The following is a 57671-nucleotide window of genomic DNA, read 5'->3' as shown; positions in this document are numbered from 1 at the left end:
TGCAGCGGCCGGCCCTTGTCCTCATTGTAATCCGGCAGGGCCTCGCGGGGGATCGTTGGATCCATCGGGTTGATGTAGGGATATTGCGATGCCGGTATCCAGCCAAGCGAATTCAGCGGCAGGCGATAGCCGACCGGGCTATCGCCGGGCGTCAGGAAGATGCGGCCGCGGCGCGTACGCCATTTCTCGCTCGTCCAGCGGCGGCCGCTGGCGCGCGCATTCCAGGCCTGGATGGGAAGGACATAGCCCGTCGGCCGAGTCAGTCCACGTTCGAAGACGCGGGCCATGCGCGAACGCTCTTCCGGATCCTTCAGTTTCGAATTGGATGGATCGACATTTTCGGGCAGGTTTGCTTCCTTGACCAGCCATTCGGCCGGGTCCTCGAAGGCGGGCGCCACATAATCCGGTTCGATATCGAGTTCGCCGGCAATGGCCGTCAGCAGTCGGCCGGCATCGTCTTCGGTGACGCTGTAGTTGCGGCCCTCATTGGCAATTAGATCCGGGTTCGACCAGATCGGCAGGCCGTCGCGTCGCCAGTAGAGCGAGAAAGTCCAGCGCGGCAGGCTTTCGCCGGGATACCACTTGCCTTGGCCGTAATGCAGGAAGCCGTTCGGCGCGAAGCGTTCGCGCAGGCGACGGATCAGCGTATCGGCTTTCTCACGCTTGGTCGGGCCGACGGCGGCTGTGTTCCATTCGTCGGACTGGAAATCGTCGATCGACACGAAGGTCGGCTCGCCGCCCATGGTCAGGCGTACGTCGCCTTCCTTCAGGATCGCGTCGACCTTTTCGCCAAGCGCATTCAATGCATCCCAGCTTTCGTCCGAGAAGGGCTTGGTGATGCGCGGATGCTCGGCGACGCGGGCGACCTTCATGTCGAAATCGAATTCGGTCTTGGCCTCGCCGAAATAGCCGCCCGAGATCGGCGCGGCATTGCGGTAATGCGGCGTGGCAGCCAGCGGAATATGGCTCTCGCCCGTCAGAAGGCCCGAGGTCGGATCGAGGCCCACCCAGCCGGCGCCGGGAAGATAGACTTCCGCCCAGGCATGCAGGTCGGTGAAATCGACTTCGGTACCGGAAGGGCCGTCGAGCGCCTTCAGGTCCGGCGTGAGCTGGATGAGGTAGCCGGAGACGAAGCGGGCGGCGAGCCCGAGATGGCGCAGCACCTGAACGAGCAGCCAGCTCGTATCGCGACAGGAGCCTTTCGCCTTTTCCAATGTCTCCTCAGGCGTCTGGACGCCGGCTTCCATGCGGATGACATAGCCGATTTCCTGCTGCAGGCGCGTATTAAGGCCGACGACCATGTCGACGGTCTTTTGCTCTGAGCGGTCGAGCGTGGCGAGGAAGGCTTTCAGCCGGGGACCGGGTTCTTCCGGCTTCATGTAGATCGACAGATCCTCGCGTATTGGCTCGGGATAATCGAAGGGCCATTTGGTGGCTTCCTCTTCGACGAAAAAATCGAAGGGATTGTAGACCGTCATGTCAGCAACGAGATCGACCTCGATCTTCAGCTCGGTCACCGGATCGGGAAAGACGAAGCGGGCGAGATAGTTGCCGTAGGGGTCTTGCTGCAGATTGACGAAATGGTTTGACGGCGTGACCTTCAGCGAATGGCTGAGTACGCGCGTCTTGGAATGCGAGGCGGGTTTCAGGCGGATGATCTGGGGGCCGAGGCGGACCGGGTTGTCGTATTTGTAATGGGTGAGATGATAGATGCTCGCCTTGATCGCCATATGTCTCTTCGCCTAGCCCGCATCATTGTGCGGTGATTGCTGTTCCCTTGGAGCAGTGTGTGCAATGCAGCGAAAGAAAGCAAGGTGTCTCCCGGCGCTTCGGAAAGTCCTGCCATGTAACCCCAAAACAAAAACGGCGAGCTTTTGCCCGCCGTTCTGAAATCTTGATCTGTTTGCCTGCGCTCAGCTTCTGCCGAACTCGTCGACAAGGCGGATGATATCGTCTTCGCCGAGATAAGAGCCGGTCTGCACTTCGATGAGCTCCAGCAGGATCTTGCCCGGGTTGGCCAGGCGATGCACTTCGCCGAGCGGGATATAGATCGATTCGTTTTCGCGGAGCATCTGCACGTTCTCGCCGACCGTCACTTCGGCCGTGCCCTTGACGACGATCCAATGCTCGGAGCGATGGTGATGCTTCTGCAGCGACAGCTTCTTGCCCGGCAGCACGAAGATGCGCTTCACCTGGAAGCGCTCACCGTTCAGCACGGAGGTATAGCCGCCCCAGGGGCGGTAAGAGGTGGGGTGCGTTTCGGTGAGCTTCGCGGTCTTTTTCTCGCTCGCCAGCAGCTTGACGAGCTTGCCGACTTCCTGGCTATCCTTGAGGTGGCCGACATAGACGGCGTCTTCGCTGGCGATGACGGCGACGTCCTCAAGGCCCTGCACGGCAACGTGCAGGCTGTGCGACATGACGAGCGAATTCTTGGTGTTGACCAGCGTCGTGGCGCCCGCCGACACGTTGCCGCTTTCGTCGCGGCTGCCGACTTTCCAGACCGCATCCCAGCTGCCGAGATCGGACCAAGTGAAGGGCGAGGGAACGACGGCGGCGTTAGCCGTCTTTTCCATCAGCGCGTAGTCGATGGAGATGTCCGGGCTCTTGGAGAAATTGTCGGCGTCGAGGCGGGTAAAATCGAGATCGCGCGTCGATTTCGAGACGGCCTTGCTGGCAGCCTTTTCGACGTCGGGCGCAAATTCCCTGATCTCGGCGAGAAGCTGGGAGGCCGAGAACATGAACATGCCGGAGTTCCAGTAGAATTGACCACTGGCAACCATCTCCTGAGCCTTGTCCAAGGCAGGCTTCTCGACAAAACGCTTGACGGCATGGGCGCCGGTCGAGAGCGCCTTGCCGGTTTCGATATAACCATAGCCGGTCGCCGGTTCCGTCGGCTTGATGCCGAAGGTGACGAGCTTGCCCTGCAGTGCCGTGTCGCGGGCCAGGCGCACGCAATCATAATAGATAGTGTTGGCATCGATCTCGTAATCGGAGCCGAGGACATGCATGATCGCGTCCTTGCCGAAGAGCTCGGTAACGAGCGCAGCGGCGGCGGCAACGGCAGCGGCAGTATTGCGGGCGATGGGCTCCAGCAGCACGGCGGCCAGTTTCAGGTCGAGTTCGCGGGCCTGCTCTGCGACGAGGAAACGGAATTCCTCATTGGTCAGGACGATCGGCGCTTCATAGAGCTCGGGATCGGCCACCCGCTCCAAAGTGTTCTGGAACAGCGTCTTGTCGCCGATGAATTGGATGAATTGCTTCGGAGCGGAAGCGCGCGACAGCGGCCATAGCCGCGTACCCTTGCCACCTGCCATGATCACCGGAACGATCTTTGCTGCCATACTCTGCCTCTCCTGGACACTTCAAGCGAGAGCCGGCATCGAGAGCGCAACCGTTGCGCTTTCCGCCGTGCTCCTTCGACAACGTCAATCGCCATTGCGATATTTTTTGGCAAAACGCTAGCGCTAATATGCCAGTAGCGTAAACATTCGGCGATCTTAGCGCGGAAATCCCGATGAAAGTCCGCCGCACGCGCCTTTCCGAAAGGGGGGAGAGGCAGAATCGATAAGTACGATCCTGCCCTCAGGATCCGCCATAGGCCAGCGAGGCTATGGTGATGATCGTCATTATGTCGGAGATCAAGCTTCCGCCCTGTCGTGCTCTTCATCGTGCACCGGCGCATGGTCGAGACCATTGCGCCTGTTGTACCGGATCGAGGACCAGAGCGAGATGCCGATCAGGGCCGCGCCGCCAAGGCCGGTGATGACTTCCGGGATATGCGTCAGCGTCTGCACGTACATGATCACCGAAAGGATCAGTATGGCGTAGAAGGCGCCATGTTCGAGGTAGCGATAGTGGGCGAGCGTGCCTTTTTCCACCAGCATGATCGTCATGGAGCGGACGTACATGGCGCCGATGCCGAGGCCGATCGCGATGATGAAGAGGTTCTGGGTAAGAGCGAAGGCGCCGATGACGCCGTCGAAGGAGAAGCTGGCGTCGAGGATTTCGAGATAGAGGAAAGCGCCGAATCCACCCTTTGCCGCCGCGCTCATCGTTCTTTGCGAGGCATCCAGAAAGCCGGCCAGAACCTCCACGAGCAGGAAGGTGAGGAGGCCGTAGATCGAGGCGTGCAGGAAGGTCGTGGCGTCGTCACCGTCAAGCACGGAGGTGAAGATGAGGACCATGATCAGCACGAAGGCGATCTCCACGCCCTTGACGGTGGCGAAATGCGCCATCCGCTTCTCGATGAAGCTGATCCAGTGCACGTCCTTTTCGTGATTGAAGAAATAGGTCAGGCCCACCATCATCAGGAAGGTGCCGCCGAAGGCGGCGATCGGCAGATGTGCCGCCTGCATGATCTCTGCATATTGCTCAGGCCTGGTGGCGGCGAGTTGCAACGCTTCCCATGGATTGATCCAGGCGGCGATGGCGACGATCGCCAGCGGAAAGATGATCCGCATGCCGAAGACAGCGATGATGATGCCCCAGGTCAGGAAGCGATGCTGCCAGACCGGCGTCATCTCCTTCAGCTTGTTGGCGTTGACGATGGCATTGTCAAAGGAAAGCGAGATTTCGAGCACGGCGAGGACGGCACAGATGAAGAAGGCCGTGGCAAGACCGCTGAAGGTGCCGGTGGTGTTCCAGCCCAGCAGGGCACCGAGGGCAAGGCCGCCGACTGTAGCGGCAAAAGCCCAGCCGAAATAGCCGAGTACGGATTTTGAAGCGGCGCGCGAGCTCATATGCGCGCCTCGCCGCAAAGGGAGTGAATCTGTCCGGATTGCGCGCGTAGCCGCATACCGAAGACGGCATGCGGGTGAGGCATGGTCAAACTGATCATGGAAACGAAGTCCGCCGGCTCATCTGCAGGCGGTACCGACATCGCGAGAGCGCCGTGAAAACTCTCGCCAGAGGGGCCCGGCACCAAAGTTCAATCCGTCGCCGATGTCAGGGAGGCGCGGAGATGCTTCATAGTTAGTGAAGTTGCGATGCAGGTCAAGAGTTGAAATCGTGGCGACAGCAACTGCCCTTGATAATTGAGAATTCGAGGAACCAAACAGGGAGGGCCGCGTTTGCCCTTCAAGCGGCCTTGTGCCGCCCCGCCGCTTCAAAACCTCAGGCGGATCGTTATCCCGACAACAGCGACAGACAGGAGAAGCTCCGATGAGCCCGACACCCATCCACCCCAAGTCGCAAACGCAAAAACCGGAACTGACGGAACGACAGAAAAAGGCACGGCCGAATACGCTACGCCAAGCTCAGGTCCTGCCGCCGCATCAGGTGGATCTTACCCTGCATCCCGTCACCCACGAGGATGTACACGTTCCTGCGCACGTCAACGGCGCAGACCTGTCGCGCGAGGCGCCGGCCGATGCCAATCATGGTCGGAAGCAAAAGACCACGCCGCGGCATTAATTCGAGTGTTGGAGCTCGGACGGTGGCAGCGCGGCGAATGATCGCTACTTGTGTCGAGGCGTCTTGCCGTCGGAAGTAAAGCTGCCGTTGAAGCTCATCTCGGTCGATTTTGCCGAGCATTCGATGGCGATCGGCTTGCCGGCATAGGGATTGGCGAAGGTGCAAGTGCCCCTGGCTTCGACCTGGCCCGATATCTTGCCGCCGGCACCGGTCGAGATGACGTCGATCGGCAATTGCGCCGTCCCCTTCTGGCTGCCTGCCTTGATGCCCTTGCCGTTGCCTTGGAAGCCAAGCATCTTGCCGCCGGACGTGAAGATGAAGGTCACGGATCCATCGGGGCCGGTGACGCTGGCGATTTCGGCCTTGCATCCCTTGGAGGCATCGAGCTTGCCGACCACGAGCTTGGAGCATTTTCCACTAACGACGGTGACGCCTTTCGATGGGAAATCATCCACTGCGCCGGCCGAGGTTGCGGCCAAGATGGTCAATCCAAAAGCAATGCCTGCGAATCGCATAAGTGGGGCTCCTTTCAAGCCCGAGCAAATTCGCCGATCCAAATGTGGCAGTCAACCCGAAGCGGGGCGCAAACCCGAAACCTGCCGAAATCGCCCGGATTCACCCTGGGCGCTTCAGCGTTTGACGTCACACATCTCGCTATCGCAAGGCCATCCGCGGTCCCTGCGCGAAGTGCGTTAATGTTGCTGCGCCGATTCCGGAACGAGCGAGCCGATCAACTGCAGCAGGGCATTCTGGCGATTGCCGCCACCGGCCAAGAATTCATAAAGGGTCATGCTCTTCTCGCTGCCGCCGTCGACGACATAATCCGCTTGGCGAATGACGTAGACCTCGCCGCTTTCGGTATCGCGGGCAAGATGAAACATATATTCATCGCCGTTGGGCTTGTGGTTCTTGTAGAACTGCCGCTTCACCACCGTCATCTCGTCCTCCCGTATGATCGATGCGCTGATATGACAGTAGGATGACGGCGCGGCCGGAAGTCAAGCGGCTTGTGGCGGGAACTTGTGTCGCAGGCTCCGTTCAACTCGCAATCGCAGCGAACAGCAGCATGTGATTGGCTATCTTTCAAAAGACTACTATTCTCGACCTGCGCTCGAATTTTTCGGGACGCAGCTAGTTGGAGATCGAAGCACATGAGAATGATGTTAGCGCTGGGAGCGATTTTGAGCCTGGCATGCGTCTCTGCCGGTGAGGCGCCTTCGAATTACCAGACCTACCATGGCGGCATTCGCGCCGACAGCGATCCATTGGTGCTGGCAAGATATGACAGGGCTCTCAATCATTGCGAGCCCGAAGCCTATTCCTGGCGGCGTGGATCGCCGGATGCGAACAGCACGCTCTACTGGCTGGCTCTCAGGGATTGCCTCTACCGCCAGGGCTTTGTCGATCGTGGCGTCTATGCCTACCCGACGACGGCGGTGCTGCGGCATATTCTGGATCGCTGACGGTCGACAAACGGCCGCGGCCTGGCGAAACACTTTGCCCATGCAAAACTTCCGCGACATGCGCAGATGTAGCCAAACGACAGGAAATGAAAAAGGCCTTTCGATTTCTCGAAAGGCCTTGCTTTTCAGCGAATTAGGATGGTGGGCGTGACAAGGATCGAACTTGTGACCCCTACGATGTCAACGTAGTGCTCTCCCGCTGAGCTACACGCCCATCCGATGGCGGCGCATAGATCACAAAACCTTGGTCGCCGTCAATAGGCTTTTTTTCGGTTTTGTGACTGGGCCGCCGAAAGCCTTACGCAGCAAGGAGTTTGTTGACCTCGTCGACCAGCTCGCGGAGGTGGAAAGGCTTGGAAAGGACCTTGGCATCCTTCGGCGCCTTCGAATCGGGGTTCAAAGCGACGGCGGCAAAGCCGGTGATGAACATCACCTTCAGGTCGGGATCGAGCTCGGTGGCGCGCCGCGCCAGCTCGATGCCGTCCATCTCGGGCATAACGATGTCAGTCAAAAGCAGCGAGAACGGCTCTTCGCGCAGCCGATCGTAAGCGCTGGCTCCATTGTCAAAGGACAAGACCTTGTAGCCGGCTTTTTCGAGTGCCTTCACGAGAAAGCGACGCATGTCGTTGTCGTCTTCGGCAAGAAGTATCTTCTGGGTCATCATCTCTATCGCTAATCAACTTTGTCTTGTTGGACTCGTCCAGCGTTTAGGGTACCGCGACGCCGTAAACAAGCCGTGAATGGTCAGCCAAAACGCGCCATTCCAGCATTTGTTCGAAGCATAGGTAGATTCCACGAAAACGTCCTGCGTTTTCGCTAATCGGGCTTCCGAGATTCCGAATACGGTGTTTTGGATTAAGGCCATTTCGCTCAAGTTACTATGGACTTGCGGTCATGCAACTGGCAACATGATTACTGCGACAAGTTGTTGACATGGTAAAGACGTTGATGTCCGCAGAAATGCGCAGTTTCGAGATTTTCGAGGTATTGGAGCCAGCCTCCCAGACGATACCGTTTGTCTACAGCTCGCCTCATAGTGGTCGCATCTATCCCCCCGATTTCGTCGCCCAGTCCCGCCTGCAGGGCATCGCCATCCGCCGCTCCGAGGATCATTATGTCGACGAGCTTTTTTCGGCGGCAAGCTCTCTCGGTGCGCCGCTACTGTTTGCCAATTTTCCGCGCGCCTATATCGACGTGAATCGCGAGCCCTATGAGCTTGATCCGCGCATGTTCGACGGTGCACTGCCATCCTATGCGAACATCAATTCGCTGCGGGTCGCCGGCGGTCTTGGCACGATCCCGCGAATCGTCGCCGAGAATATGGAGATCTATGCGCGCCGGGTCCCGGTCGAGGATGCGCTGAAGCGCATCGACACGATCTACAAGCCTTACCACGCCACGCTGCGGCGACTGATCGCGCGCACCCATGTCAAATTCGGCTTCGGCGTGCTGGTCGATTGTCATTCCATGCCGGGCAATATCCGTATCGCCGGCAGCAACATGCGGCCGGATTTCATCCTTGGCGATCGCTACGGCACCAGCGCCTCCGCCGAGCTTTCACGCGCGGCCATGCAGATTCTCGAGGAGCTCGGCTTCAACGCCGTGCGCAACAAGCCTTATGCCGGCGGCTTCATCACCGAACATTACGGCCGCCCATCCCGCGGGCTGCATGCCCTGCAGATAGAGGTCAATCGCTCTCTCTATGTCGACGAGACAACGCTCGAGAAGCGTCCGGATTTCGACAAGGTCGCCGCCGCCATCACGCTCTTCATGAAGCGCATGGCGGAGCATGTGGAATCCTATACGGGCGATCCGGCGCTGGCGGCAGAGTGACCGTTTGTCGTCATTGAGTTTGCCGAATTGACGCGCGGCCAGGCAAAATCTCTTTATGGGCGACGTCGGAATTCGAAGCTGCCGATAGGCTGTGCGTAGTGGGTGGGCGATGCATCGGACTATCACTGTCACCTACACGGAAGAAATGGTACGCGATGCCGTGACGGCCTTTGTCTGGCGGCGGCTGATTGTCAATCAGCGCCTCTGGGTCGCTGAAATTGCAATAATCCTGCTTTTTCTTTGGCAGCTTTGGAGTGATGGCACCGGATGGCTGACCGGCGTCTTCGGCAGTCTCGTTCTTCTCTGCCCGGCTATGATTATCGTCTTATGGATCGCGCATTACCGCAATACGGTTGGAAAGTTCCGCAAAATGTCGACGCGACAGGCGGTGTTTGCTTTTCATGATGATGGATTTGACGTAGCGTCCGAGTTGGGGGCGGCCAACGTTCCCTGGTCCACCGTTACCGAAATCTGGCAGCGGCCGACCTATTGGATGATATTTACAGCCATCAACCAGTTCATGACGCTGCCCACTCAGGCGGCAGACAGCAATGATCTCGATTTTGTGAAATCGAAGGTGCCTTCCACAGTACCGCAGTGAATGCGGATTCCTTTGCAAAATAGGGTAGGTCAGGCAAAAAAAGAACCGCGCTCGTGGCGCGGCTAAGTCTAGGGAGGAAACACCCAAGGAGGGTATTTACAGTCAGAAGACTGCATGGGGATATTGCTGCTGCGCTGCACAAATGTCAAGCACTTTATTGCAGTGCAAAATATTTAGGCAAACTTAAAAATCCTGCCTGATCCGCAGGCATTGCGCCCAGTGCGTCATCATCCGGTTTGCTTCACGACTTATATGCGTTATGACATCGCCATCCCGTCACTTATCCGGATTCACCATGCTTCCCGATCGCTCGTTCTTCTATCGTCTGGCCGAAGCGGCCAAGGCCGAAACCCTGCCGCGCTTTCGTGCCGGCATCGATGTGGTCAACAAGGAAGCCAAGGGCTTTGATCCCGTGACGGAAGGGGACCGTGCGGCCGAACAGGCGATTCGCGCATTGATCGAGGCCGAGTTCCCGGAACATGGCATTCTCGGCGAGGAGCATGGCAATGTCGGGCTCGACCGCGAGCATATCTGGGTCATCGATCCGATCGACGGCACGCGCGCGTTCATCTCGGGTGTCCCGGTCTGGGGAACGCTGATCGGTCTGCAGAAGAACGGCCGCGCCGTCATGGGCCTGATCGACCAGCCCTTTACCGGCGAGCGCTATTTTGCCGATAGCAATGGCGCTACCTATTCCGGCCCTGATGGCGAGAGACGGTTGCAGGTCCGCGATTGCGGCAGCCTCTCGAATGCCATCCTCTTCACCACTTCGCCGCATCTCTTTGTCGGCGACGAGCTTGCCAAATATCGCGAAATCGAAAGTCAGGTGCGCCTCTTCCGCTATGGCTGCGATTGTTATGCCTATGCGCTGCTAGCGGCCGGCCATATCGATCTCGTCATCGAGAATTCGCTGAAACCCTACGATGTCGGCGGCATCATTCCAGTCATCGAGCAGGCCGGCGGCATTATGACTACCTGGGACGGCGGCCGGCCGGAAATGGGCGGAACAATCATCGCGGCCGGCAGCCGAGCCGTTTACGAGCAGGCTTTGGCCGTCCTGTCCCGCTGAGAATCAAGCTTGCGCTTCGATCTCATAGGCATTGCTCTCGGCGTCGCTGCCAGGGATGAAGGCGTGGATCGCGGCAAGTGCCTGGTTGCGATAGATATCCCGTTCCTGCAGGACTTCATGCTTGGCGCCGTGAATTGGAACGAGCTGTGCGGCGCGGAAATAGCGCGACAGCCGCTCCTGATCGGCATAGGGCACCACGCCGTCGCGCGTCGGCGCGATCAAGACAGTGGGGACCTGAATTGAAAACAGGTGTTCGGGCCTGTTGACCAGTTCGATCGCCCGCAGGGCCTGCGACAGCCATCGTGCCGTCGGCGGTCCCAGGCAAAGCTGCGGGTAGGTGGTGCCGATGCCGATGTTGCGGCGGTAGCGCTGCTCGTCCGTCGTTAACGGGTTTTCAGCAAATGGCCTTTCCTTGAACTTCTTGCTGAACTGCATCCGGCCTAGGCCGACACCGCTGACCGCGCCAGACAGAAAGCGGATAAAACCAGGGGAGGCGCCATGGCCGGTCAAGCCGATGAAGGGAGCCGACAACACCATGCGCTCGATGCGGCTTGCAAGCCTCGGCGCCGCTGAGAGCGCAATCAGCGCGCCCGTCGAATGAGCGAGGAGAAAGAAGGGCAGGCGCGTATCCGGCAGGACGATCTTGTCGAGGAAGGCGGTCAAATCCCGCTCGTAATCGGAAAAATGGCGGATATGGCCGCGCAAAGGGTCCTTCAGCAGCCGCTCGGATCCACCCTGGCCGCGCAGGTCGAAGGTTGCGACCCACAGACCCTTGGCTGTGAGGTCGCGGATCGTCTCGAAATATTTTTCGATGAATTCGTTACGGCCCTGCAGCAGCACAACGGTTCCCTTGGCGACCGACTGCTCGCTGCGGAAGACGGCGTAGCGCAGTTTGCGCCCGTCGAAACTTTCGAAGAATCCTTCGGTACGGTTTTCCGGTGCCGGATTGTCTGCTGTGGAATAGAGGATCGAATCCATGACGATGTCGCGCCTCGCTGACAATGTCTCTCCTCAAGGGGATAGCGCAGGTGGGGGGAATTGCAACAGGTTTATCTCGATTGGCGTCGCCGGTTACGACCTTTGAGGATCATATGGTCGAAATCCGGCATCATCTTATTCAAACATTCGCAGAGAGTTTTTTCTCGAAGCGACAGGCGGAAAAGCCGCCCACAGAATATTGATCTATTAGGGTGAAGCCTAATGAAGAATATAGCCTGAGCAGCACTGGCCGTGGAGCGCAATCTAGCCGCAGATAGCCATATCCTTGCATCTCGGCGCTTTGGCTAACCCATTCGATAAGTTTGCAGCTGATTCCCGTGCCAGCAAAGGCGCGGCTGACGCATAATTTGTGCAGGTAAAAGGCGTCTCCTGGTTTCCGATCAGGCCATGCATCTACGTCCTGTGTCTGCCGAAGCACGATGCCAGCGAGCTCGGAATTCCATTTCGCCAGAATCCATTCGCTATTGTTGATCCCCTTTGCCACCAGCGACGTGGTAAAAACTTCCGGATTCCACAGCGGCTCACCCTTCCTGGCAAGCCAAGCGGCTGTTTCGCGTAGCAGCAGAGCAATTTCTGGTGCTTCGGAAGCAATTGCAGGTCGGATCTGAAGCATGGTTTGTTCACATCAGCTCTTCGGTGCCGCCGCTCTCCGTTCGAGCGCGGTCTGGCGGATGATCTCGGCGATCTCGGGGCTGCTGCTCGATAGCATCTGGAAATCCGACGCATAGAGCGACAGCAGCGAGACTTCGGTCGCGGCGCTGACAGTTGCCGAGCGGGGTTCGCCGGTGATCAGCGCCATCTCGCCGAAGAAGCTGCCGGAACCAAGTTCCACTGGATTCGGCGTGGCGACGCTGACGCGGCCCTCGACGATGAAATACATCTGGTCGCCGGCTTCGCCTTTGCGGCAGATGATGCCACCGGCCGGCACCACACGGGGTCTGAGCGCCCGTACAATCTCGATGAGTGCGCCCGAACCGAGCTTCTGAAACAGCGGAACTCCGGCAACCAGCTGCCAGTTGCGCACGAAGTCCTGGCGGCGAACCTCTTCGTAGAAGCCGGTGGCGAGAATGCCGGCCCATAAGGCAAAGATGCCGATTCCGCACATCATGACCAATCCGGCAAGGGTGCGACCGGCGAAACTTTGCGGGATTTCGTCACCATAGCCAGTGGTCGATAACGTCGTTACGGCCCACCACATTGCTAGGGGGATACTGCCGAACTTGTCAGGCTGGACGTCACGTTCGATGATGTAAGCCGCAAGTGCTGCGGCAAACAGAACGATGACAAAAATAGAGGTGACGCCGATCAGGTTGCGCGCTTCCTTGGTCAAAACCCTGCCCAGCAGCCGGAAGAAGATCGAACCCCGCAGCGGCTTCAAAAGCCAGATGGCGCAATAGAGGCTTTGATCGCGCCCTCGGATGAGAAAGAAGGCGGCCAGAGGGACCAGAACGGCCAGCATGTCGACGGCGATTTCCGGGATCCTGCCGCGCACGTCCCTTGTGCGATGTATGACCAGCGTCTCGATCAATTGCAGAACATAGATGGCCCAGACGCCAGCAAGCACGACTTCCAGGATGAGCCTCGTCTGTCCGACGATATCGGGCGTCGTAAGCACCGCCACCGTCAGCAGACCGATTGCAGCCAGAAGCGTATTCAGCGATGAGGAAATCTTCGAGAAAGAAAGCGCCGACATTATATCCCCCGGGCAATACCCTGGGGGCAGCCACTCGCCCGAGAATAGGATGGCTTCGATCCAAACGTAAAGAGCGCAGGGACGTGCTGCTTCCTCCATGCCTAACCTGGCACTCTGTGCCTTGCGCTGCTATCGCTGGCCGACCTCAAGCGGAAAGCCCTTGAATGGCTTGATTTCCTTCAGCACGAATGTGGTCTGCATCTCCTTGATGCGCGGCAGGCGGCGCACCACCGCCATGGCGAAATCGGCGTAGCTGTCGAGATCAGCGGCTACGACTTGCAGCAGGAAATCCGCATCCCCGGCGATGCTGTAGCAGGCCACGACCTCGTTGAGTTTCAGCACGTCGCGCGAGAATTCCTCGGCTTCCGCCTCGCTATGGCTGTCGATCTTCACCCGAATGAAGGCAAGGACGCCGAGGCCGATCTGGCGCCTGTCGAGGGTGGCCGTATAACCCTGGATCACGCCCGTTTCTTCCAGCTGGCGCACGCGCCGCCAGCATGGCGACGTCGAGAGCCCGACTTCGGAGGAAAGCGCCTGATTCGTCAGGCGTCCGTCCTTCTGAAGGGCGCCGAGAATCTTCAAATCAGTGGGCTCAAGAGAATTGGGCATATCCAACCGTATATCCGCAGAAATGAGGTAGATGCTACCATATTATCCAATTATGCGGCAATAAAAGGCAAGATTGTCCCCGATGCGCGAGATATCCTGCGATCACTTTTGTCAATGGCAGTAGGTCTCCATGCTTCCCGATATTCGTCTAGCCATCGTCATCAATCCGGCATTGCCGCTCGGTCTGATCGCCAACACCGCCGGCGCCATCTCGATCGGGTTGGGCGCAAAGTTTCCTGCGCTCGCGGCCAGGCAATTGACCGACAGGGAGGAGCGCACCATCGATATCAGCTCGAACATGCCCGTTCCGATACTGCAGGCGGATGCGGAAACCATACGATCTCTGTTGCTGAAGACCCTGCCGGTGGAAAACGATCGCGCAATCGTTCCCTTTCCTGCCTTTGCCCGCTCGCTGCACGATTACAGGGAGTATGAGGCGATATTTCCGGATCGCGATCTTGCGGGCGAGGCGATCGACGGTCTTGGGCTGGCCGGCCCTTCGAAGTGGGTGAAATCGCTGACCGGTTCTCTGAAACTTTTGCGGTAGGGTTGTCGCCATGTCCCTCCGTAGCGAGGGATGGTTTTCGGCATCGGCGAGCTTGTCGTTCTCGTCCCATGCTGGTAACGGCTATGGGATGAAGCTCCCTCAACCACCCCGTGCAGTCGTGTTCGACATGGATGGACTGCTCTTTGACACCGAGTCGCTCTACATACGTTCGCTGATCACGGCGACTGCGGAGTATGGCTATGAAATGACATGGGACTTGTACCGTCCCATGATCGGTTCGCCTTGGCATGTGAATCGTCATTCGCTACTTCTCCTGTATGGCTCCTCTTTTCCGGTCGACGATGTGCGCGCGCTCTGGCTCAAGCATTTCAGCGCCTTGGGCGAGACAGAACTTGCTTTGAAAGCAGGGGTTTCAGAGTTGTTGGATCTCCTGGATGAACTCGATATTCCAAGAGCGATAGCGACGTCTTCATTCCGTCAGAGCGTCGATCACCATCTTAAGGCGCACAGCCTGACGCATCGTTTCCATCACATTGTCGCGTATGGCGACTATGTAGAAAGCAAGCCTGCTCCAGATCCATTTCTGGCGGCTGCGGCCCGGTTAGGTATCGAGCCATCTTCCTGTCTTGCCCTGGAAGATTCACATAACGGAATAAGATCTGCCTCCGGAGCCGGCATGATGACGATCATGGTGCCAGATCAGATGGAGCCTAACGAAGAAATCCTGAAACTTTGCCTGGGTTCGGTTTCCAGCCTGCATGAGGTGTCTCGGCTCATAGTGGCGGCGAATGGACGGCTTTCGAGCTAGGCAATCAATCTCTGTGGACTTCCATCCAAGTTGATCTCCGCCTGTTGTTCCGCTGGCGCTAAGAAAAAAGGCCGGCTTGCGGAGATAGAGAGATCCGCTTCGCCGGCCGAGCAAGGACTGAAGAAGAAGGGACGATACACTTCAGTCATCGGACGATGGTGTTCCGATGGTTTGGACGATAGGCCAGCCAGCCTGAACCGGTTCCGAACCATCCGTTCATCTGCGGTTCACGCAGCGATTTTCCGCAAAATGGGAGGCGGGCACAGGGGCTTGAACTCCGCAAAAGCGATCCCCATCTCTTTTTCGCGGGTGCCAAACGGGCCTGCGAAACCGTCCCCAGGGCCGCCGAGAGTGGGGTCATGGGACAGAATTGAAATCGCAATTGTCGCTCACAGGAGGACTTCCATGCGTCACGTAGACTTCTCTCCCCTTTACCGTTCCACCGTCGGTTTCGACCGTCTCTTCACCATGCTCGACAGCCTTGGCCAGCCGGATCAGGCCCAGACCTATCCGCCCTACAATATCGAGCGCACGGGTGAAAACACCTATCGCATCACCATGGCCGTTGCCGGTTTCGATGAAAAGGAACTGAGCATCGAGGCCCACGCCCATGTCCTTCAGGTCAAGGGCGAAAAGAGCGAAGAGCCGGCTGAAACCAGCGAATATCTCTATCGCGGTATCGCCAAGCGTGCCTTCGAGCGTCGTTTCCAGCTTGCCGACCATGTCGAGGTTCAGGCTGCTTCACTGAAGAATGGTTTGCTGCACATCGACCTGCTGCGCAACATCCCCGAAGCCATGAAGCCCCGCCGTATCTCCATCGCAGCCGAGCCCGTGGAAAGCCCGAAGGCCATCGAGGCTCATATCAACTAAGTATGGCTGACGGTCTTGGACCGTCATGCCGGGCTGGCGGTCTCTGGCCGCTAAGCTCCTGATCCTCCCAAGATCAAAAGAAGCGGCGCTCCATCAGGGTGCCGCTTTTGTTTTGTCTGATATCGGACGGCTCAGGCCGCGTTCGTCGCTTCGCCGGACTTTGCGCCCGACTTTGCTTTCGCAGCCTCGCGCCGCTTGGCGGCATCGGCATATTTCTGGGCAAGCACGGCGCAGGTCATCAGCTGGATCTGATGGAACAGCATGAGCGGCAGCACGATGGCGCCGATACTCTGGCCGGCGAAGATGACGTTGGCCATCGGCACGCCGCTTGCCAGCGACTTCTTCGAGCCGCAGAAGGTGATGGTGATCTCGTCGGCCTTTTCAAAACCGAGGGCACGGCTGCCGAACATGGTGATGCAGATCACCATTGCCAGAAGCACCATGTTCGCGATGATGACCGTGACGATGTCGAGGACGGAGAAGGTATGCCACAGCCCTTCCACCACGGCCTCGCTGAAGGCGGAATAGACGACCATGAGGATCGAGCCGCGATCGACCGGCATTAGGATCTTTTTCTTCGAACGGATCCAGTCGCCGATCCATGGCTGCAGCAGCTGGCCGGCGATGAATGGGGCGAGCAGCTGGAGCATGATCTGCCACAGAACATCCCAGGAAAAGCCACCGCCCTGGCCGCCGACCGAAAACAGGATGCCGACGAGCAGTGGCGTCAGGAACATGCCGAAGATATTGGAGGCGGACGCGGAGCAGATCGCAGCCGGCACATTGCCGCCGGCGATGGAGGTGAAGGCGATCGAAGACTGCACGGTCGAAGGCAGCACGCTCAAAAACAGCATGCCGGTATAGAGCGATACGGGGAGGATGCTGTTCGGAACGATATGGCGCATGGCCAGCACCAGCAGCGGGAAGATTCCGAAGGTCGTCAGCAGGATGACGAGGTGCAGCCGCCAGTGCAGCAGACCGGCGATGACGACATCGCGCGAGAGGCGCGCGCCATGGAGGAAGAACAGCAGGCCGATGGCGAAGTTGGTGGCAATACCGAAATAGTGAGCGCTGGCCCCCTGCACCGGAAAGAAGGATGCCGTCAGGACGGTGAGCACCAGCAGCATGGTGAAGGTGTCTGGAAGAAAGCGGCGCATCGTGCCTACCCCAATCGCATTGCAAGTCTTGATGATTATTCCTTGCAGATAGACCTATTGTGATCCACGATGCAAGGAATAACAGTTATCGCGATATAGGATAAGCCCATGCTTGACCTCACACAGCTGCGCAGCTTCGTCGCCGTCGAGCAGATGGGCAGTTTCACGCTCGCGGCCGAGCGGCTGGGACTCGGGCAGTCAACGGTCAGCCAACATATACAGCGGCTGGAAGCCGAATTGGGGCGAAAACTTTTGGCGCGTGACACGCACCGTGTCGTCCTGACTGGCGATGGCGAGGCGCTGCTCGGCCATGCGCGCCAGATGCTGTCGATCGAAGGGGAGGTGCGTCAGCTTTTTGCCGGCAACAGCCTGCGCGGCAATCTTCGGCTCGGCGTTTCCGAGGATTTCGTCACCAGCCAACTCCCGGACGTATTGGAGGAATTCGTGCGTTCGCATCCTTCCGTCGATCTCGAGCTGACGGTCGCGCTTAGCGGCGTGCTTTATGAAATGCAGGACAATGGCGACCTCGATCTGGTGCTTGCCAAGCGGCGGCTCGGCGACGCGAGAGGCAAGCTCGTCTACCGCGAGCCGCTGGTCTGGCTGGCCCGCGACCCGGATCGTATCCGCAAGCTTGCAGGGCCATTGCCGCTGATCGCCTTTCCGACACCGAGCGTGACGCGTGCGGTCGCGCTCGAGGCGCTGCGCCGGCAGCAGATGCCGTGGCGCATCGTCTGCACCTGCGGCAGCCTGAGTGGCCTGACCGCAGCGGCGCGTGCTGGCATGGGTGTTCTCGTGCAGCCGAAAAGCATGGCTCCCGCCGGATTGATCGAGATAGCCCCGGGCTGGCTACCCGTCCTTGAGGACGTGGAGTTCGTGCTCGTGCCGCGCAAGGGCGCGGACCAACTTCTGGTTGGTGCGCTCTCTGACGACATACTCTCCAAGGTGCGGGGGCCCCGATCAAGCTGACAACGAAATCGTCTATCAGCTATCGTTAAAAGCCGTTTCCCATCATGCAGATGAGATCCGGATTTATTTTGCCGGCTGATTTATTGTTGCGCCCGTTTTCAGGCGGAAGTCAGCTTATTCTGCTATCTCCGGTGGCGATGGGGGAGTTGCGGGGGGATAGCCGTTCCGATGACATATGGTGCCATCTTCATTTCCGGACTTGTCGCCTGCGTCGTGGCAATGACGATGATCGTACATCATGCACCGGCGTCCGACCGCGACGATCTATCGAACTTCGCAATGATCGCCCATCGGAATCAAAACTGACTTTTTGCCGCTATTGCGAGCGCCGTCCGGTCCGGAAGCCGGCTCCGGCGCTCTTTTTCTTGCGGGTCAGGCCAGGCAGGCGAGGAAATTCGCCACATCGGCTTCGGTGGTGGCGAAGCTTGTCACGAGCCGGATCAGCGTTTTATCCCTGCCGACCAGATCCGGCTGCGACTCTGGAATCGGCCATTCGTAGAACTTCGCTCCCTTGTCTTCTGCAGTCTTGGCGGAGGATTTTGGGATGATCGCAAAAACCTCGTTCGAGGCAGTCGGCCAGGCGAGATGAGCGCCGCGGGTCTTTTCGAGGCCGGCGCGCAGCCGATCGGCCATCCCGTTGGAATGGCGGGCAAGGTCGAGCCAGAGGCCGTCCTGGAAATAGCCGTCGAACTGGGCGGCGATGAAGCGCGACTTCGAGAAGAGCTGGGCGGCGCGCTTGCGGATGAAATGCATTTCCCTTGCCTTTTCCGGATGGAAGAAGACGATTGCCTCGGCGCACCAGCAGCCGTTCTTGGTGGCGCCGAAGGAAAGAATGTCGACGCCGCGCTTCCATGTCATTTCGGCAGGAGTAGTGCCGAGCGCGACCAGTGCGTTGGCGAAGCGCGCGCCATCCATGTGCAGCGGTAGCCCGTTTGCCTTGGCGATGGCGGCGATGGCGTCGATCTCATCCAGCGAATAGACCGTGCCGATTTCCGTTGCCTGGGTGATCGTCACAGCGGCGGCGCGGCCATGATGGACGGCATCCTGCGGGAAGCGGGCGATCTTGGTGGAAAGCGCCTTAGGATCGATCTTACCGAGAGCGCCTTCGACGGTGGCAAGACGTGCGCCGCTGAAGAAGTCAGGAGCACCGCATTCGTCTTCGGCGACATGCGCCTCGGTATGGCAGAAGCTGATGCCGCCCGGTTTCTGGACGCTGGCAAGCGACAGCGAATTAGCGGCTGTACCGGTTGCGACAAAGAAGACCGCGACCTCGCGCTCGAAGATCTCGGAGAATCTGGCTTCGACACGCTGGTCGAGCTCGCTTGTGCCGTAGGCGGAGGCAAAACCACTCGATGCGGCGAGCAGACGTTCGGCGACTTTGGGATGGGCGCCGGCCCAGTTATCGGAAGCAAAGAACATGAAAATACACCAGATGAAGATTGAATTGCGGCTGGATTAGATAGGGTCGGCGGGACATTACGCCAATGCAAAAACCTATCAAGAGCATGAGTTTGAAGAATGCATCACAGAAATTGATTGACGCAATCAACAAATAAAATGATGCGCCGCAGCGAAACTTTATTGCTCTATTCCTGCAACAAAGGCAATCTTCCGTCTTTCGTTGACGAAATTTTGCCGTTTTGCTCTTGCGAAGGCGTAAGCTTTCTGGCATAGAGCTGATGAATTAGGACAGGGTTGCTGTCCTATTTTGGCCGCCGAGGCCGAAGATGTGCCCCCAGGGTCCTGACGATGTCGGGATTTCGAGCTATAGTTACTAGGAGCATGCCCTTTCGAGCCTTTTGAGGCGCGGGCAATGCGGCGGTGGAATAGCAGGGCGCGGAACGCTGACGACGGGCTCCACTTAAAGGAGCTGCGGTTCGCGGCCGGATCTTCACAATGCAACAGCGCTGTCGCGCGTCGGCCCCGGAAACGGACCGCGCGGGACGAAGGAGCGCCCGCGACGCGGGCCTTACCGGAGGGAAGACCATGACGAACAGGACGACGTTGACGAGTTTTGACCAGACTGCTGCAGTGAATACTGCCGCTACGGCCAAGACGTCGAAACGCGCTGTTGGCATCCCGCCGAAACAGGGCCTTTACGATCCGCGCAACGAGCATGACGCTTGCGGCGTCGGCTTCGTCGCGCACATGAAGGGCCAGAAGTCGCACCAGATCGTGCGCGACGGCCTGTTCATTCTCGAAAACCTGACGCATCGTGGTGCTGTCGGCGCAGATCCGCTGATGGGCGATGGCGCGGGCATTCTCGTTCAGATTCCCGATCGCTTCTTCCGTGAGGAGATGGCGAAGCAGGGTGTCATCCTGCCGAAGGCGGGCGAATATGGCGTCGGCCATTTCTTCCTGCCGCGTGACGAAGCGCTGATCGAGCATTTCAAGACTGCGATCACGCAGGTCGTTGCCGAAGAGGGCCAGGTGCTGCTCGGCTTCCGCGACGTGCCGGTCGACAACTCCTCCCTGTCGAAGGCGCCCGATATTGCCGCCACCGAGCCGCATCATGTGCAGGTCTTTATCGGCGCCGGCCGCGATGCCGGCACGAACGAGGAATTCGAGCGCCGCCTCTTCACCCTGCGCAAGGTAATCTCCAATCGCATCTATGCGGAATATGAGGGCGAGGAGAGCAGCTTCTACCCCGTGTCGCTGTCGAGCTCGACCATCGTCTACAAGGGCATGTTCCTCGCCTATCAGGTGGGCGCCTATTATAAGGACCTCTCCGATCCGCGCTTCGAGACGGCGGTTGCGCTCGTGCACCAGCGTTTCTCGACCAACACTTTCCCGTCATGGAAGCTTGCCCATCCCTACCGCATGGTCGCGCATAACGGCGAAATCAACACGCTGCGCGGCAACGTCAACTGGATGGCCGCCCGCCAGGCTTCGGTCTCTTCGCCGCTCTTCGGCGAGGATATCTCCAAGCTCTGGCCGATCTCTTATGAAGGTCAGTCGGACACCGCCTGTTTCGACAACGCGCTCGAGTTCCTCGTGCGCGGCGGATACTCACTGGCGCATGCCATGATGATGCTCATCCCCGAAGCTTGGGCCGGCAACCAGCTGATGGCGCCGGAACGCAAGGCGTTCTACGAGTATCATGCCGCCCTGATGGAGCCATGGGATGGCCCGGCCGCCGTCGCCTTCACCGATGGCAAGCAGATCGGCGCGACGCTCGACCGTAACGGCCTGCGTCCAGCCCGCTATCTCGTCACCAGCGACGACCGCATCATCATGGCGTCCGAGGCCGGCGTTCTGCCTGTCGAGGAAGAGAAGATCATCCAGAAGTGGCGCCTGCAGCCGGGCAAGATGCTGCTGATCGACATGGAAAAGGGCCGTATCATCTCCGACGACGAGGTGAAGTCGGAACTATCAGGCAAGCATCCCTATCGCAGCTGGCTGAACCGCACGCAGCTGATCCTGGAAGACCTGAAGCCTGTGGAGCCGCGGGCGCTGCGTCGCGACGTGTCGCTGCTCGACCGCCAGCAGGCCTTCGGCTACACGGCTGAAGACACCAAGCTCCTGATGTCGCCGATGGCGACGACGGGGCAGGAAGCCGTCGGTTCCATGGGCACGGATACGCCGATCTCGGCGATGTCGGACAAGCCGAAGCTGCTCTATACCTACTTCAAGCAGAACTTCGCGCAGGTGACGAACCCGCCAATCGATCCGATCCGCGAAGAGCTGGTCATGAGCCTGGTGTCGTTCATCGGCCCGCGCCCCAACCTGCTCGACCATACCGGCATGGCCAACGCCAAGCGTCTGGAAGTGCGCCAGCCGATCCTGACCAACGGCGATCTCGAAAAGATCCGCTCGATCGGTCACACCGAGGATCGCTTCGACACCAAGACGCTCGACTTCACCTATGATGTCGAACGCGGTGCCGAAGGCATGCCCGAGATGCTCGACCGTCTCTGCGAGCGGGCGGAAGCGGCCGTTCGTGGCGGCTACAACATCATCGTGCTGTCAGACCGCCAGATCGGACCGGACCGCATCGCGATCCCGGCGCTGCTGGCGACGGCTGCCGTGCACCATCACCTGATCCGCAAGGGGCTGCGCACCTCGGTCGGTATCGTCGTCGAAACCGGCGAGCCGCGTGAAGTGCATCATTTCTGCCTGCTGGCCGGCTACGGCGCGGAAGCGATCAACCCCTATCTGGCCTTCGACACGCTGCTCGACATGCATCAGCGCGGCGAATTCCCGAAGGAAGTGGACGCGACCGAGGTCGTCTACCGCTACATCAAGGCTGTCGGTAAGGGCATCCTCAAGGTCATGTCGAAGATGGGCATCTCGACCTATCAGTCCTATTGCGGTGCGCAGATCTTCGATGCTGTGGGCCTGCAGCAGGAGCTGGTCGACAAGTATTTCTTCGGCACAGCGACGATGATCGAAGGCATTGGTCTCGAGACGATCGCCGAGGAAACCGTCTCCCGTCACAAGGCTGCTTTCGGCCGCGATCCGCTGCTGGCAAGCACGCTCGACATCGGCGGCGAATATGCCTACCGCATGCGCGGCGAAAGCCATGCCTGGACGCCGGATGCGGTCGCTGCCCTTCAGCATGCAGTGCGCGGGAATGCCGAGGACCGCTACCGCGAATTCTCGGAAATGGTCAATGAGTCGGCGCTTCGGATGAACACCATCCGCGGCCTCTTCAAGATTAGGGGTGCGGAATCCCTCGGCCGCAAGCCGATCTCGATCGACGAGGTCGAGCCGGCGGCCGATATCGTCAAGCGCTTCTCGACGGGCGCCATGTCCTTCGGCTCCATCAGTCGCGAGGCGCATACGACGCTGGCCATCGCCATGAACCGCATCGGCGGCAAGTCGAACACCGGTGAAGGCGGCGAGGAAGCCGACCGCTACATGCCGCTCTTCGACGGCTCGCCGAACCCGGAACGTTCCGCCATCAAGCAGATCGCCTCCGGCCGTTTCGGCGTGACGACCGAGTATCTGGTCAATGCCGACGTGCTGCAGATCAAGGTCGCGCAGGGTGCCAAGCCCGGCGAAGGCGGCCAGTTGCCCGGCCACAAGGTCGATGCGACGGTTGCCAAGACCAGGCATTCCACACCGGGCGTCGGCCTCATCTCGCCGCCGCCGCATCATGATATCTATTCGATCGAAGATCTGGCACAGCTGATCTACGATCTGAAGAACGTCAACCCGACCTCGGATGTCTCGGTCAAGCTCGTCTCGGAAGTCGGCGTCGGCACGGTTGCCGCCGGCGTCGCCAAGGCGCGCGCCGACCACATCACCGTCTCGGGCTATGATGGCGGCACCGGCGCTTCGCCGCTGACGTCGCTGAAGCATGCCGGTTCGCCTTGGGAGATCGGCCTTGCCGAGACCCAGCAGACGCTGGTGCTGAACGGGCTGCGCTCGCGTATCGCCCTGCAGGTGGACGGCGGTCTGAAGACCGGCCGTGATGTCATCATTGGCGCGCTGCTCGGCGCCGACGAATTCGGCTTTGCGACCGCGCCGCTGATCGCTGCCGGCTGCATCATGATGCGCAAGTGCCATCTCAACACCTGTCCGGTTGGTGTCGCCACCCAGGACCCGGTTCTGCGCAAGCGCTTCAAGGGCACGCCGGAGCATGTCATCAACTACTTCTTCTTCGTGGCCGAAGAAGTGCGCGAGATCCTGGCCTCGCTCGGCGTTGCCAAGCTGGATGATATCATCGGCGCTTCCGAGCTTCTGGAGAAGGACGACATGCTCGCCCACTGGAAGGCGAGGGGCCTCGATTTCAGCCGTATCTTCCACAAGGTCGATGCGCCGAAGGAAGAGACCTATTGGACGACCGTGCAGAAGCACCCGATCGACGACATTCTCGATCGCAAGCTGATCGAGAAGGCTGAACCTGCCCTGTCTTCCAAGACGCCGGTCGCCTTTGAAGTCGACATCAAGAACGTCGACCGTTCGGCCGGCGCCATGCTGTCGGGTGCGGTTGCCAAGCGCTATGGCCATCGCGGCCTGAAGGACGACACGATCAACGTCACCCTGAGGGGCACCGCCGGTCAGTCCTTCGGTGCGTTCCTCGCACGCGGCGTCACCTTCAACCTCGTCGGCGACGGCAATGACTATGTCGGCAAGGGCCTTTCGGGCGGCCGCATCATCATCCGTCCGCCCGAAAATTCGAAGATCGTCGCCGAAAACTCGATCATCGTCGGCAATACCGTGCTCTACGGTGCGACCGAGGGCGAGTGCTATTTCCGCGGTGTCGCGGGCGAGCGCTTCGCGGTCAGAAACTCGGGCGCGATCGCGGTCGTCGAAGGCGTGGGCGACCACGGCTGCGAATATATGACCGGCGGCGTCGTCGTCGTGCTCGGCGAAACCGGCCGCAACTTCGCGGCCGGCATGTCGGGCGGCGTGGCCTATGTTCTCGACGAAAAGGGCGATTTCGCCCGTCGCTGCAACATGGCGATGGTCGAGCTGGAGCCGGTTCCGGAGGAAGACGAGCTGCTGGAGAAGCTGCATCATCACGGTGGCGACATCATGCACAAGGGACGCGTCGACGTCTCCGATGACATGACACGCCATGATGAAGAGCGCCTCTTCCAGCTGATTTCGAACCACGTCCACTATACCGGCTCGACGCGAGCAAAGGAGATCCTCGATCACTGGGCCGACTACCGCCCGAAATTCCGCAAGGTCATGCCGGTCGAGTACCGCCGTGCCCTTGAGGAAATGGAACGTAGCCGGATGAGCGTGGCGGCGGAATAATCCGTCCCGGTTCTGAAACCAGCCGAGGGTTTCGCCTCGCATTGCGATCGCCATCATGGCGATCGCGACTGTCGAATAGCGGAATCGGATTTGAATTAAAGTGCCGGACAGGGAAACCGAGATGACCCTCAGGCACGGGAGCCATGAGCTCCTCTTTTTGAGTGAGGAAACGAAAGCATGGGCAAGGTAACAGGCTTCTTGGAAATCGACCGGCAGGTGGCGAAGTATCAGCCGGCGTCGGATCGCATCCGGCATTTCCGTGAATTCACGATCCCCATGTCGGACCAGGAAGTGCAGAAACAGGCAGCTCGCTGCATGGACTGTGGCATTCCCTATTGCCACGGTCCGACCGGCTGCCCGGTGCACAACCAGATCCCCGATTGGAACGACCTCGTTTACAACAACAATTGGGAGCAGGCGATCCACAACCTGCATTCGACCAACAACTTCCCGGAATTCACCGGCCGTGTCTGCCCTGCGCCCTGCGAGGAAGCCTGCACGCTGAACCTGGAAGATGCGCCGGTCGCCATCAAGACTGTTGAGCAGGCGATTGCCGACAAGGCCTATGAGCTGGGCTTCATCCGCCCGCAGCCGGCAACCGTGCATACGGGCAAGAAGGTCGCGATCATCGGCTCTGGCCCTGCCGGCATGGCAGCCGCCCAGCAGCTCGGCCGCGCCGGTCACGACGTCCATGTCTATGAGCGCGAAAGCAAGCCCGGCGGCCTGCTGCGCTATGGTATCCCGGACTTCAAGATGGAGAAGAACTTCATCGATCGCCGCGTCGAGCAGATGAAGGGCGAGGGCGTCACCTTCCATTGCGGCGTCAATGTCGGCGTCGATGTCAAGGTCGAGCAGCTTCTGGCGGAGCACGATGCCGTGCTCTATTGCGGCGGCTCGGAAACCCCGCGCGAAGCCGGCATTCCCGGCACGACGCTGGCAGGCGTCCATGACGCCATGCCCTATCTCGTGCAGCAGAACCGCCGCGTCGGCCGCGAAAATATCGACAGCGTCGGCTGGCCCGCCGATCCGATCCTGGCTGGCGGCAAGCACATCGTCGTCGTCGGCGGTGGCGATACGGCATCCGACTGCGTCGGCACGGCATTCCGCCAGGGCGCGGTGAAGGTGACCCAGCTCGACATTCGGCCGCAACCGCCGGAGAAGGAAGACAAGCTCGCCGTTTGGCCGTTCTGGGCAACGAAGATGCGCACCTCGTCCTCGCAGGCCGAAGGCGCGGTTCGCGAATTCCAGGTCGCAACGTTGGAATTCATCGGCGAAGATGGCGTGCTGACGGGCGTGAAGTGCTGCGAAGTGGATGAGCGCCGCAAGCCGATCGCCGGCACGGAATTCGTCATCCGCGCCGACCTCGCCTTCATCGCCATCGGCTTCCGCGGTCCGTTCACCGACAGCGTGCTCAAGGAACTCGACGGCAAGCTGACGCTGAACACGGATCGCCGCGGCTCGACCAACGTCGTTGCCAACGACAGGGACTACAAGACTTCGATCGACAAGTTCTGGACAGCCGGTGACGTCCGCCGCGGCCAGTCGCTGGTGGTCTGGGCGATCCGCGAGGGCCGTCAGGCCGCCCGCGCGATCGACGAGGCTCTGATGGGTTCGACGGTTCTGCCGAACTAAGTTTCGCTGTCCGTTCGCGCAAAGTTATTGAAGGCCGGGTTCTCGATGAATCCGGCCTTTGTCGTTAACGGCTTGCGGCGATATTCCAGTTGTAGATGCAGCGATCGAGGCCGATGGCGATTTCGAGCACCGTGACGTCATGGTCTATCGCGGCCCCCTTCTTCGGCTGGCTGCGGTAGCGCTGAGGGAAATCCGTGCGTTTCGAGATCGAGCAGACCTCCATCCATTTATCGCCGTTATCGACCTCGATATCCATCGTCACCTCGGAATAGGCCGGAAGCCGATCGGATGGGGCGATCCGTGTCGGCAGATGGACGACCGAGGCGATCATCCGGCGGACCGGTTCAAGGGAGGCAGAGTGATAATCGTTGCCGCTATCGGTGGTGAAGGCGCATTGGAATTCGAGCTGCCAGAACTCCTTGAGCCGCACATGCTTGCTCGGTTGGTCCTGTTCCCGGCGATAGGATTTTCCCGCCTGCCAGACGCATAGTGGCAGCCTTGTTCTGGAATGGTTTCCGAGAAGATGCTGCATGTAGGCATAGGTTGAAGATGTCGTTTCCGGCCGCAGCACAAGTTCGGTCTCGGTGTTCGACATTTGCTCCTGCACCCATATGTCTGAGTTGGAATAGGCGTCCGAAACGAGGTTTCGAGGCATCAGAGTCGGTGCTTCGACCCTTCGCATACTCCAGGCGGGATTTGCCGATCGCAGGAAGTTCGCGACTTCATCGGAAAAGAAGCGGATGAAATCGTCGCGCAGTTTAATGTCCCGCTCTTCCCAGTGAACGAGCGAATTGACGTTATAGATATTGAGCACGTGCCATTCTCCATGGGCAACGTTGAAGTCTTGAGGTTGAGGGCTTTACGTCCAGCAGCCGCCGGACGCATCAACGCCTCCGGCTGTCACGACTGGACGCGGAGACCTCGGCCGGAGAAAGCGCGCAAAACCGCAACCTGCGGGCAGGTGCGGTAACGATCGATCTGATCTGCGCTTTTGGTGCTCATGCAGTTCTTCTATTGGCGGGGCGCCGCGTTGTCAAACCGCCTCCAGGTCGCCTATCGTGCAACCGATCCCGGCAATCGGTAGTCGTCTACGCGGCCGACAGGCGCCGGGTCCATCAGCCCCTTCTCGACCAGAAGATCGCGTGGCGATGAAGTCGTTGCGGCAGGAGCAGGGCTGCTGCCGAGAAGCTGCGAGCCGCCGTCGAGATCGGGATCGGAGAGGCTCATCGGCTGCGTGCGGGTAATCTTTTCCGGTTCTGCGCCGGGAAGATTGGCCTGTTGCGCCGGCAACGGATTGCCCGTGTCCAGGCGCGTGATGTCCGGGCTTGCCTGATCGCCCAGGATCCGGCGTGCGGATTTCTCCAGATAGAAGGCGACCTTGCGCTTGCCGGCTGCCGTCAGATTGACGCCGTCGGCCGTTCTCAACCGGACCTGCTGGCCGTTGATATCGGAGCCGGTCACGATGAATTCGCCGTTCTGGTCGGTAAATCCGTCCCATATGTCGATGAACTCACCGCCGACGCTGGTGGTCTGGCTTTGATAGATCTGGTTGAGCTTAACAGCGCTGGCGGTCAGCTGATCGGAGCCGAAGGAGGGCAGGCCAACCCAGAGCAGCGGAATATGACGGCTCGTCACCAGTTTGGCGAATTGCTGCACGCGCTCTTCATAGGCAAGGAACCACGGGTCGGTGCCGTATTTCTCGTTGAGCCCGTCGCCGATCATCTGCTGGCGGTCGTTGGCGCCGATCATGACGACGACCATGGCCGGTTTCAGCTGATCGATCATGCCAGGCAATTGCTGCGGCCAATTGTAATAATCCTGCCGCACGAGACCGGAGGCGACGTTGCCGCGGGACTGGATGACGACGCCGGGGGAGGTGGAGAAGGCATCCTCCAGCCCGGTTGCCAAGCCGCTTGCCAGAAAATCGCCGACGACAAGGATGGTCTTGGCATCGGGGAGCTTTTCTGCGGGCGGTGGCGTTTCCGGCTGCGCGACTGGCTGGCGCGGCGGCGGGGTCGGCCGCTTTTTCGGCTGCACCTTGCGCCGTGGCGGCGGCTGCTCGATGGGCTGATCCGGGTAATCGGGCTCGCGGGTGCCGAACAGCATATCGAACAGGTTCCGCCGCGGCCGCTCCTGCGCCTGCGCCATATTCTGCAGGCAGCCAAACGCGATGACGACGCTGAGAAATGCCGTCAGAACAATCCTTAGAGTTGCGGTGGTCGCGCGGGCAGAGTGTTTCATCATCGCTTCTTTTCCGCTCACGAGTCCGGGCCGCGAAATGACGAGTTCATCGTCCTGGCGATCCCGGATTCGCTGGAGGCGGCCTACTTGCGCAATGCTTTCAGCAGGCTCATCGAAGGCTCGCCGTCCGCATCCATACCCATGCGCTGCTGGACAGCCGATATTGCGGCCTTCGAGCCCGAGCCGAAATTCCCGTCGACCACACCGTCATAATAGCCGAGCTCCTTCAGACGCGTCTGCAGTTCGAATTTCTGCTTGACGTCGAGCGCGCCGCTCGGACGCGGCCAGGATTGCTGCATGCCGCCATATCCGGCGATCTGGTCCGCGAGCAGACCGACGGCCAATGCATAGCTGTCGGAGGCGTTGTAGCGCTTGATGGTGAAGAAGTTGCCGGTCATCAGGAAGCCGGGACCGTTCGGCCCGCCGGGCATCTTCAACTGCGCACGGTCGGAGGTCGTGCGGAAAGCCTTGCCGTTGGGACGCACGAAGCCGAGGGCGGCCCATTGCGCGATGGTGTGCGTCTTGCCGGCCTGGGCGCTGCCACCCGCGGGCACGACCACTTCATAGCCCCAGGTGCGCCCGGTATCCCAGCCATTCTTGGCGAGAAGATTGGCTGTTGTCGCCAGGGCGTCCGGAACGGAATTCCAGATATCGGCATGGCCGCTGCCATCGGCATCGACGGCATAGAGCAGATAACTCGTTGGAATGAACTGCGTATGGCCCATGGCGCCGGCCCAGGAGCCGTTCAGGTCCTTGCGCGAGATATCGCCCTTCTGCAGGATTTTCAGGGCGGCGATGAGCTGCTTCTTGGCGTAGTTCGCCCGCTTCGGATCGGCATAGGCAAGGGTCGCCAGCGCGCGGGGGACATAATGCAGCCGATCGTTCTTGGCGAGAACCTCGCCGTAATTCGACTCCATCGACCAGATGGCCAGCATGATATTGCGATCGACGCCGAAATGTTGTTCGAGCGTGCGCAGTGTGGACCCGTACTTGACCGCCATCTTGCGGCCAATATCGACCGTATAGGGATTGACACGGGAGTCGAGGTAATCCCAGATCTGGGACTTGAATTCCGGCTGGTATTGCGCCTTTTCAAGCACCGTGGGGTCTGGGTCGGTTACGCCGGCAAATGCATTGCGATAGGTGGATTGCGTAATGCCGCTCTTTGCGGCGGTGGCGTAGAAGCCCGCGATCCATTTCTGGAACCCAGGGTCAGCATTGGCGTTAACGGGAAGGAATCCTGCCAAGGCGCCGAGCGCGAGCGCCAGAGCGAGACCACGAAGGGAGTGTTTGCGGTTTACGGTCATCTACAGCCTTGTCCATCAATCGTTGGATTTCGGTGCGGCGATGCGCGTTGCATCGGCCCATGCGTGACGCTAAACGAACGAAGTCAACAAATTCTTTACCATGGAAGTTTGCGTCAGTCATTATTTGCAAAACAGTAGCAAATCTAATCTACTGACCTTTAGAATGGCTTTGTGCCAACTGATTTAATGCCCAGGAGGTATGCGTGGGACAGCATAAGAAGGTTCGTAAGGCAGTATTTCCGGTCGCCGGACTAGGGACGCGGTTCTTGCCGGCGACCAAGGCGGTGCCGAAGGAAATGCTGACCGTCGTGGATAAGCCGGTGATACAGTATGTCGTCGACGAGGCGATGGAAGCGGGCATCGAGCATTTCGTGTTCGTCACCGGCCGCAGCAAGCATGTTATCGAAGATTATTTCGATATTCAGTTCGAGCTTGAGCAGACGCTGCGCCAGCGTAACAAGAATGCCGAATTGTCGCTGCTGAGCGGCCTGCTGCCGAAGGCCGGCACGGCAAGCTTCACACGCCAGCAGGAGCCGCTCGGTCTCGGTCACGCCGTCTGGTGCGCCCGCGAGATCGTCGGCGACGAGCCTTTTGCGCTGCTGCTGCCCGACATGGTCATGCGCGCCGAAAAGGGCTGCATGAAGGGCATGATCGAGCTTTATGAGCATAGCGGCGGCAATGTCATCGCCGTCGAGGAATGTGCGCCTGATCAGACCCATAAGTATGGTATCGTTGGCGTCGGCGAGACGATCGGCAGCGGCTTCCGCATCACGGAAATGGTCGAAAAGCCGGCCAAGGGCACGGCTCCGTCCAACTTCTTTATCAACGGTCGCTACATCCTGCAGCCGGAAATCTTCCGTATCCTCGAAAGTCAGGAGCGCGGCGCCGGCAACGAGATCCAGCTGACGGATGGCATGCTGAAGCTTGCCAAGACGCAGGATTTCGCCGGCTATCACTTCCAGGGCCAGACGTTCGACTGTGGCGCAAAGGACGGCTTCATCCTTGCCAACGTCGCCTTCGCCTTGGCGCGTGACGACATCCGCCCGACCATTGAGGACGAGTTCAAGGCGCTGATCGCAGCCCTGAAATAGGGCTCCGACCTTTTGAGAAAATCTTGAGGCCTGGCATATGCTGGGCCTCGATTCATTTGAGCGGGTAGTTTGGATCTGAGCGAAGGCGGTGTCTAGCGTTTTACCGTCAAACCAAGGCCGGCTTGGAACTGCCGAGTGTTGTCGCCCACATCCCTCGTTGTCAGCTGATAACCGACATTGCTGGTAAGATCGAGGTAACGGTTGATCCCCCAGGTTAGCCCGAAAGCGGCGTCGTATTCGATTTCGTCGGCGGCGCTGCCATTGGAGGGGTAATTGCGCCACGTCGGGCCTCCCGTCAGCTTGGCGGTGAGATCGTCGCGCAGCTGATGGCTTATGGTGCTCGTGAGCTGATAAGCGGTGTAGCCGCTGAGGCCGGCCGTGGTCGACGGTTGTACGGTCGTCGAAAGGCCGACGCTGATATCGGTGCCGCGCTGCGGCGACCAGGCGAGGCTGCCGTCGATCGTCGGTGAGTCGACCGAGCCCAGGCGCGAATCGTCGAATTGTGTGTGCTGGTAGCCGAAGCCCAGCTCGCCCTTGAATTTTTCACCGAGGTCGAATTCGACACCGCCCTTGCCGCCATAGCTCTGGTTCGAGCGGGCATAACCGTTGCTGTCGCGCGTCTGATCGTAGACGGCGCGACCGAGAGTGACTTCGACGAAGGGAATGATGGCGGGCGACAGCTCGTAGCCGATGCGGCCGCGCCAGGTTCCGGCCGTCTGATTGCGATCGCTGAGGGTGACCGTCGTCCCATCCGAAAGCACGGCGTCAGAATAGACGCTGCGTGTCAGCGCCACGGCCGTCGTGCCGCGCAGCAGGCCGAAATCGCGTTCCAACGAGAGCCCGGCCGTGTACTGGTTGACGGCGGATTGCTTCGAGGCGCCGGCAATCGCATTCGGATCGCTCGTGTCCTCACGGTAGAATTGATAGCCGGCGGTGACATGCGCAGTCGTGTCGGCGGGAAGATCCAGACGCAGGTCGGCATTGAGGTTGACGGTTGGCTTTTCCTCGCCGGTGCCGCTGATGTTCTTCTGCCAGACGCCCTCACCGGTGACGGTCAGGGCATGTCTGTCCCAGTCCGAAGTCAGGGTGCTGCGCAAGTCGGTCTGCAAAAAGCCGCGGTTATCCTTGGTGTCGCCGGTGCGATCCCGCTCGATGTTGATCGACTGGTTGATCGAAGGCTTCAGAGTGAAGGTGCCGAGCGGGATGCCCTGTGCATCTGCCCGATCCGGATACCGGCGGGCTCTCAGGTCATCAACGCTTGGTTCGCGCAGGTTCACGCGGCGCAGATCGTTATCCAGCGTCGAGCCGGTGGTTGTAGGGTCGATGCCGGTGAGGCGCAGCGGCGCGTTCAAGGGTGCGTCGCTGGAGGTCGACGCCTGGTTTGTTGGCGTGGCCGCCTGGTTGTCGGTGTTGGGTGCGGCATTCGGATCGGTCGGAGATGCCGTCGTCGACGCTGGCAAGGTATCGTCGGCGTTCTGGTCGGATGGCAAGGATTGCGCGTTGACCGGCAGCGGTGCGGCAAATGCGATACCCCAGCCGAGCACGGCGGAGGTCGCCCATGCCGCCAGCCGGAAGGCACCATGACCCGCCTTGTCCTTGCCGATGCCCATGTTGTTTATATCTGACCCTGCTGGAAATGACCTAAATTCTTACCCAAGTGTAAAGCCGCGTGGTTAACGCTTGGTTGCCAAGTGATGGCGACAAGAAAGGGTTCGATAATATTTGTCGGGAAGGCGCTGCAGGCTGTCGTATCGCCATAAGTCGATCTTTGGTGGACAGATTTGCAGAAAAGCGTTAGGCCTCGCTCATGAATAAGAGAGCTGTAAGACTCATCGAGAACGGTGCGATCGAATCCGCAATGCGAACGATCGAGACCGAGAGACGGGGCATGGAAGCGCTGGAACGCGCCCTGACCAATGGTCTGGCGGAGCCCTTCAGCCGTGCGGTGGAGATCATCGGCGATATCTCCGGCCGTGTCGTGATCACCGGCGTCGGCAAGAGTGGCCATATCGGCAACAAGCTTGCCGCAAGTCTGGCATCCACCGGAACGCCGGCCTTCTTTGTGCATCCTGTCGAAGCCAATCACGGCGATCTCGGCATGATTACCCAGGATGATGTCATCATTGCCATCTCCTGGGGCGGCGAGAGCGCCGAGCTGCGCGGCATCATCAGTTATTCCCGCCGCTTCTCGATCCCGATGATCGCCATCACTGCCGGCGAGACTTCTACGCTTGCGCGTGAATCGGATGTTGTGCTGCTGCTGCCTAGGGAGCAGGAGGCCTGCCCGCACGGTCTGGCGCCGACGACATCGACGCTGCTGCAGCTTGCGATCGGCGATGCGCTGACCGTCGCTCTTCTGGAAGCACGCGGCTTTACCGCCGAGGATTTCCGCACCTTCCATCCGGGCGGCAAACTCGGCGCCAGCCTCTCGCACGTGGCCGATATCATGCACAAGGGCGACCGTGTGCCGCTCGTCAAGCTCGGAACCGGTATGCCGGAAGCGGCGATGACGCTATCGAAGATGCGGTTCGGCTGCGTCGGCGTGGTCGATGATGACGGTTGCCTGTGCGGCATCGTCACCGATGGCGATATCGCCCGCAATCTCGGCACCAGCCTCGCGGAGAAGCTGGTGGATGAGGTGATGACCCCCAATCCGAAGACGGTGAAGGAAACGACGCTGGCGACGAGCGCCATGGCCGTGCTCAATCGTCACAATATTTCGGCTCTCCTGGTCATCGATGAAGCACGCCGGCCGATCGGTGTCGTGCATTTCCACGATCTGCTGCGGATCGGCGTTGCCTGATCAGACAGGCTCGACGGTGAGCTCGCGGCCGTTGCTGGCGACCACTTTGACGCGGGTGCCGACCGGCAAGTCCGGTCCGTTGACCGTCCAATAAGTGTCATTGAGGCGAATGCGCCCACGGCCTTCGGCTATCGGCTGGTCGAGCGTTGCCGTGCGCCCGACAAGGCTGGCACCGCGCTGGTTCAGGAACGGCTCGTCGGTCACCTGGTTGTTGTTATAGAGATAGCGGCGGCCGAGCAGGGTGACGATAACAGCCATGGCGGCGAAGACCAGCCCTTGAACCTGCCAGACCCAGAAGCTGCTTTCCCAAAACAGAAGCGACAAGGCGCCGACGATGATCGCGGCGAGCCCGATCCATACCAAGAAGAAGCCGGGCAAGACGAGTTCGGCGGCAAGCAGCGCCAGACCGGCGAGCCACCAGCTCCAGGGGCCGAGTTCGACGATGAGATTGTCGAACATCTCAGCTCTCCTTCGGTGGCAGCGGATTGATCGTTGGCGTTGTACGGACGGGGCCGGAGCGTGGCCGGGCCGGTTGCGTCGCGCCATTGCCATCGCCATTGTCGCCGAAGACTTCGCGCGCGATAGCGCCGATACCGCCAAGAGAGCCGATGATGGAGCTCGCCTCCATCGGCATGAGGACAATCTTCGAATTGCTGGCGGAGCCGATCGCGCTCAGGGCTTCGGTGTATTTCTGGGCAACGAAATAGTTGATCGCCTGCACGTTACCCTCGGCAATCGCTTCGGATACGACGCGGGTCGCCTTGGCTTCGGCCTCGGCCAGGCGCTCGCGCGCCTCGGCGTTGCGGAAGGCAGCCTCGCGCTGGCCTTCGGCTTGCAACACGGCTGCCTGCTTTGCACCCTCAGCGCGGAGGATCTGCGCGTTGCGCAGGCCTTCCGCCTCCAGGACCTGGGCGCGCTTTTCGCGTTCGGCCTTCATCTGTCGGCCCATGGCGTCAACCAGGTCTTTCGGCGGCTGGATGTCCTTGATTTCGACGCGTGTTACCTTGATGCCCCAGGGCTCTACCGCCTCATCGACCACGCGCAGCAGTCGTTCGTTGATGGCATCGCGATTGGACAGAAGCTCGTCCAGATCCATAGAGCCCATGACGGAACGGATATTGGTCTTTGTGAGATTGAGGATCGCGGTTTCCAGATTGGTGATCTGATAGGCGGCCTGCGCCGCATTCAGCACCTGGAAGAAAGCGACTGCATCAGCGGATACGCTCGCATTGTCCTTGGTGATGACCTCCTGCGTCGGCACGGCCAGCACCTGCTCCATCACGTTCATCCGCACCCCGATTGTTTCGATGAAGGGCACGATCAGGTTGAGCCCCGGTTCCAGCGTGCGGATATAGCGGCCGAAGCGCTGAACTGTGTACCGATAGCCCTGAGGTACGGTCTTGATGCCCGCAAACAGCACCAGAATGACGAAGACCACCAAGGCAATCACAACGATGCTGAAACCACCCACTACCATCGAACTCCTCCATGGACGCGGCTGTATGAGCAGGCTCGCGTCGCCTAAACCGCCACCGTTCGGCCTCGCTATGCTCGGTCGAGCTCACGAGGCGGCAGCTCAATCTTATGTGGTGGGTTAGCATGTTCTCAGCAAGTGAGGAATGGGGCTACAGCAGGCGTTTTGCTATGAGGCAGGTCAACCAATCACCGTCTGGGTCTTGCGTCCGGCGATTGATATTCATACTTTATATGGAGATTTCCGGCTCCGCTGCCACGCAGCTTTTCGGGCCAGCCTTAGCGCATTATCAGGGTGAAGCTATGAACTTAGATAGGACCTTGCGGTCGGTTGTGGCCGTGCACGCCTCAATTCCGGAAGACGCCTTCACTGCGGCAACCCTCGGCACACGCAGGGAAGGTAGCGGCGTCGTCATTCGCGGAAACGGCCTGGTATTGACGATCGGCTATCTCATCACCGAAGCCGACGAGGTCTGGCTCACGACCAATAGCGGTCGCGTCGTGCCCGGTCATGCGCTTGCCTACGATCAGGAAACGGGTTTCGGCCTCGTGCAGGCGCTCGGGCCTCTCGATGTGCCCGCCCTCGAATTCGGTGATACCGACAAGGCTGAGATCGGTGATGAAGTCGTCATCGCTGACGGGATCGGCCAGTTTGTCGAGGCGAAGATCGTCGCAAAGCAGGAATTCGCCGGCTATTGGGAATATCTGCTCGACGAGGCGATCTTCACGGCACCCGCCCATCCATCCTGGGGAGGTGCGGCTCTTATCGATGAGGACGGCAAGCTTCTCGGCATCGGATCGCTGCATCTGCAGATGGCGACCCAGAACGGCGACAGCGCCGATATCAACATGATCGTGCCGATCAACCTTTTGATGCCGATCCTGGACGATCTGATCAAGCGCGGCCGCGTCAACAAGCCGCCGCGGCCTTGGCTCGGTGCCTTCTCGGCCGAAAGCAATGGCGAAGTCGTCGTCATGAGCGTCACCGAGGGTGGTCCGGCCGCCAAGGCTGGCTTGCGTCGCGGCGACGTCATTTCGGAAATCCGGGATGGCGAAGTCGATGGGCTCGCGGATTTCTACCGCAAGATCTGGGAGAGCGGTCCGGCTGGCTCCGAGATCCCCATGCGCGTATTGCGCGACGGCCGCGAGGCCTGGCTGCGCGTCAAATCCGCCGATCGCGGCAGCTTCCTCAAAAAGCCGCAGCTTCAGTAGGCACGTGTCGCCGGGATCAATCCCGGCGATCCGGTCAAACCCAGCCGAGCAACTCCCGCCGCACGACTTTTTCCAGCACGTTCATGCCGTCTTCGCTGTCGTTGAGACAGGGAATGTGGGTGAATTTGTCGCCGCCGTTGTGATGGAAGGATTCGGCGGCCTGTTCGGCGATCTCTTCCAGCGTCTCAAGGCAGTCGGAGACGAAGCCGGGATTGAGCACCGCGATACGCTTGGTGCCGTTCCTGGCAAGCTCTTCCACCGTCTTGTCCGTATAGGGCTGCAGCCATTCCTCCGGGCCGAAACGCGATTGGAAGGTGACCATGAACTGATCTTCGGAAAGACCCAGTTTCTCGCGCAGCAGGCGGCCGGTCTTCTGACAGAAGCAGTAATAGGGATCGCCCAGCTTGAAATAGGACATCGGGATGCCGTGGAAGGAGGCGATGATCTTTTCAGGCTGCCAGTCCAGCGTCGAGAGGTGACGGGTGACGGAATTGGCGAGCGCCTCGATATAGGTCTCGTCGTCGTGATATTGCGGAACAGTGCGGATCGCCGGCTGCCAGCGCATCTTCTGCAGTTTCTCGAAGGCTTTGTCGTTGACCGTCGCCGTCGTTGCCGCCGCATATTGCGGATAGAGCGGAAAGAGCACGATGCGCTCGCAGCCATCGTCCTTTAGCGCCTGGATGCGATCGGCGATCGAGGGCTGGCCGTAACGCATGGCCCAGTCGACCTTGACGTTGGGCAGGTCGCGCAGCCGCTCGGCCATTAGGTCGGATTGGTTGCGCGTATAGGTGCGCAGATAGCTCTCGTTCTTATCCTTGTTCCAGATCGTCTCATAGGCCTTGCCGACCTTTTGCGGTCGGGTGTTAAGCACGATGCCGAACAGGATCGGATACCATTTCCAACGCGACCACTCGATGACGCGGCGGTCTGTCAGGAATTCGCGGAGGTAGCGGCGCATCGAGGAGTAGTCGGTGTCGTCGGGCGTTCCGAGATTGATGAGCAGCACGCCGACCTTGCCGTATTTCACGCTAGGGTGATCGGGCGGAAGCGTGGTCAGGGCTGCTGTCATCGATTGAATTCCTCTCAAGATATGAAGCACTTCACATAAGAACAAAAGCCGGTCCGGGAAAGCCCGGACCGGCTGGAGCAAGCGAGACAAATCGTCTTACTTGGCCGGAATCTTCAACTTTTCGCCAACCACCAGATGATGCGGCTTGATATTGCGATTGGCGGCTACGAGTTTGTGCCATTGTTTGGCATTGCCGTAATAAGTCTTGGCAAGATCCCAGAACGTGTCGCCGGCGACGACGATGTGGGTTGTCGGCGTCTTTGGCGGCTCGTTGACCTTGGCCTCCGGCGTTGCTGTTGCCGGAGCCGTGGTCGCGGGTGAAGACGCAGCCGGCGTTTCAGCCACTGGAGCTGAGGTGGCGGGTGTCGAGGCTGCCGGATCCGATTTTGCCGGGGCAGACGGCGTAGCCGTCGGGTTTGCCGGCATGGTGGTGCTTGGCGTTGTCACCGTGGGAGGCGAGGAGGCCGGAGGGGTTGTCGTGGACGACGCGCCACCGCTATCTCCAGCGGCCGCCGCCGGCTTCTGCTCCGGCGCTGTCTGCGTGGTATCGGCGGGCTTTGCGGGTTCCGGCTGTGCAGCCGGCGCTGCCGCGGCTATCTGGGTTATGCGGCCGTCCGTGTAAGGCTTGTACGGATTGTGTGCGCCAAGATAATCGGCGACCACCGATTCCAGATTGGGGCCGAAATCGTAGGCGTTCTTGCCGTCCTTTGCGAAGACGGCGTAGCCGTCGCCGCCGGCGCGCATGTAGTTGTTGCTGACGACGCCGTAGGTCTTTTCGGGATCGATCGGCTTGAACTCGGTGCCTTCCTGCACGTCGACGGAGACAAGACGGCTGCCCGGCGGCTTCGATTTATCGAAGCTGTATTTGAGGCCGGCGACCTGCGGGAAGCGGCCCGCCCCGTCATCGATCTGGCTAAGGCCGTTTTCGAGTGCCGCCTTCACGTCGGCTCCGGTCAGCTGGAAGGTTGCAACCGTGTTCTGGAAGGGCAGCACGGTCAGCACGTCGCCCATGCTGACATCGCCTGCGGCGATCGAGGCACGCAGGCCGCCGCCGTTCTGGATGGCGATGGAAATGCCCTGCGTCCTGGTGCGGTCAAGCATCGCATCGGCGACAAGATTGCCCATCGAGCATTCCCGAACGCGGCAGACTTCACGCGCGCCTTCGATCGGCCCCTGCGAATTACCGATGACCTTCTTGCGCAGTTCCTCGATCGGCTTTGCCATCTCCTGCACGCGTGACAGGATCGTCGGATCCGGCTTAATGGAGGAATCGAGCAGGATCGGATCGCCTTTGGCGTCCTTGACGGCGCCATTGTCATCGAAGGTGACGACAATGTCGCCGAGATATTTGCTGTAGGATGCGGCCTGTACAACAGGTACCTTATAGCCGGCCGGATTGTCGACCATGGTCGGATAGGGGCCGGCTGCCTTCGGATCGGTATTCGACAGGAGCGTATGCGAGTGGCCGCCGACAACGACGCTGACGCCGGCGATCTTGGCGATCTTCTCGACATCGCGGGGATAGCCGACATGGGTGAGCGCAATGATCTTGTTGACCCCCTGCGATTTTAGCGCGTCGACTTCGGCGCTGATTGCGGCGGCATCGTCGGTGATCTTCACATGCGGGCCGGGGGAGGCGAGTTCAGGCGTCTCGGTGGTCACCGCACCGACGATCCCGATCTTCTGGCCGCCGATATCGAGCACGATCGACTTCTTGATGCGGTTGCCGAGCTTCGATTGGTCGTCGACCACCAGATTGGCGGTTACAACGGGGAACTGCGCCTTGTCGAGGAAGGCGGCAAGCGGGCCTTCGCCATCGTCGAATTCGTGATTGCCGACCGTCATGGCGTCGATCTTCATGTCGTTGAGAAACTCGACTTCGGCCGCACCCTTGTAGGTCGTGTAGAACAGGGAGCCTTGGAAATTGTCGCCGGCATCAAGGACGACTACGTTCTGGCCGGCAAGGGCGGCACGCCGCTGGTCGATGGCGGCTTTCAGCCGTGCCGCACCGCCGAAGCACTCGTTCTTGGCTTCTTCGGCTGCAGAGCAGGTGGCGTCGAATTTGTTGATCGATTCGACGCGCGAATGGAAATCGTTGAAGTGCAGGATGTTGAGCTGATAGTCCGCGAAGGCGGCGCTGGTACTCAGCGCCAGCAGCGTGGCGGCCAAAAGACCCACTCCGAAGGGCTGCTTCATCTGTCTCTCCTGTTGGTCATTGCAATCCGGCCCGCCAATGCCCCAAGGCGGTCCCCCACAGCGATGTTTTCATCCCGGCGGAGCGAGCGCAAGCAAAAGCTGTTGGCGTTATTAGGATTTTTACAAAGCGGCGAAATGCGCTGCCGGATCAGGCGCATGCCTCGACGGAGGCGAGTCCATAGGACTCCCGCAATGCCGCAGCGGCATTCCAGCCGACAGAGCAGAAGACAAGCACACAGCAGAGGGCGGTGACAAGATGAAGGTGTCGATTCCGCTTTCGATAGAGCAGAATAGCGCTGGCGCCGTAAAGGAGCAAAGCCGGTACGGCGAAAAGGAGGACGCTCGCGGGGCCATCGCAATCAAGGGCGTCGATGCCCTGGGCTTGATAGCTATTTGCAGGGAGGACCGCCGCCAGAATGGCGACGGGCAATGCTGCGATCAGTACCAGATGGAGGATCAGCATTCCGCGCATGATGCCTTATCCGTCCATCGGGCCTTTATCAGCCCTGGCGATTGAGCGAGAAGTGCCCGCCGGTTTCGGAGGTGCAGTTGAGCTGGCTGGGATTGGCCAGGAAGCAATTGACCTTCGACGAGGTGCGCTTGATGTTCGAATAGAGGTTGATCTGGATCATGCCCGACGGATCGGTCGTGTAGGTTCCAGAGGCCATCTGCTGGTTCGTGCCATCCGTCGTGTGCGTTTCGAACCGGCCGCCGTTAAAGGTCGAATTCAGGCCATTGGAATCGGCCCAGCTGCCTTCCACGGAATTCGTGCGCGGCTGGCCGCCGCCCGGATTCATCGCCATCGGCGGCGGTCTGGAGCCACCAAAATCCACGCAGGCAGATAAAGCTGCCGCAGCAGCGAGGAGGGCAAGAACGGTTCTCATCTTCATAAATATCTCCCGCAAATAGAGGCGGTCTAAAGGCGTATCGGTTGCAAGGAAGATGGCGCGGCCATCGAGCTAAAGCAAGACGTCCCAGGCGATCTGCTTGATTTATCTGGCTTGCGTAACAAAAATGCCCGCACGACCTGTGCGGGCATTCGCTCTTGCATCAAGCTGACACTATACTCTTAGCGAACCAGAATGTTCCGGAACTGCCAGGGGTCCTTGGTGTCGATGTCTTCCGGGAAGAGGCCCGGGCGACCATCGAGCGGGGTCCAGTCGGTGTAGTGACCTTCGACCGGGCCGAGATAGGGCAGCTGCACTTCGAGGCAGCGCTTGTAGTCGATCTCGTCGGCTTCGACGATGCCGGCCTTCGGATTCTCCAGTGCCCAGACCATGCCGGCGAGAACGGCTGAGGTCACCTGCAGACCGGTAGCGTTCTGATAGGGGGCAATGCGGCGGGTTTCTTCGAGAGACAGGCGCGAGCCGTACCAGTAGGCGTTCTTGGCATGGCCGTAGAGCAGCACGCCGAGTTCATCGATGCCGTCTTCCAGCTCGTCCTCGTCGAGAACGTGATGAACCGGCTGCGGCGTGCCGCCATTGCCGAACATTTCGTGCAGCGAAAGCACGGCGTCGTTGGCCGGATGATAGGCGTAGTGGCAGGTCGGACGGAAGGTGACCTCGCCGTCCTTGTCGCGCACGGTGAAATAGTCGGCGATCGAGATCGACTCGTTATGGGTCACCAGGAAGCCGTATTGCGGGCCGGGGGTCGGGCACCAGGTGCGCACACGGGTGTTGGCGCCCGGCTGCTCCAGATAGATGGCGGCCTTGCAGCCCTTCTTGTGCTTCTTGGCGTTCTTCGGCATCCAGTTTTCATGGGTGCCCCAGCCGAGTTCTGCCGGCTGCATACCTTCGGAGATGAAGCCTTCGACCGACCAGGTGTTCCAGAAGACGTTGAGCGGCTTCGGATGCTTGGTGCGCTGGGTGTCGCGCTCGGCGATGTGAACGCCCTTGACACCGATCTTCTTCATCAGCTTGGCCCAGCCTTCGCGATCGTGCTGATCCGGCTCTTCGAACTTCAGGCCGATATCCTTGGCGAGGTTGACGAGCGCCTGCTTGACGAACCAGGAAACCATGCCCGGATTGGCGCCGCAGGTGGAAACAGCCGTGGTGCCGCCCGGGTTCTTTTCCTTCTCCTTGCGCATGGTTTCGCGCAGTGCATAGTTGGTGCGGTCTGCGTTCTTCAGGCCCTTGTCGAAGTAGAAGCCGAGCCAGGGCTCGACGACGGTGTCGATATAGAGCACGTCGAGCTTGCGGCACAGCTTGACCAGATCGAGCGAGCCGGTGTCGACCGAGAGGTTGACGCAGAAGCCCTGGCCGCCGCCTTCCGTGAGAAGCGGCTTCAGGAGATCCTTGTAATTGTCCTTGGTGACATGGGCCTGGATATGGCGGACGCCATGCTTTTCCAGGATCGCCAGGTGCTCGGCATCCATCTGCGGGTCGATGACGACCATCCGGCTCTTGTCGAATTTGAAATGGCGCTCGATCAGGGGCAGGGTGCCACGGCCAATAGAGCCAAAGCCGATCATTACGATCGGACCGGTAATTTCGGCATATACCGGATAGTTTTGTTTCGTCATTCTTTTCTCCTTCGAAAGGCAGGGCGCCGTTCGGTTCACGAAATCTAGTTAGAGTTGGCGCGAAAGCGCTGGCAGAGTTTGCGCGAAAACGCGGGGTGAGCGGCTCTAATCATAATTTGATGTCACAATAAAGAGCTGTTGAGGGTTAGCCGGCCAAAGTCAAGTCGAGGCAAACATACACGCCATATGCGACGAGTTTGTTGCTCTCAGGGTTGGTTTTCGCTGACATAAACGGAATGCGACGGAAGGCAAGCGCCTTCCGTCGCTTAGGCCTTCAGGCTTTCCAATCCGTCGACGACGGTGGTGAGGGCGATTTCCTGGACTTCATAAGCGGCGACACCGTGGATCGTGAAGGGGTCTGCGGCGACATAGGCCTCCAGTTCCGCTCGCTCGCCGCGGGCGAAGATGACGCCGCCTGTGCGCGGCACCTTGCGGCCGGAAGCGAGGAACCAGCCCCTAGCATAGCCTTCCTTCACCCAGGCCATGTGCGGCTCCATGTGCTTATCGGCTTCGTCATTGCCCTTGAGATAGGTAAGCGACAGAATGAACATTCAATCAATTCCATAGGAGTTGTGCGCGGATCAGGCCGCGCAGTGAGTTTCCGACATAAAGGGGGCGATCTCTCAGGTCGTCGAGCCGGATGCGGTCGACACGGGCCTTGCGCTGGCAGATGAGTTCGGTGCGCAGGACGCCTGCAAGTAGACCGGATGATATGGGAGGAGTGCGGAGCAGGTCCGCGCTATCCTCGAGGAAGACAGAGGTGATCGTCCCCTCGCAAACCTCATCCTTCTCATTGAGCAGCAGCACTTCGTCTGCCTCGTCTGGCCGATATTCCGCGCGGGCTGCTTCATAGATGCCTCGTCGCGTGGTTTTGAAACGCAGCAGCTTATCGGAGGAATCGAGCCGGGTCGCAGCGACGCGCAAGCGCCAGACGGTATCAGGCAAAAGCGGGACGAAGGGAGCCGTCGTCAGTTCCGTTTGCCCTTTGCGATCCAGAGTGAGGCGAACTCTCAAGGGTGCGGCGGCACCGGCGACCGCGTGCTCCAGCTTGCCAAGCACGTTCTGCGGCGCGGAAAAGCCGAGGCGGCGGACGGATCGTTGCAGGCGGGCGAGATGCAGGCGCAGGCGAACGAAGCCGGTTTCCGGCTCGTAGCGCAGCGTCTCGATCAGGGAAAAGTCCTCTACCGGTCGATCCATCGGTCCCCCACGGCGAAGCGCGCCTTAAGGAGGCATTCTTCATATTCCGCTTCCGCCGTCGAATCGAAGACGATGCCTCCGCCGACATTGAACACCGCGCGACCGTCTTCGAAAAGCGTGATCGTGCGGATCGCCACGGAAAAACGCATGGCGCCGCCAGGCGAGATCATGCCGATCGCGCCGCAATAGGCGTCGCGCGGGCCGCCTTCGAGGTCGTGCAGGATTTCCATCGCCCGCATTTTCGGCGCACCGGTGATCGAGCCGCAGGGAAAGAGTGCGGCAAGGATATCGCGGATCGATATGCCCGGCAGCAGCTTGGCCTGCACATGGCTGACCATCTGGTGCAGGGTCGGATAAGTCTCGATCTCGAAGAGTTTCGGCACATCCAGCGTGCCGACCTCAGTGATGCGGGAGATATCGTTGCGAAGCAAGTCGACGATCATGCGGTTTTCGGCCTGCGTCTTCTCGTCGGCGAGCATGGCGGCGATGATGCGCTCGTCCTCGGCAGCATTTGCGCCGCGCCTGGCCGTGCCCTTCATCGGATGCGTCTCGATCCAACCGTGCTCGTCCGTGCGGAAGAAAAGCTCCGGCGAGCGCGACAGGATGATCGGGCCGCCGAGATCGACCAACGCGCCGTATTTCACCGGCTGCCGTTCGATCAGAGACCAGAAGGCGGCGCGGGGATCGCCGTTCCATCGCGTATGGATCGGCATGGTCAGGTTTGCCTGATAGCAGTCGCCAAGGCGCAGATGCTGGTGCAGCCTGTCAAAGCGCTCCTTATATATCTCGAAACTCCAAGCGGCCTTCGGCTCCGTGAGAAACTCTCGGTTTTCCAGGCGCTGTACCGGCTGGCCCAGCAGATGGCCATCAGCGGCAGGAGCATCGAAAACGCCGAAGCAGAGCAGGGGCGTTTCCCTGTTCTCCTCGGCGAAAGGTGCGAGTTTTTCCTCGAAGAGATGGCCGGCCTCATAGGCCATGTAGCCGGCAAGCCATTGTCCCTGCCGCTTGGCTTTTTCCATCCGATCGAGGGCATCGAAAAATTGCGCACGCGTATGAGCGACAATGATCTCGGCCGGCTCGGCGAAAATCATCATCTGTCCTGTGCTGTCGTCCCTGAAAAGGACGTAGGGTATGGCATCGGCCATGCGCGGATTTCGATCCAGTCTTGATTCAATGATCCCCAGGCATGATTGCATATGCCGTTACGCTTGGCCCCTCACCCTAGCCCTCTCCCCGCCCGCGGGGAGAGGGGACTGTTTCTGCGTCCACCGCATCATTCTCTGCAAACAACGGTGCAGCAGTTGCGATCGCTCCCTCTCCCCGCATAGGCGGGGAGAGGGTTGGGGTGAGGGGCCATGCGCGAAGCTGCGGCAATGGCGAAGGTGCCTGACCTGCTTCTCCTCAAAGCAGGACCGAGATCTCAGTTCTTATCTAATGCTTCCAGCTCGTCGATCAGCCCTTCGATCATCGACAGGCCCTTGCTCCAGAACGACGGATCGGTTGCGTCGAGGCCGAAAGGCTTCAGGAGTTCGGAATGATGCTTGGTGCCGCCGGCCTTCAGGAGCTCGAAATATTTCTCCTGGAAGCCTTTTTCTGCGCTTTGGTAGACGGCATAGAGCGAGTTCACCAGGCAATCGCCGAAGGCATAGGCATAGACGTAAAAGGGCGAGTGGATGAAGTGGGGGATATAGGCCCAGTAGGTCTCGTAGCCCTCGGAAATCTTGATCGCGGGACCTAGGCTCTCCTCCTGTACCGAGAGCCACAGCTCGCCGATGGTGTCCGATGTCAGCTCGCCATTCTTGCGGGCGGTATGAACCTTGCGCTCGAATTCATAGAAGGCGATCTGGCGCACGACCGTGTTGATCATGTCCTCGACCTTCTGCGCGAGCATCGCCTTGCGTTCGCGCTTGTCGGTGGTCTTGTCGAGCAGCGCGCGGAAGGTCAGCATCTCGCCGAAAACGGAGGCTGTCTCCGCTAGAGTCAAAGGCGTCTGGCACATCAGTGCGCCCTGGCCTCCGGCCAGCACCTGATGCACGCCATGGCCGAGCTCATGCGCCAGCGTCATGACATCGCGCGGCTTGCCCATATAATTGACCAGTACGTAAGGATGAGCCGACGGTACAGTCGGATGGGCGAAGGCGCCCGGCGCCTTGCCGGGGCGCACCGGCGCATCGATCCATTCCTCGTCAAAGAAGCGCTTGGCCATATCAGCCATTTCGGGGGCGAAATTACCATAAGCCGATAGAACCGTATCCTTCGCATCGGCCCAGGGGATCAGCGCGTTGGGCGTTTCCGGCAGCGGCGCATTGCGGTCCCAGAAGTTCATCTGGTCCATGCCGAGCCACTTGGCCTTCATCTTGTAATAGCGATGCGAAAGCCGCGGATAGGCCTCTCGCACGGCGGCCGCCAGCGCATCCACTACCTCGCGCTCGACGCGGTTGGCGAGATGCCTGCTGTCGGCAATATCCTCGAAGCCCCGCCAGCGGTCGGCGATTTCCTTGTCCTTGGCGAGCGTATTGGTAATCAGCGTGAAGGTGCGCAGATTGGCCTTGAAGGTTTCGGCAAGCGCCATGGCGGCCTTGCGGCGCACTTCCGGGTCCTGCTCCTGCAGCATGTTCAAGGCGACTTCCAGCGGCTGCTTCTCGCCGTCGATCTCGAAGCGCAGCTCAGCCATCGTCTCGTCGAACAAGCGGTTGAATGCGGCGGCGCTCGTCATGGATTTTTCCAGGAACAGCTGCTCCAGCCTGTCGTCGAGCTGATGCGGCTTGTCCTTGCGCAGGTCGACGATCCAGGGACGATAATGGCCGGCGGCGGGGTCGTTCGCCATGCAGGCGTCCATCACCGTATCGTCGATGCGGTTCAGCTCCAGCGGGAAGAACAAAAGGTGAGAGGAATAGTCCGTGAGCTTTGCCTGGACGTCGCCATAGAGCTTGCCGTTGTTCGGATCGATGGTATTGGAGAAGTAGGTGAGCCCGGCGAACGAGCCGAGACGGCCCATGATATCGTCAAGCGCTTCATACTCCTTGATGGCTGCGCCGATGCCGGCGTCGCCTGTCTTGGCGGCGGCATCGGTAAGCTTCCCCTTCCACTTTTCCTCGAAGGCAATGGCCATCTTGCCGGCCTTTTCCAGATCTCCGACGAACTCGGGGGACGTGGAGGAAGGATAGAGATCGCTTAGCTTCCAGGCTGGCAGGTCTCCAAGTGCCTGGCCGGCTGCCGGGCTTGCCGAGAATTTAATGGCCGAGAAATTAATGAGGGGGTGGAGCGAGGTCGGGCTCATGGGCGAAATTTCCTCTGCTTTTATTTTTCGGATCGTCCGATCCGTATGGTGTCTATTCGGCTGGAAAGCCTGCTGCAAGGCCTGATTTTCCTGCACCGAAGGTTGAATCATAAGCGCTTTTACATTCGTCATAATGATTAAAATGCGATGCTTTGGCAAAACTTCATGTTCAAGCCTTTCTGCGATCTTCGCCTCAGGTTTCGCATGAAGTGAGGCACCAATGACCGTTTACAATAGCGCCAAGGGGGGCGCGCAGATTCTCGTTGTTGAGGATGATCCGATTCAACGCCGTCTGCTCAAGAATGCCATCGAGCGGCACGGACACGTTGCCCATTTGGCAGAAAATGGCCGTCTCGGCCTTGAGTTCCTGAAGCGTGGCAACGATCAGATCAACGTGATCGTGCTCGATCTCATGATGCCGGAAATGAACGGCATCGAGTTCCTGGGCGCGCTGAACGATATGGGCATCGACCTGCCCGTCATCGTGCAGACGGGGCAGGGCGGCATCGATACCGTGGTGCAGGCAATGCGCGCCGGCGCCTTCGATTTCGTCGTCAAGCCGGTATCGCCGGAGCGTATCGCGGCATCGATCGCCAATGCTTTGAAGCTCGACCAGCGCGAGGCGAAGGCCCGCGCCGGGCGCAAGTCGCGCTCGAGCAGCATCACCTTCGACGACATCGTCTCGGCAAGCCCGGCGATGATGCGGGTGATCGATCTCGCCCATCGCGCGGCGCAATCGAACATTCCAGTCGTGCTGGAAGGCGAATCCGGTGTTGGCAAGGAACTGGTGGCCCGTGCCATCCAGGCCGCCAGCGACCGCGCCGGCAAGCCATTCGTGACCGTCAACTGTGGTGCGATCCCGCACAATCTCGTCGAAAGCATCCTGTTCGGACATGAGAAGGGTGCGTTCACGGGTGCAACCGAGCGCCATGTCGGCAAATTCATGGAAGCCGATGGCGGCACGTTGTTCCTCGACGAAATCGGCGACCTGCCGCTGGAGGTCCAGGTCAAGCTTTTGCGCGCCGTGCAGCAGGGCGAAATCGAGACCGTCGGCGCGCGCGTCGCGCAGAAGGTCAATGTCCGGCTGATTTCGGCGACCAACAAGGATCTGATCGAAGAGGTCAAGGCTGGGCGCTTCCGCGAGGATCTCTATTATCGCTTGAACGTCTTTCCGATCACCATGCCGGCACTGCGTCGCCGCAAGGAAGACATCCCGCATCTTGCACGCGCTTTTGCCGACCGGTTTGCGCTGGAGCAGAAGCTCGATCATCCGCTCGGGATCAGCAACGACGCGCTTGCACTGCTGACCGCCTATGACTGGCCGGGCAATATCCGCCAGCTCGAAAACGCTGTTTTCCGCGCGGTCGTCCTGTCCGAGGGACCAGAGCTGCTCGACACGGATTTTCCGCAGATCGCCGCACAGCTGCCCGGCTATTTCGCTGCCGAGCATCCAACCTTGGTTGTGGATAATTCGCATGCCTCTTCGGCCGAGCTTCTGGCGGCTGAACGAAGCGAACGGATCCCTTACGGGGTTTCGCACGGGTCGGCTGCAACCACTCCGCTTGCCTCAGCCGATGCGTCGGCCGGTGCTTCCGACAATATCATCGTCAGCACAAATACCTCGGGGGATGTCAGGAAACTGGCGGATGTCGAGGAAGAATTGATCCGATTTGCCCTCAAATTCTATCGTGGGCAGATGAGTCAAGTCGCGAGAAAGCTCGGCATCGGCCGCTCAACTCTCTACCGGAAGTTGAAAGATTACGGCATAGACCCGGATGACCCGCAAAAAAACGCGGCATGAAGTAAAGCTTAACGTTTAGGCAAGCATATTTTGTTACCCGTCGTAAAGCACTTGTTAGTGCATCGTTCACCATGTATGAAGGGGGCGACCATGTGTGGCATTTTTGCCATCGTGTCACCGCAATTGACAGCCATTTGGAACACGATGCGACATTGTCTGTCGGACGGGGATCGAATTGCCGAATTTGAGTGCAAATACCAAGCCTAATAGCTTGAGCTGGCATTCTGCGTGCTCTAACCTATTTAGCAAGGTGGCCAAGGTTGTAGCCGTTGGCCTCCTTGCTTTGTCCGTTTCTACCCCTGTTTTCGTCGGCACTCCCTCTCAGGCAGGCGGTGAAACCCGCAGCCTCAAGATTTACTATGTCCATACCGGCGAGAAGGCCGTCATCACCTACAAGCGCAACGGCAAGTTCGATCCGGACGGCCTGGAGAAGCTGAATCGCATTCTGCGCGACTGGCGCAAGAATCAGCCGACCAAGATGAACCCGCGACTGTTCGACCTGATCTGGGAAGTCTACCGCGAAAGCGGTTCACACGAATTCATCTATGTGATCTGCGGTTTCCGTTCGCCGGGCACCAACGAGATGCTGCGCACGCGCTCCGCCCATACCGGCGTTGCCAAGAAGAGCCAGCACATGCTCGGCAACGCGATGGATTTCTATATTCCTGACGTCAAGCTCACCAAGCTGCGCGAAATCGGCATGAAGCTGCAGGTAGGCGGCGTCGGCTACTATCCGACCTCCGGCTCGCCCTTCGTGCATATGGATGTCGGCGGCGTGCGCGCATGGCCGCGCATGGATCGCCAGGATCTCGTCCGCCTCTTCCCGGATGGCAAGACGATGCATATTCCGGCGGACGGCCGGCCGTTGCCGGGCTACCAGCAGGCAGTCGCCGATTACAAGCGCCGTATGTCGTCCGACGATATCCAGATCGCCAGCTCCTCTTCGCCGCGCCGCGGCTTCTTTGCCCGCCTGTTCGGCGGTGGCGGTGCCGATGAGGAAGAGGATAATGCAGATAGCGGAACGACGGCGGCACCGGTGGCTGTCGCCTCAGCTGCCCGCAAGGGCCAGCCGGCTCCGGCTGCCAGTGATGATGGTGACGAGGGCGCCGCTCCGGCTCCGGCCCAGGTTCAAGTTGCCAGCGTAAACGCGCCCGTTCCGCAGGTTCGCCCGGCATTCGGCAATCAGCCTGCCGGCAGCGACGTGGCTTCCGCTCTCGTCTCACCGTCGCGTAACGCGGCGCAGGATGCTCTTGCCGCCGCCATGCCGGATACGGGCGACCAGCCGCAATATGCCGACCTTCGCTCCTATCATGTGCCCGTGCCGTCCCTGCTTGACCGTCGTTCACCCGGGGATGCCGAAGTGGCATCGGCCGAGGCTGACATGAAAGGCCAACTGGCTGCCGTTCCGGTGCCGGCGCAGCGTCCGGAATTGGCCGAAAGCCTGCTGGCATCAGCCGATGCCGATCAGGAGGCCGCCGACGACCAAGCTGACGCAAGTGCACTTTCGCCTTCGGTCATTGCGGCTCTCGAGCAAAGCCGTCCTGATCGATCGGACGCCAACAATGCGGTTGCGGTGATGCAGCCGTCGAACAACGTCGCGTCCAAGGATCAACTGGCGCCCGCCGGCAACGGCATGGCTGCCGGTAACGATGCGGCGCAGGCAATTGCCGCCGTCCTGCCGCAGCAGAGACCGGCACAGCAAATGCCGATGCAGGTGGCCGCGCTTGCACCGGTCCGCAACGAGGTGAAGGCCAGCAGCCGTCGCTTCAACGACGGGTTCGAGCCGACTACGCCACAGGAACGTCCGATTGCCGCCGGTATCGCGACCAAGGGCGGCCGGCCGAACAAGCAGGACGCCGTGGTGGCCGATTCGGGCCGCGCAACGGTGACGACTGCGCCGACGCTGACGGAGAAGATGATCTCGCAATGGGCGATCGCAAAGGCCCGGGTTGAGATTGTAAACCGCCCGGTCAAGGCGCCGCGCTTCGTGAGCCCGACGCTCCGTGCCCAGCCGACTGCCGTTTACACGGATGGTTTCAAGGTACAGACGGCTTCGATCGATCCCGAACGCTTCAGCGGAAGTGCAGTGAATTTCCTTCAGGTGAAGAAGTTCAATTCGGTCGAATAGGCTGCATCCACTTCAGCGTGATTTCAAGGAGCCCGTTTGGGCTCCTTTCTGATTCGGCAGGGTGCTATCCATTTATGATCGCGATCGGGTTTGCGTGGCCTGCTGGCGGCATGCAAATCTGAGCTGAGCCCGGTTTTCAGGCACTGCTGTTGCTCGTAGGTGACATTGCGACGGCTTTCAGGTTCGTGTCAGGATTTATGCATCCTTCCCCGATCCGCCATTCAGTTTGGCTTCATTCGGCTCCGTTAGGTCGGCGACTTCAGACCTGATGGATATTCATATTTGACCCGCAAGACGGCAATCATCATTGGCAATGGCAAGCTGCAGCGTGACCTCTCTGAGGTCGTGGACAATGCAGAATTTGCGATGCGTTTCAACGAGCCGAAGGCTTCGATCGGCATGAGCGGTTCACGCACCGATATTCTCATGCTTGCAGCTTCCAGCAAGCCTATGCAGCGCCGATTGACGGACCCGACCTTCCTGACCAGCGCGACGTTCACGGCAGCCAAGGAGGTCGTGCTTGCCTATCATCCCGATATCATCCGCAAGTATCACCCCAAGCCCAATCTGCTCTCACGCCTGAAGGGCCGAAGAAGCGATTGGACGATGCGGACGATCGAATTGGTCGGTGCTGCCGGCAAGGAAATCCGCATCATGCCGCCGCAGTTTTACATCGAGGGCTGCGAGGAACTCGGTGTGAGCCAATGCCGGATGCATCAGCTCTTTCCGAGCACCGGCTTCTTCGGCATCCGATATGTGCTGTCACGATTGCCTGCAGACGAGTGGGAGGTGAAGCTGTGCGGTTTCAGCTGGGAAGGGTGGAAACGCCATGCCTGGCTGGATGAACGCCGCTGGGTTGAAGACAAGATGGCGAGCGGTCGCATCAGCATGCTCGTCTAGCTTCCTTCAGTTGTTCAGATCCGTTGAAAACAACCATTTTCAGTTTCGCCTCAGGTTTGCCTAAGCTCGCTTTCATTCAGGGTTGCTAGAGCCTCGCGAAATATGACCCCGAGGTATCCCTTCATGCAAGCCCACGAATTCAACCCGTCTTCGGCGATGCCGCTCGAAAGATCTCATACGGGATTCGAGTTCGCTCCAGCGTCCAATTCGGTCGGTACTGTTCTGGACACGCCCGGCCAACCTGTCATTCGTGGCTTCATCATCCATCTGGATCGCGCCCGTGACCGCATGCCGCAGGTCGAAAGGCTTGCTGCAAAGCTTCCGGTGCAAAGCGAGATCGTCGAGGCAGTCGATGGCCGCACTCTGAGTGCCGTCGAGATCGACAGTGTCTATCGTCCGCGGTTGCAGAAGCCTTATTATCCGTTTGCCATGAGCACGGGCGAAATCGCCTGCTTTCTGTCGCATCGCAAGGCTTGGGCTGCCATTGTCGAGCAGGGCATCGATGCTGGTCTTGTCTTTGAGGACGATGTCGAGATCGACGACGCGTTCCACGCAGCCTTTGCTGCTGCCAAGGCCTGCCTGAAGCCAGGTTCTTTCATTCGCTTCCCGTTTCGCATGAGCAAGGAGCATGGCAGATCTGTTCTTTCCCAAGGGGAGACCGATGTCATTCAACCGACGAGGATAGGTCTCGGCATGGTGGCCCAGCTCGTCAGCCGAGATGCCGCCATCCGCCTGCTGGAAGCGACCTCCGTCTTCGACCGGCCCGTCGATACCACCGTGCAGATGAGCTGGTTTACGCGCGTATCGCCGCTCTCGGTCCTGCCTGGCGGCGTGCGTGAAATTTCCCCTCAGCTCGGCGGCAGTACGATCAAGAGTCGCAAGACACTGGCAGAGAGGCTCTCCAGAGAGGTGTTGCGGCCGCTCTATCGCGCCAAGATCGCGCTTCGCTCGCGCCGCATCATCTGAGACGATCCATCGTGGCTGTTCCAATCCTCGCATATCATCAGATTGCGGTGCCGCCGTCGCGCAAGGCGCCGTTCAGAAGCATGGTCGTCCATCCCGAAGCCTTCCGCCGTCAGATGGAATGGCTGAAAAAGCTTGGAATTCAGGGTGTGTCGCTGCGTGAGGCAATGCCTTACATCCGCGGCGAGAAGGCCGGCAAAGTCGCTGCCATCACCTTCGATGACAGTTATGCCAATGTGCATGAGAATGCCTTGCCCGTGCTGCAGGAGTTTGGCTTCACTGCCACGAATTTCGTTGTGGCGAACCAGATCGGCGGCAGCAATGTCTGGGATGTCCCCCTTGGCGTGGCTCAGGCGCCCTGCATGTCGGTCGAACAGCTGAAGCATTGGCACAGCCTCGGGCATGAGGTGGGATCGCATACGCTCGATCACGTTCGCCTGCCGCAATTGCCGATGGAAGAGGCGCGCCGTCAGATCACCCATTCGCGCGAGCTGCTCGAGGATTTGCTCGACGAAGGCGTTTCGTCCTTCTGCTTTCCCTATGGCGACGAAACGCCGCTCGATCGCGTGCTTGCCTATGAAGCCGGTTACAGCGCCGCCACGACGACACGCCGCGGTCGGGCGCGGCCGGGCGACGATCCGTTCGGCCTGCCGCGCGCGACCATCCGGCGCAACGACAGCTGGCTGCATTTCGTCAAGAAGTGCGTCGTCGGATAGTCAGCCCTGTAACTAGGATGCCGCCGTAAAGCTGTAGTTGCCCTTGGTCCTGTGGCCGCCGGCGGAAGGGCCTGCCATTTGATGGTCTATTTGTCAGGTGCGAGCTTATCGCTCACGGGCATGGCCAGCGTTTTTTCGCTATCGGTCGGTGTGGCCGCGGCTACAGCTATGGCTGCTTTTTCGGCGCAGGATCGGCAATCGGACGGCCATTACCGTCGCTGAGTGTGACAGCTCCGCCGACATGGTTCTGTGTTGTCGCCGCCGGCGGCATGAGGGTCCAGGTGAAATAGGCGATGAGTCCGCAGACGCCGAGCAGGAAGACACTGAGGATCGCGGGGATAGACCACTCCTTCGTGAACATCGGTGTTTCCGAATGCGATTTGAAAGAGGCGCGACGTGTGGCCGCCGTCTTATTGAGCTGTGTTGGCACAAGCGCCTCCAATACTGCGCGTCGCGGTCGAGAGTGTTGTTCCGAAGGTCCGTTTCCGCACGATCTTCCTCACTATCTGTCTGGATGAAGCACGTACGACATTCGCGGTTTCAGCTCAATGCGGCAATTTGGTATCCCGTCGTCGCGCCCGTTTACAGGCCGCGCCGAGGTCGGCTACACATGATCGACAGGGTTCGCGCCGGCGGATTGGCGAGCCTCATATCACCAAGTCGCGCGGCTGGTTTGTTCTCCAGCGCTTGCGCGAAGAGGAATTGGAATGCCCATCGAATCCTGGAGAGGCGGCGAGATTGACGTTGCCGTGATTGGTGCCGGAGCGGCAGGAGTAAGTGCTGCCCGACAGCTGCAATTGCTTCGGCCGGATCTCTCGATCGTCTTGCTCGAGGCTTCCGATCGCGTCGGCGGCCGCGCCCGCTCGATCCACCCATTCGGCACCGATGCCGCCGCGCTCGATCTCGGCTGCGGCTGGCTGCATGGCGCGCGCACCAATGCCTGGACTGATATTGCCGAGGAAATGGGCCTGACCGTCGATCGCACGCCTGCGCCCTGGAGCGACGGCGGCCATCGGTTAGAACAGAACGATCCCGATGCCAAGGCTGCGGCTGCCGCCGTCAACGCCTTCTTCGAGCGGGTCTATGAGTATGAGGGAGATGCAGACGCCGATCTCTCGGCCATGTTGTTGCCTGATGATCCGTGGAATGAAAGGATTTACGCCGTCGGCGCCTTCATGACCGGAGGAGAGCTCGACAAGTCCTCGGTGATCGATCTTGGCCGCTACGATCCCGGCCCTGGTCCTGACTGGCGCGTGCGGCAGGGCTACGGCACTTTGGTTGCGACCTACGGCTTGCCGGTGCCGACCGTTCTCGGCGCCGAGGTCAGCCGCATCGACCATAGCGGCGCTGGCCATGTCGTGCTTTCCACGAGCAAGGGCGAGCTGCGGGCGAGGGCCGTCGTCGTCACTGTTTCCACCAATGTGCTTGCGGCTGGACGTATCGCCTTCTGGCCGCCTCTGCCGGAGAAGATCGAAGCAGCTTCCCGCCTGCCGCTCGGTCTGGCAAACAAACTCTTTCTTCGCACAGCCGAACCTCGGATGTTTCCGGAGGATGCGCATGTGATGGGATCGCAGCATAGCCGCCGAACGGGGGCCTATCAGCTGAAGCCATTCGGTGCTCCGGTCATCGAGGCCTATTTCGCCGCCGACCTTGCGCTCGATCTGGAGAGGCATGGCATCGATGCGATGTTTGATTTTTCGGTGGAACAGTTGAAGCGCGTCTTCGGCGCCGATGTCGGCAAGACGCTGTCGCCGATGGCGGCGTCGGCCTGGGCGGGAGAGTCCTTCTTTGGCGGCTCCTATTCCTATGCGACACCCGGTGCGTCCGACCTGCGCAGCGTCCTCGCGGCTCCCCATAACGGACGTTTGTTCTTCGCCGGAGAAGCCTGTTCGAAGACGCGTTATTCGACCGCGCACGGTGCCTATGAAACCGGCGTTGTCGCTGCTGAAGCCGTTGCGGAAGCGCTCTGATGGAAAGCCGATGAAACCGATAGCCAGCTTGCAAGCGAGAAATAGCGATTCGCCTCATAATTTTATGCAAATCGCTCTTAAACTTGCGTGAGAACAGGCGTAAACGCAATCAAATACCACCCGATTTGATTTACACCATCCTTCGGGAGATGGGCGGCGAAAGCCGCGACACAAGAAGCATTGGAGGAGCCATGAGCACCGGCGAAAAATTAACCTTCGACATCCAGAAAAACCCTAATCCCGCGACGGCGAGCGAGCGGGAAGCGCTGCTGCAGAACCCGGGCTTCGGCCGCATCTTCACCGACCACATGGTGACGATCCGCTATTCGCAGGATCGCGGCTGGCACAGCGCCAAGATCGAGCCGCGCAAGGCGCTTCCTCTCGATCCCGCGACCGTGGTGCTTCACTATGCGCAGGAAATCTTCGAAGGCATGAAGGCTTATCATCTGCCGGACGGCGGTGCGGCCCTTTTCCGCCCGAGCGCCAATGCGCGCCGTTTCCAGAATTCGGCGGAGCGGTTGGCGATGCCGCGCTTGCCGGAAGAGCTCTTCGTCGAGTCCGTCCGCGAGCTGGTCAAGATCGATCGCGAATGGATCCCGACCGCCGAAGGGGCGTCGCTCTATCTCCGGCCGTTCCTGATCGGTACGGAAGTCGCCCTCGGCACAAAGCCATCGGCGGAATACATCTACTGCGTCATTGCTTCCCCGGTCGCCTCCTTCTTTAAGGGCGGCGGGTCGGCCGTCACGCTCTGGGTCTCCGAGAATTTCACCCGCGCCGCTCCGGGCGGCACCGGTGCTGCCAAGTGTGGCGGCAATTATGCCGCAAGCCTCTCAGCGCTTGCCGAAGGCCAGCGTGAAGGCTGCGATCAGGTGGTCTTCCTCGATGCCGTCGAAAAGCGTTGGATCGAGGAGCTTGGCGGCATGAACGTCTTCTTCGTCTTCGACGACGAATCGCTGCAGACACCGCCGCTCACCGGCACGATTCTGCCGGGTATCACTCGCGATTCGCTGATCAAGCTCGGGCGCGACATGGGCCTGACGGTGCGCGAGGAACCCTATTCGATCGAGCAGTGGCAGGCGGATGCCGAGAGCGGGCGCCTGCGCGAATCCTTCGCCTGCGGCACGGCGGCCGTCGTGACGCCGATCGGCAAGGTGAAGGGCCGCAAGCACAGCTTCACCATCGGCGACGGCAATGCCGGCGCTACGACGCAGCGCCTGAAGGCAGCCCTGACCGACATCCAGTTCGGCCGCGCGCCGGACAAGAACGAATGGCTGGACCGCCTGTTCTAAGCGAACCATGAACCCATACCCGGCGGGAAAGGTATATGTGCTCTCCCGCCGGCTCTGACACAAGAAATCGCATAGTCACCCGAACTATCGGAGTTGTTGTGATGACCAGCGTCAGCGAACGTCCCGGCGGCGAGCCGGGCGCGGAGATCGGTTTTATCGGTCTCGGCGTCATGGGGCAGCCGATGGCCCTTAATCTCGCAAAGGCAGGCACCAGGCTGGTGGTCTGGAACCGCTCTGCGGCAGCAGCCGATCCATTGCGCGAGGCGGGTGCCACGGTGGCGGCGAGCGTCGAGGAGGTGTTTGCGCGCACACGCATCGTCATCCTGATGCTGGTCAACGAAACGGTGCTGGACGAGGTGTTGCGGCGGGGTACTCCGGACTTCGCCAAGCTGGTGTCCGGACATATCGTCGTGTCGATGGGCTCCAATCCGCCCGGCTATTCGCGCGGGCTTGCCGCCGATATTCTTAGCGCCGGCGGGCGATATGTCGAAGCCCCGGTTTCGGGGTCGAGGAAGCCTGCCGAGACGGCACAACTCGTCGCGCTGCTCGGCGGCGATGCGGAGACGGTTGCCGAGGTGCGGCCGCTGCTTGCACCGATGTGCCGCGAAACCATTTTGTGCGGCCCGGTCGGCAATGCGCTGCTTATGAAGCTGGCCGTCAACCTCTATCTCTGCACGATGCTTGCCGGACTGGCCGAAGCCGCGCATTTTGCTGAGAGCAACGGACTCGATCTTGAAACTTTTCAGGCGGCTATCAATTCCGGTCCTATGGCCAGCGATTTGACACGCGTGAAAATTCCGAAGCTTGTTGCGCGGGATTTTTCAGTGCAGGCGGCGACGGCCGATGCGTTCAACAGCACGAAACTGATTGCGGAGGCAGCTCGCGCCGCGGACATGGCATCGCCCGTCCTCGATCTCTGCCGCACTCTCTATGGTGAAAGCGTCGAACTCGGCAATGGCCGACTCGACATGGTGTCGGTGATCAAGGCGATCGAGGCCCGCACCGAAGCGCTTGGTCGCTCCTAGCAACTCATCGCGCAACCCCAATGTTGGGTTAAGACTTGGGCAGGTAATTCCGGAAGGACGGTCCTATGGACAGCAATCTTTTTCAACAGCTGGGCTTGAAGCATCCATTGATCGTCGCACCGATGGCCGGTGGTCCTTCGTCGGTAGAACTCGTGGCT

The 57671-nt window shown here is 60.0% G+C and carries 50 protein-coding genes, 1 tRNA gene and 2 pseudogenes (2 of these 53 only partly in view); 24 read left to right on the top strand and 29 right to left on the bottom strand.

The features are described 5' to 3' along the window. The 3 genes from AC13QY_RS12985 to AC13QY_RS12975 form a co-directional block, all read right to left on the bottom strand. A protein-coding gene (locus AC13QY_RS12985) for a transglutaminase family protein (protein ID WP_488493558.1) crosses the window boundary here: on the bottom strand, positions 1-1730 show its 5' portion. It extends 1591 nt beyond the left edge of the window; only the first 1730 of its 3321 coding nucleotides appear in the window; its start codon is at positions 1728-1730; its stop codon lies off the left edge, out of view. 183 nt (positions 1731-1913) lie between these two features. After that, positions 1914-3341 carry a mannose-1-phosphate guanylyltransferase/mannose-6-phosphate isomerase gene (locus AC13QY_RS12980; RefSeq protein ID WP_152092514.1) on the bottom strand — a complete coding sequence of 476 codons (1428 nt, stop codon included), beginning with the start codon at positions 3339-3341 and terminating at the stop codon, positions 1914-1916. A gap of 297 nt (positions 3342-3638) precedes the next feature. Further along, positions 3639-4739 carry a DUF475 domain-containing protein gene (locus AC13QY_RS12975; protein ID WP_488493557.1) on the bottom strand — a complete coding sequence of 367 codons (1101 nt, stop codon included), beginning with the start codon at positions 4737-4739 and terminating at the stop codon, positions 3639-3641. A 421-nt stretch (positions 4740-5160) separates the two neighbouring features. Here AC13QY_RS12975 and AC13QY_RS12970 point away from each other — a divergent pair, with 421 nt between their 5' ends. Then, entirely contained in the window at positions 5161-5412 is a 252-nt protein-coding gene (locus AC13QY_RS12970; protein WP_113330506.1) for a hypothetical protein, read from the top strand. Between the two features lie 44 nt (positions 5413-5456). Here AC13QY_RS12970 and AC13QY_RS12965 read toward each other — a convergent pair whose 3' ends face one another. Next, positions 5457-5927 carry a hypothetical protein gene (locus AC13QY_RS12965; RefSeq protein WP_113330505.1) on the bottom strand — a complete coding sequence of 157 codons (471 nt, stop codon included), beginning with the start codon at positions 5925-5927 and terminating at the stop codon, positions 5457-5459. 177 nt (positions 5928-6104) lie between these two features. Beyond that, positions 6105-6350, bottom strand: coding sequence for a hypothetical protein (locus tag AC13QY_RS12960; protein WP_069613279.1), 246 nt, complete (start codon positions 6348-6350; stop codon positions 6105-6107). A gap of 213 nt (positions 6351-6563) precedes the next feature. On the opposite strand from AC13QY_RS12960, the gene AC13QY_RS12955 reads away from it, so the two are divergent. Then, a complete protein-coding gene (locus tag AC13QY_RS12955) occupies positions 6564-6875 on the top strand; it encodes a hypothetical protein (protein ID WP_488493556.1) in 312 nt (103 codons plus the stop codon). A 139-nt stretch (positions 6876-7014) separates the two neighbouring features. Here the strand turns inward: AC13QY_RS12955 and AC13QY_RS12950 are convergent. Together AC13QY_RS12950 and cpdR1 are read right to left on the bottom strand one after the other, a co-directional pair. Next, positions 7015-7089: transfer RNA gene (locus AC13QY_RS12950), tRNA-Val, on the bottom strand. A gap of 84 nt (positions 7090-7173) precedes the next feature. Beyond that, positions 7174-7536 (bottom strand): response regulator CpdR1, encoded by a 363-nt coding sequence (cpdR1, locus tag AC13QY_RS12945; RefSeq protein ID WP_004117561.1) that lies wholly within the window; start codon positions 7534-7536, stop codon positions 7174-7176. Between the two features lie 287 nt (positions 7537-7823). Between cpdR1 and AC13QY_RS12940 the strand changes: the two genes are divergently transcribed. The 3 genes from AC13QY_RS12940 to hisN all read left to right on the top strand — a co-directional run bounded on the left by AC13QY_RS12940 (position 7824) and on the right by hisN (position 10378). Continuing rightward, positions 7824-8708, top strand: coding sequence for an N-formylglutamate amidohydrolase (locus AC13QY_RS12940; RefSeq protein WP_069613332.1), 885 nt, complete (start codon positions 7824-7826; stop codon positions 8706-8708). A 145-nt stretch (positions 8709-8853) separates the two neighbouring features. Next, the gene (locus AC13QY_RS12935; RefSeq protein ID WP_488493555.1) at positions 8854-9309 is read left to right on the top strand and encodes a YcxB family protein; all 456 of its coding nucleotides are present in this window, start codon (positions 8854-8856) and stop codon (positions 9307-9309) included. A gap of 295 nt (positions 9310-9604) precedes the next feature. Beyond that, entirely contained in the window at positions 9605-10378 is a 774-nt protein-coding gene (gene hisN, locus AC13QY_RS12930) for a histidinol-phosphatase (protein WP_488493554.1), read from the top strand. Positions 10379-10381: 3 nt separating this feature from the next. On the opposite strand, the gene AC13QY_RS12925 is transcribed toward hisN, so the two are convergent. The 4 genes from AC13QY_RS12925 to AC13QY_RS12910 form a co-directional block, all read right to left on the bottom strand. Further along, positions 10382-11356, bottom strand: a complete 975-nt coding sequence (locus tag AC13QY_RS12925; protein WP_113420213.1) for an alpha/beta hydrolase — start codon at positions 11354-11356, stop codon at positions 10382-10384. A 139-nt stretch (positions 11357-11495) separates the two neighbouring features. Beyond that, the gene (locus AC13QY_RS12920) at positions 11496-11990 is read right to left on the bottom strand and encodes a GNAT family N-acetyltransferase (protein ID WP_113420214.1); all 495 of its coding nucleotides are present in this window, start codon (positions 11988-11990) and stop codon (positions 11496-11498) included. Positions 11991-12002: 12 nt separating this feature from the next. Then, positions 12003-13070, bottom strand: a complete 1068-nt coding sequence (locus AC13QY_RS12915; RefSeq protein ID WP_113420215.1) for a cyclic nucleotide-gated ion channel — start codon at positions 13068-13070, stop codon at positions 12003-12005. A gap of 129 nt (positions 13071-13199) precedes the next feature. After that, on the bottom strand, positions 13200-13679 hold the full coding sequence (locus tag AC13QY_RS12910) for an Lrp/AsnC family transcriptional regulator (protein ID WP_113420240.1): 480 nt from the start codon (positions 13677-13679) through the stop codon (positions 13200-13202). A 130-nt stretch (positions 13680-13809) separates the two neighbouring features. Here AC13QY_RS12910 and AC13QY_RS12905 point away from each other — a divergent pair, with 130 nt between their 5' ends. From AC13QY_RS12905 to AC13QY_RS12895, 3 genes are all read left to right on the top strand, one after another. Next, positions 13810-14226 (top strand): DUF2000 domain-containing protein, encoded by a 417-nt coding sequence (locus AC13QY_RS12905; RefSeq protein WP_113389196.1) that lies wholly within the window; start codon positions 13810-13812, stop codon positions 14224-14226. A gap of 10 nt (positions 14227-14236) precedes the next feature. After that, positions 14237-14995, top strand: a complete 759-nt coding sequence (locus tag AC13QY_RS12900; RefSeq protein WP_488493553.1) for an HAD family hydrolase — start codon at positions 14237-14239, stop codon at positions 14993-14995. A gap of 405 nt (positions 14996-15400) precedes the next feature. Beyond that, positions 15401-15865, top strand: coding sequence for an Hsp20 family protein (locus tag AC13QY_RS12895; RefSeq protein WP_113389195.1), 465 nt, complete (start codon positions 15401-15403; stop codon positions 15863-15865). A gap of 131 nt (positions 15866-15996) precedes the next feature. On the opposite strand, the gene AC13QY_RS12890 is transcribed toward AC13QY_RS12895, so the two are convergent. Then, a complete protein-coding gene (locus AC13QY_RS12890; RefSeq protein ID WP_488493552.1) occupies positions 15997-17022 on the bottom strand; it encodes a bile acid:sodium symporter family protein in 1026 nt (341 codons plus the stop codon). Between the two features lie 108 nt (positions 17023-17130). Between AC13QY_RS12890 and AC13QY_RS12885 the strand changes: the two genes are divergently transcribed. After that, entirely contained in the window at positions 17131-17988 is an 858-nt protein-coding gene (locus tag AC13QY_RS12885) for a LysR family transcriptional regulator (protein WP_113389193.1), read from the top strand. A gap of 372 nt (positions 17989-18360) precedes the next feature. On the opposite strand, the gene AC13QY_RS12880 is transcribed toward AC13QY_RS12885, so the two are convergent. Next, complete coding sequence (locus AC13QY_RS12880) at positions 18361-19407, bottom strand: threonine aldolase family protein (protein ID WP_488493551.1); 1047 nt, start codon at positions 19405-19407, stop codon at positions 18361-18363. A 567-nt stretch (positions 19408-19974) separates the two neighbouring features. On the opposite strand from AC13QY_RS12880, the gene gltB reads away from it, so the two are divergent. Then, positions 19975-24699, top strand: coding sequence for a glutamate synthase large subunit (gene gltB, locus AC13QY_RS12875; RefSeq protein WP_488486918.1), 4725 nt, complete (start codon positions 19975-19977; stop codon positions 24697-24699). 177 nt (positions 24700-24876) lie between these two features. Next, a complete protein-coding gene (locus AC13QY_RS12870; RefSeq protein WP_113330492.1) occupies positions 24877-26331 on the top strand; it encodes a glutamate synthase subunit beta in 1455 nt (484 codons plus the stop codon). A 64-nt stretch (positions 26332-26395) separates the two neighbouring features. Here AC13QY_RS12870 and AC13QY_RS12865 read toward each other — a convergent pair whose 3' ends face one another. The 3 genes from AC13QY_RS12865 to AC13QY_RS12855 all read right to left on the bottom strand — a co-directional run bounded on the left by AC13QY_RS12865 (position 26396) and on the right by AC13QY_RS12855 (position 29879). Further along, a complete protein-coding gene (locus tag AC13QY_RS12865; protein WP_113389191.1) occupies positions 26396-27145 on the bottom strand; it encodes an aminoacyl--tRNA ligase-related protein in 750 nt (249 codons plus the stop codon). Between the two features lie 239 nt (positions 27146-27384). Then, positions 27385-28575, bottom strand: a complete 1191-nt coding sequence (locus tag AC13QY_RS12860; protein WP_113395275.1) for an SGNH/GDSL hydrolase family protein — start codon at positions 28573-28575, stop codon at positions 27385-27387. An 80-nt stretch (positions 28576-28655) separates the two neighbouring features. Further along, positions 28656-29879: a lytic murein transglycosylase gene (locus AC13QY_RS12855; RefSeq protein WP_113355024.1), complete on the bottom strand. Its 1224-nt coding sequence runs from the start codon at positions 29877-29879 to the stop codon at positions 28656-28658. A gap of 203 nt (positions 29880-30082) precedes the next feature. Between AC13QY_RS12855 and galU the strand changes: the two genes are divergently transcribed. Next, positions 30083-30970 (top strand): UTP--glucose-1-phosphate uridylyltransferase GalU, encoded by an 888-nt coding sequence (gene galU / locus AC13QY_RS12850; RefSeq protein ID WP_095435793.1) that lies wholly within the window; start codon positions 30083-30085, stop codon positions 30968-30970. A 92-nt stretch (positions 30971-31062) separates the two neighbouring features. On the opposite strand, the gene AC13QY_RS12845 is transcribed toward galU, so the two are convergent. Beyond that, on the bottom strand, positions 31063-32580 hold the full coding sequence (locus AC13QY_RS12845) for an outer membrane beta-barrel protein (protein ID WP_488493550.1): 1518 nt from the start codon (positions 32578-32580) through the stop codon (positions 31063-31065). 197 nt (positions 32581-32777) lie between these two features. On the opposite strand from AC13QY_RS12845, the gene AC13QY_RS12840 reads away from it, so the two are divergent. After that, positions 32778-33773, top strand: a complete 996-nt coding sequence (locus AC13QY_RS12840; RefSeq protein WP_113395273.1) for a KpsF/GutQ family sugar-phosphate isomerase — start codon at positions 32778-32780, stop codon at positions 33771-33773. On the opposite strand, the gene AC13QY_RS12835 is transcribed toward AC13QY_RS12840, so the two are convergent. Then, positions 33774-34232, bottom strand: coding sequence for an NfeD family protein (locus tag AC13QY_RS12835; RefSeq protein ID WP_113330415.1), 459 nt, complete (start codon positions 34230-34232; stop codon positions 33774-33776). A gap of 1 nt (position 34233) precedes the next feature. Next, the gene (locus tag AC13QY_RS12830) at positions 34234-35250 is read right to left on the bottom strand and encodes an SPFH domain-containing protein (RefSeq protein ID WP_145316072.1); all 1017 of its coding nucleotides are present in this window, start codon (positions 35248-35250) and stop codon (positions 34234-34236) included. Between the two features lie 299 nt (positions 35251-35549). Here AC13QY_RS12830 and AC13QY_RS12825 point away from each other — a divergent pair, with 299 nt between their 5' ends. Next, positions 35550-36458 carry a S1C family serine protease gene (locus AC13QY_RS12825; RefSeq protein ID WP_113389317.1) on the top strand — a complete coding sequence of 303 codons (909 nt, stop codon included), beginning with the start codon at positions 35550-35552 and terminating at the stop codon, positions 36456-36458. Between the two features lie 34 nt (positions 36459-36492). Here the strand turns inward: AC13QY_RS12825 and hemH are convergent, their stop codons facing one another. The 9 genes from hemH to AC13QY_RS12780 form a co-directional block, all read right to left on the bottom strand. After that, entirely contained in the window at positions 36493-37527 is a 1035-nt protein-coding gene (hemH, locus tag AC13QY_RS12820) for a ferrochelatase (RefSeq protein WP_269245028.1), read from the bottom strand. A gap of 96 nt (positions 37528-37623) precedes the next feature. Next, positions 37624-39723: a 5'-nucleotidase C-terminal domain-containing protein gene (locus AC13QY_RS12815; protein WP_269245029.1), complete on the bottom strand. Its 2100-nt coding sequence runs from the start codon at positions 39721-39723 to the stop codon at positions 37624-37626. Positions 39724-39871: 148 nt separating this feature from the next. Beyond that, complete coding sequence (locus AC13QY_RS12810; protein ID WP_488486924.1) at positions 39872-40195, bottom strand: hypothetical protein; 324 nt, start codon at positions 40193-40195, stop codon at positions 39872-39874. A gap of 28 nt (positions 40196-40223) precedes the next feature. Continuing rightward, on the bottom strand, positions 40224-40613 hold the full coding sequence (omp10, locus tag AC13QY_RS12805; RefSeq protein ID WP_113355044.1) for an outer membrane lipoprotein Omp10: 390 nt from the start codon (positions 40611-40613) through the stop codon (positions 40224-40226). Positions 40614-40792: 179 nt separating this feature from the next. Next, complete coding sequence (locus tag AC13QY_RS12800) at positions 40793-42244, bottom strand: homospermidine synthase (protein WP_113395267.1); 1452 nt, start codon at positions 42242-42244, stop codon at positions 40793-40795. Between the two features lie 266 nt (positions 42245-42510). Beyond that, the gene (locus AC13QY_RS12795; RefSeq protein ID WP_488486925.1) at positions 42511-42795 is read right to left on the bottom strand and encodes a YciI family protein; all 285 of its coding nucleotides are present in this window, start codon (positions 42793-42795) and stop codon (positions 42511-42513) included. Between the two features lie 4 nt (positions 42796-42799). Then, positions 42800-43441, bottom strand: a complete 642-nt coding sequence (locus AC13QY_RS12790) for an aminotransferase class IV family protein (RefSeq protein WP_488486926.1) — start codon at positions 43439-43441, stop codon at positions 42800-42802. Beyond that, positions 43426-44586, bottom strand: a complete 1161-nt coding sequence (locus AC13QY_RS12785) for an aminodeoxychorismate synthase component I (protein ID WP_488486927.1) — start codon at positions 44584-44586, stop codon at positions 43426-43428. The genes AC13QY_RS12790 and AC13QY_RS12785 overlap by 16 nt, the downstream gene beginning before the upstream one ends. Positions 44587-44861: 275 nt before the next feature. Next, positions 44862-46721: a M3 family oligoendopeptidase gene (locus tag AC13QY_RS12780; protein ID WP_488486928.1), complete on the bottom strand. Its 1860-nt coding sequence runs from the start codon at positions 46719-46721 to the stop codon at positions 44862-44864. 220 nt (positions 46722-46941) lie between these two features. On the opposite strand from AC13QY_RS12780, the pseudogene AC13QY_RS12775 reads away from it, so the two are divergent. The 6 genes and pseudogenes from AC13QY_RS12775 to AC13QY_RS12750 form a co-directional block, all read left to right on the top strand. Continuing rightward, positions 46942-48193 (top strand): annotated as a pseudogene (locus AC13QY_RS12775) (sigma-54-dependent transcriptional regulator); the annotation flags it as partial. A 116-nt stretch (positions 48194-48309) separates the two neighbouring features. Then, a pseudogene (locus tag AC13QY_RS12770) lies at positions 48310-48522 on the top strand (helix-turn-helix domain-containing protein); the annotation flags it as partial. 175 nt (positions 48523-48697) lie between these two features. Then, positions 48698-50650 carry a peptidoglycan L,D-endopeptidase MepK gene (locus AC13QY_RS12765; RefSeq protein WP_113330403.1) on the top strand — a complete coding sequence of 651 codons (1953 nt, stop codon included), beginning with the start codon at positions 48698-48700 and terminating at the stop codon, positions 50648-50650. Positions 50651-50932: 282 nt separating this feature from the next. After that, positions 50933-51550: a glycosyltransferase family 29 protein gene (locus AC13QY_RS12760; RefSeq protein ID WP_113389177.1), complete on the top strand. Its 618-nt coding sequence runs from the start codon at positions 50933-50935 to the stop codon at positions 51548-51550. 123 nt (positions 51551-51673) lie between these two features. Further along, positions 51674-52516, top strand: coding sequence for a glycosyltransferase family 25 protein (locus tag AC13QY_RS12755; protein WP_269245034.1), 843 nt, complete (start codon positions 51674-51676; stop codon positions 52514-52516). An 11-nt stretch (positions 52517-52527) separates the two neighbouring features. Next, positions 52528-53229: a polysaccharide deacetylase family protein gene (locus AC13QY_RS12750; protein ID WP_113355068.1), complete on the top strand. Its 702-nt coding sequence runs from the start codon at positions 52528-52530 to the stop codon at positions 53227-53229. Positions 53230-53395: 166 nt separating this feature from the next. On the opposite strand, the gene AC13QY_RS12745 is transcribed toward AC13QY_RS12750, so the two are convergent. Continuing rightward, positions 53396-53590, bottom strand: a complete 195-nt coding sequence (locus AC13QY_RS12745) for a hypothetical protein (RefSeq protein ID WP_113355070.1) — start codon at positions 53588-53590, stop codon at positions 53396-53398. Positions 53591-53936: 346 nt separating this feature from the next. On the opposite strand from AC13QY_RS12745, the gene AC13QY_RS12740 reads away from it, so the two are divergent. The 4 genes from AC13QY_RS12740 to AC13QY_RS12725 all read left to right on the top strand — a co-directional run. After that, entirely contained in the window at positions 53937-55199 is a 1263-nt protein-coding gene (locus AC13QY_RS12740; protein WP_269245035.1) for a flavin monoamine oxidase family protein, read from the top strand. 191 nt (positions 55200-55390) lie between these two features. Beyond that, positions 55391-56488 carry a branched-chain amino acid aminotransferase gene (locus AC13QY_RS12735; RefSeq protein WP_269245036.1) on the top strand — a complete coding sequence of 366 codons (1098 nt, stop codon included), beginning with the start codon at positions 55391-55393 and terminating at the stop codon, positions 56486-56488. A 101-nt stretch (positions 56489-56589) separates the two neighbouring features. Next, positions 56590-57513, top strand: coding sequence for an NAD(P)-dependent oxidoreductase (locus AC13QY_RS12730; RefSeq protein ID WP_269245037.1), 924 nt, complete (start codon positions 56590-56592; stop codon positions 57511-57513). A 65-nt stretch (positions 57514-57578) separates the two neighbouring features. Beyond that, positions 57579-57671 carry the 5' portion of a nitronate monooxygenase gene (locus tag AC13QY_RS12725; RefSeq protein ID WP_113330395.1) on the top strand. The gene runs 948 nt beyond the window's last position, so only the first 93 of its 1041 coding nucleotides appear in the window; the start codon lies at positions 57579-57581; its stop codon lies beyond the right edge, outside the window.

It is taken from the genome of Martinezella sp. CNPSo 3795 (assembly GCF_057784475.1).
This window is presented reverse-complemented; position numbering and strand designations above follow the sequence as displayed.

Excerpts from the sequence above, each read along its gene's own strand:
- AC13QY_RS12980 (WP_152092514.1), bottom strand. The coding sequence starts at position 3,341 with ATGGCAGCAAAGATCGTTCCGGTGATCATGGCAGGTGGCAAGGGTACG.
- AC13QY_RS12975 (WP_488493557.1), bottom strand. The coding sequence starts at position 4,739 with ATGAGCTCGCGCGCCGCTTCAAAATCCGTACTCGGCTATTTCGGCTGG.
- AC13QY_RS12970 (WP_113330506.1), top strand. The coding sequence starts at position 5,161 with ATGAGCCCGACACCCATCCACCCCAAGTCGCAAACGCAAAAACCGGAA.
- AC13QY_RS12965 (WP_113330505.1), bottom strand. The coding sequence starts at position 5,927 with ATGCGATTCGCAGGCATTGCTTTTGGATTGACCATCTTGGCCGCAACC.
- AC13QY_RS12960 (WP_069613279.1), bottom strand. The coding sequence starts at position 6,350 with ATGACGGTGGTGAAGCGGCAGTTCTACAAGAACCACAAGCCCAACGGC.
- AC13QY_RS12955 (WP_488493556.1), top strand. The coding sequence starts at position 6,564 with ATGAGAATGATGTTAGCGCTGGGAGCGATTTTGAGCCTGGCATGCGTC.
- cpdR1 (WP_004117561.1), bottom strand. The coding sequence starts at position 7,536 with ATGACCCAGAAGATACTTCTTGCCGAAGACGACAACGACATGCGTCGC.
- AC13QY_RS12940 (WP_069613332.1), top strand. The coding sequence starts at position 7,824 with ATGTCCGCAGAAATGCGCAGTTTCGAGATTTTCGAGGTATTGGAGCCA.
- AC13QY_RS12935 (WP_488493555.1), top strand. The coding sequence starts at position 8,854 with ATGGTACGCGATGCCGTGACGGCCTTTGTCTGGCGGCGGCTGATTGTC.
- hisN (WP_488493554.1), top strand. The coding sequence starts at position 9,605 with ATGCTTCCCGATCGCTCGTTCTTCTATCGTCTGGCCGAAGCGGCCAAG.
- AC13QY_RS12925 (WP_113420213.1), bottom strand. The coding sequence starts at position 11,356 with ATGGATTCGATCCTCTATTCCACAGCAGACAATCCGGCACCGGAAAAC.
- AC13QY_RS12920 (WP_113420214.1), bottom strand. The coding sequence starts at position 11,990 with ATGCTTCAGATCCGACCTGCAATTGCTTCCGAAGCACCAGAAATTGCT.
- AC13QY_RS12915 (WP_113420215.1), bottom strand. The coding sequence starts at position 13,070 with ATGTCGGCGCTTTCTTTCTCGAAGATTTCCTCATCGCTGAATACGCTT.
- AC13QY_RS12910 (WP_113420240.1), bottom strand. The coding sequence starts at position 13,679 with ATGCCCAATTCTCTTGAGCCCACTGATTTGAAGATTCTCGGCGCCCTT.
- AC13QY_RS12905 (WP_113389196.1), top strand. The coding sequence starts at position 13,810 with ATGCTTCCCGATATTCGTCTAGCCATCGTCATCAATCCGGCATTGCCG.
- AC13QY_RS12900 (WP_488493553.1), top strand. The coding sequence starts at position 14,237 with ATGTCCCTCCGTAGCGAGGGATGGTTTTCGGCATCGGCGAGCTTGTCG.
- AC13QY_RS12895 (WP_113389195.1), top strand. The coding sequence starts at position 15,401 with ATGCGTCACGTAGACTTCTCTCCCCTTTACCGTTCCACCGTCGGTTTC.
- AC13QY_RS12890 (WP_488493552.1), bottom strand. The coding sequence starts at position 17,022 with ATGCGCCGCTTTCTTCCAGACACCTTCACCATGCTGCTGGTGCTCACC.
- AC13QY_RS12885 (WP_113389193.1), top strand. The coding sequence starts at position 17,131 with ATGCTTGACCTCACACAGCTGCGCAGCTTCGTCGCCGTCGAGCAGATG.
- AC13QY_RS12880 (WP_488493551.1), bottom strand. The coding sequence starts at position 19,407 with ATGTTCTTTGCTTCCGATAACTGGGCCGGCGCCCATCCCAAAGTCGCC.
- gltB (WP_488486918.1), top strand. The coding sequence starts at position 19,975 with ATGACGAACAGGACGACGTTGACGAGTTTTGACCAGACTGCTGCAGTG.
- AC13QY_RS12870 (WP_113330492.1), top strand. The coding sequence starts at position 24,877 with ATGGGCAAGGTAACAGGCTTCTTGGAAATCGACCGGCAGGTGGCGAAG.
- AC13QY_RS12860 (WP_113395275.1), bottom strand. The coding sequence starts at position 28,575 with ATGATGAAACACTCTGCCCGCGCGACCACCGCAACTCTAAGGATTGTT.
- AC13QY_RS12855 (WP_113355024.1), bottom strand. The coding sequence starts at position 29,879 with ATGACCGTAAACCGCAAACACTCCCTTCGTGGTCTCGCTCTGGCGCTC.
- AC13QY_RS12845 (WP_488493550.1), bottom strand. The coding sequence starts at position 32,580 with ATGGGCATCGGCAAGGACAAGGCGGGTCATGGTGCCTTCCGGCTGGCG.
- AC13QY_RS12840 (WP_113395273.1), top strand. The coding sequence starts at position 32,778 with ATGAATAAGAGAGCTGTAAGACTCATCGAGAACGGTGCGATCGAATCC.
- AC13QY_RS12835 (WP_113330415.1), bottom strand. The coding sequence starts at position 34,232 with ATGTTCGACAATCTCATCGTCGAACTCGGCCCCTGGAGCTGGTGGCTC.
- AC13QY_RS12830 (WP_145316072.1), bottom strand. The coding sequence starts at position 35,250 with ATGGTAGTGGGTGGTTTCAGCATCGTTGTGATTGCCTTGGTGGTCTTC.
- AC13QY_RS12825 (WP_113389317.1), top strand. The coding sequence starts at position 35,550 with ATGAACTTAGATAGGACCTTGCGGTCGGTTGTGGCCGTGCACGCCTCA.
- hemH (WP_269245028.1), bottom strand. The coding sequence starts at position 37,527 with ATGACAGCAGCCCTGACCACGCTTCCGCCCGATCACCCTAGCGTGAAA.
- AC13QY_RS12815 (WP_269245029.1), bottom strand. The coding sequence starts at position 39,723 with ATGAAGCAGCCCTTCGGAGTGGGTCTTTTGGCCGCCACGCTGCTGGCG.
- AC13QY_RS12810 (WP_488486924.1), bottom strand. The coding sequence starts at position 40,195 with ATGCGCGGAATGCTGATCCTCCATCTGGTACTGATCGCAGCATTGCCC.
- omp10 (WP_113355044.1), bottom strand. The coding sequence starts at position 40,613 with ATGAAGATGAGAACCGTTCTTGCCCTCCTCGCTGCTGCGGCAGCTTTA.
- AC13QY_RS12800 (WP_113395267.1), bottom strand. The coding sequence starts at position 42,244 with ATGACGAAACAAAACTATCCGGTATATGCCGAAATTACCGGTCCGATC.
- AC13QY_RS12795 (WP_488486925.1), bottom strand. The coding sequence starts at position 42,795 with ATGTTCATTCTGTCGCTTACCTATCTCAAGGGCAATGACGAAGCCGAT.
- AC13QY_RS12790 (WP_488486926.1), bottom strand. The coding sequence starts at position 43,441 with ATGGATCGACCGGTAGAGGACTTTTCCCTGATCGAGACGCTGCGCTAC.
- AC13QY_RS12785 (WP_488486927.1), bottom strand. The coding sequence starts at position 44,586 with ATGGCCGATGCCATACCCTACGTCCTTTTCAGGGACGACAGCACAGGA.
- AC13QY_RS12780 (WP_488486928.1), bottom strand. The coding sequence starts at position 46,721 with ATGAGCCCGACCTCGCTCCACCCCCTCATTAATTTCTCGGCCATTAAA.
- AC13QY_RS12755 (WP_269245034.1), top strand. The coding sequence starts at position 51,674 with ATGCAAGCCCACGAATTCAACCCGTCTTCGGCGATGCCGCTCGAAAGA.
- AC13QY_RS12745 (WP_113355070.1), bottom strand. The coding sequence starts at position 53,590 with ATGTTCACGAAGGAGTGGTCTATCCCCGCGATCCTCAGTGTCTTCCTG.
- AC13QY_RS12740 (WP_269245035.1), top strand. The coding sequence starts at position 53,937 with ATGCCCATCGAATCCTGGAGAGGCGGCGAGATTGACGTTGCCGTGATT.
- AC13QY_RS12735 (WP_269245036.1), top strand. The coding sequence starts at position 55,391 with ATGAGCACCGGCGAAAAATTAACCTTCGACATCCAGAAAAACCCTAAT.
- AC13QY_RS12730 (WP_269245037.1), top strand. The coding sequence starts at position 56,590 with ATGACCAGCGTCAGCGAACGTCCCGGCGGCGAGCCGGGCGCGGAGATC.